General features: G+C 60.8%; 46 protein-coding genes (2 of these 46 only partly in view). 23 read left to right on the top strand and 23 right to left on the bottom strand.

The annotated features are described in order from the left end of the window. The 4 genes in view from iolD to iolE are tightly spaced (at most 59 nt apart) and all read left to right on the top strand, a layout consistent with a single transcriptional unit that may run on beyond the window. Window positions 1–1,161: the 3' portion of a 3D-(3,5/4)-trihydroxycyclohexane-1,2-dione acylhydrolase (decyclizing) gene (gene iolD, locus BVU99_RS05180; protein WP_099817018.1), read on the top strand. It extends 780 nt beyond the left edge of the window; only the last 1,161 of its 1,941 coding nucleotides appear in the window; its start codon lies beyond the left edge, outside the window; it ends in the stop codon at window positions 1,159–1,161. A 41-nt stretch (window positions 1,162–1,202) separates the two neighbouring features. Continuing rightward, entirely contained in the window at window positions 1,203–2,225 is a 1,023-nt protein-coding gene (locus BVU99_RS05175) for a Gfo/Idh/MocA family oxidoreductase (RefSeq protein ID WP_025304575.1), read from the top strand. 31 nt (window positions 2,226–2,256) lie between these two features. Next, window positions 2,257–3,141: a sugar phosphate isomerase/epimerase gene (locus BVU99_RS05170; protein WP_049205585.1), complete on the top strand. Its 885-nt coding sequence runs from the start codon at window positions 2,257–2,259 to the stop codon at window positions 3,139–3,141. A 59-nt stretch (window positions 3,142–3,200) separates the two neighbouring features. Then, on the top strand, window positions 3,201–4,097 hold the full coding sequence (gene iolE, locus BVU99_RS05165) for a myo-inosose-2 dehydratase (protein WP_099817017.1): 897 nt from the start codon (window positions 3,201–3,203) through the stop codon (window positions 4,095–4,097). Window positions 4,098–4,158: 61 nt separating this feature from the next. On the opposite strand, the gene BVU99_RS05160 is transcribed toward iolE, so the two are convergent. Next, a complete protein-coding gene (locus BVU99_RS05160; protein WP_099817016.1) occupies window positions 4,159–5,340 on the bottom strand; it encodes a P1 family peptidase in 1,182 nt (393 codons plus the stop codon). After that, complete coding sequence (locus BVU99_RS05155; protein ID WP_025304571.1) at window positions 5,333–5,848, bottom strand: GNAT family N-acetyltransferase; 516 nt, start codon at window positions 5,846–5,848, stop codon at window positions 5,333–5,335. Before BVU99_RS05155 ends, BVU99_RS05160 begins: the two co-directional genes overlap by 8 nt. 389 nt (window positions 5,849–6,237) lie before the next feature. On the opposite strand from BVU99_RS05155, the gene BVU99_RS05150 reads away from it, so the two are divergent. From BVU99_RS05150 to gntK, 4 genes are all read left to right on the top strand, one after another. Beyond that, window positions 6,238–6,933 (top strand): pirin family protein, encoded by a 696-nt coding sequence (locus BVU99_RS05150; RefSeq protein ID WP_004930835.1) that lies wholly within the window; start codon window positions 6,238–6,240, stop codon window positions 6,931–6,933. Between the two features lie 294 nt (window positions 6,934–7,227). Then, window positions 7,228–8,223 (top strand): gluconate operon transcriptional repressor GntR, encoded by a 996-nt coding sequence (gntR, locus tag BVU99_RS05145; RefSeq protein ID WP_025304569.1) that lies wholly within the window; start codon window positions 7,228–7,230, stop codon window positions 8,221–8,223. Between the two features lie 340 nt (window positions 8,224–8,563). Then, window positions 8,564–9,880 carry a gluconate transporter gene (gene gntT, locus BVU99_RS05140; protein WP_016930400.1) on the top strand — a complete coding sequence of 439 codons (1,317 nt, stop codon included), beginning with the start codon at window positions 8,564–8,566 and terminating at the stop codon, window positions 9,878–9,880. Window positions 9,881–9,981: 101 nt separating this feature from the next. After that, entirely contained in the window at window positions 9,982–10,509 is a 528-nt protein-coding gene (gene gntK / locus BVU99_RS05135) for a gluconokinase (protein WP_016930399.1), read from the top strand. A 30-nt stretch (window positions 10,510–10,539) separates the two neighbouring features. Here the strand turns inward: gntK and BVU99_RS05130 are convergent, their stop codons facing one another. Beyond that, window positions 10,540–11,133, bottom strand: coding sequence for a YhgN family NAAT transporter (locus BVU99_RS05130; RefSeq protein ID WP_004930825.1), 594 nt, complete (start codon window positions 11,131–11,133; stop codon window positions 10,540–10,542). A gap of 319 nt (window positions 11,134–11,452) precedes the next feature. Here BVU99_RS05130 and asd point away from each other — a divergent pair, with 319 nt between their 5' ends. The 6 genes from asd (at window position 11,453) to glgP (ending at window position 22,613) form a co-directional block, all read left to right on the top strand. Next, entirely contained in the window at window positions 11,453–12,556 is a 1,104-nt protein-coding gene (asd, locus tag BVU99_RS05125) for an aspartate-semialdehyde dehydrogenase (RefSeq protein WP_016930397.1), read from the top strand. 443 nt (window positions 12,557–12,999) lie between these two features. Beyond that, the gene (gene glgB, locus BVU99_RS05120; RefSeq protein ID WP_089196337.1) at window positions 13,000–15,186 is read left to right on the top strand and encodes a 1,4-alpha-glucan branching enzyme; all 2,187 of its coding nucleotides are present in this window, start codon (window positions 13,000–13,002) and stop codon (window positions 15,184–15,186) included. Further along, window positions 15,183–17,165: a glycogen debranching protein GlgX gene (gene glgX / locus BVU99_RS05115; RefSeq protein WP_043138967.1), complete on the top strand. Its 1,983-nt coding sequence runs from the start codon at window positions 15,183–15,185 to the stop codon at window positions 17,163–17,165. The genes glgB and glgX overlap by 4 nt, the downstream gene beginning before the upstream one ends. 15 nt (window positions 17,166–17,180) lie before the next feature. Beyond that, window positions 17,181–18,458 carry a glucose-1-phosphate adenylyltransferase gene (gene glgC, locus BVU99_RS05110; RefSeq protein WP_025304566.1) on the top strand — a complete coding sequence of 426 codons (1,278 nt, stop codon included), beginning with the start codon at window positions 17,181–17,183 and terminating at the stop codon, window positions 18,456–18,458. A 135-nt stretch (window positions 18,459–18,593) separates the two neighbouring features. Next, window positions 18,594–20,024 (top strand): glycogen synthase GlgA, encoded by a 1,431-nt coding sequence (gene glgA, locus BVU99_RS05105; RefSeq protein ID WP_099817015.1) that lies wholly within the window; start codon window positions 18,594–18,596, stop codon window positions 20,022–20,024. A gap of 141 nt (window positions 20,025–20,165) precedes the next feature. After that, window positions 20,166–22,613 carry a glycogen phosphorylase gene (gene glgP / locus BVU99_RS05100; RefSeq protein ID WP_025304564.1) on the top strand — a complete coding sequence of 816 codons (2,448 nt, stop codon included), beginning with the start codon at window positions 20,166–20,168 and terminating at the stop codon, window positions 22,611–22,613. Between the two features lie 59 nt (window positions 22,614–22,672). On the opposite strand, the gene glpD is transcribed toward glgP, so the two are convergent. The 5 genes from glpD to malT all read right to left on the bottom strand — a co-directional run bounded on the left by glpD (window position 22,673) and on the right by malT (window position 29,368). Continuing rightward, window positions 22,673–24,181, bottom strand: a complete 1,509-nt coding sequence (gene glpD, locus BVU99_RS05095) for a glycerol-3-phosphate dehydrogenase (RefSeq protein ID WP_043138961.1) — start codon at window positions 24,179–24,181, stop codon at window positions 22,673–22,675. Between the two features lie 246 nt (window positions 24,182–24,427). Beyond that, on the bottom strand, window positions 24,428–25,186 hold the full coding sequence (locus tag BVU99_RS05090) for a DeoR/GlpR family transcriptional regulator (protein WP_004930797.1): 759 nt from the start codon (window positions 25,184–25,186) through the stop codon (window positions 24,428–24,430). A 50-nt stretch (window positions 25,187–25,236) separates the two neighbouring features. Next, window positions 25,237–26,073, bottom strand: coding sequence for a rhomboid family intramembrane serine protease GlpG (gene glpG / locus BVU99_RS05085; protein ID WP_043138958.1), 837 nt, complete (start codon window positions 26,071–26,073; stop codon window positions 25,237–25,239). A gap of 171 nt (window positions 26,074–26,244) precedes the next feature. Next, entirely contained in the window at window positions 26,245–26,571 is a 327-nt protein-coding gene (gene glpE, locus BVU99_RS05080; protein ID WP_004930790.1) for a thiosulfate sulfurtransferase GlpE, read from the bottom strand. A gap of 82 nt (window positions 26,572–26,653) precedes the next feature. Beyond that, window positions 26,654–29,368: an HTH-type transcriptional regulator MalT gene (gene malT, locus BVU99_RS05075; RefSeq protein WP_099817014.1), complete on the bottom strand. Its 2,715-nt coding sequence runs from the start codon at window positions 29,366–29,368 to the stop codon at window positions 26,654–26,656. Window positions 29,369–29,828: 460 nt separating this feature from the next. On the opposite strand from malT, the gene malP reads away from it, so the two are divergent. Then, window positions 29,829–32,234 (top strand): maltodextrin phosphorylase, encoded by a 2,406-nt coding sequence (malP, locus tag BVU99_RS05070; RefSeq protein ID WP_099817013.1) that lies wholly within the window; start codon window positions 29,829–29,831, stop codon window positions 32,232–32,234. Window positions 32,235–32,243: 9 nt separating this feature from the next. Continuing rightward, on the top strand, window positions 32,244–34,334 hold the full coding sequence (gene malQ, locus BVU99_RS05065; RefSeq protein ID WP_099817012.1) for a 4-alpha-glucanotransferase: 2,091 nt from the start codon (window positions 32,244–32,246) through the stop codon (window positions 34,332–34,334). Between the two features lie 184 nt (window positions 34,335–34,518). On the opposite strand, the gene nfuA is transcribed toward malQ, so the two are convergent. Further along, the gene (gene nfuA / locus BVU99_RS05060) at window positions 34,519–35,094 is read right to left on the bottom strand and encodes a Fe-S biogenesis protein NfuA (RefSeq protein ID WP_025304558.1); all 576 of its coding nucleotides are present in this window, start codon (window positions 35,092–35,094) and stop codon (window positions 34,519–34,521) included. 58 nt (window positions 35,095–35,152) lie between these two features. Next, the gene (gene gntX, locus BVU99_RS05055) at window positions 35,153–35,836 is read right to left on the bottom strand and encodes a DNA utilization protein GntX (RefSeq protein WP_099817011.1); all 684 of its coding nucleotides are present in this window, start codon (window positions 35,834–35,836) and stop codon (window positions 35,153–35,155) included. Between the two features lie 40 nt (window positions 35,837–35,876). On the opposite strand from gntX, the gene bioH reads away from it, so the two are divergent. Both bioH and BVU99_RS05045 read left to right on the top strand, forming a co-directional pair. Continuing rightward, window positions 35,877–36,647, top strand: coding sequence for a pimeloyl-ACP methyl ester esterase BioH (gene bioH / locus BVU99_RS05050; protein ID WP_099817010.1), 771 nt, complete (start codon window positions 35,877–35,879; stop codon window positions 36,645–36,647). Window positions 36,648–36,917: 270 nt separating this feature from the next. Next, complete coding sequence (locus BVU99_RS05045; protein WP_004930765.1) at window positions 36,918–37,202, top strand: YdgH/BhsA/McbA-like domain containing protein; 285 nt, start codon at window positions 36,918–36,920, stop codon at window positions 37,200–37,202. 41 nt (window positions 37,203–37,243) lie between these two features. On the opposite strand, the gene BVU99_RS05040 is transcribed toward BVU99_RS05045, so the two are convergent. From BVU99_RS05040 to greB, 5 genes are all read right to left on the bottom strand, one after another. Next, window positions 37,244–37,483, bottom strand: a complete 240-nt coding sequence (locus tag BVU99_RS05040; protein WP_033639206.1) for a FeoC-like transcriptional regulator — start codon at window positions 37,481–37,483, stop codon at window positions 37,244–37,246. Then, entirely contained in the window at window positions 37,483–39,798 is a 2,316-nt protein-coding gene (gene feoB / locus BVU99_RS05035) for a Fe(2+) transporter permease subunit FeoB (protein ID WP_099817009.1), read from the bottom strand. Before feoB ends, BVU99_RS05040 begins: the two co-directional genes overlap by 1 nt. A gap of 62 nt (window positions 39,799–39,860) precedes the next feature. Next, complete coding sequence (gene feoA / locus BVU99_RS05030) at window positions 39,861–40,085, bottom strand: ferrous iron transporter A (RefSeq protein ID WP_043139125.1); 225 nt, start codon at window positions 40,083–40,085, stop codon at window positions 39,861–39,863. Window positions 40,086–40,691: 606 nt separating this feature from the next. Then, window positions 40,692–43,025 carry a Tex family protein gene (locus BVU99_RS05025; RefSeq protein WP_099817008.1) on the bottom strand — a complete coding sequence of 778 codons (2,334 nt, stop codon included), beginning with the start codon at window positions 43,023–43,025 and terminating at the stop codon, window positions 40,692–40,694. 157 nt (window positions 43,026–43,182) lie between these two features. Then, entirely contained in the window at window positions 43,183–43,656 is a 474-nt protein-coding gene (gene greB, locus BVU99_RS05020) for a transcription elongation factor GreB (RefSeq protein ID WP_025304551.1), read from the bottom strand. Window positions 43,657–43,885: 229 nt separating this feature from the next. Here greB and cbpA point away from each other — a divergent pair, with 229 nt between their 5' ends. The 4 genes from cbpA to envZ all read left to right on the top strand — a co-directional run bounded on the left by cbpA (window position 43,886) and on the right by envZ (window position 47,503). Continuing rightward, window positions 43,886–44,848, top strand: coding sequence for a curved DNA-binding protein (gene cbpA, locus BVU99_RS05015; RefSeq protein WP_099817007.1), 963 nt, complete (start codon window positions 43,886–43,888; stop codon window positions 44,846–44,848). A gap of 5 nt (window positions 44,849–44,853) precedes the next feature. After that, window positions 44,854–45,159, top strand: a complete 306-nt coding sequence (locus tag BVU99_RS05010) for a chaperone modulator CbpM (protein WP_004930739.1) — start codon at window positions 44,854–44,856, stop codon at window positions 45,157–45,159. Between the two features lie 257 nt (window positions 45,160–45,416). Further along, window positions 45,417–46,136: a two-component system response regulator OmpR gene (ompR, locus tag BVU99_RS05005; protein WP_004709363.1), complete on the top strand. Its 720-nt coding sequence runs from the start codon at window positions 45,417–45,419 to the stop codon at window positions 46,134–46,136. Further along, a complete protein-coding gene (envZ, locus tag BVU99_RS05000; protein ID WP_015379311.1) occupies window positions 46,133–47,503 on the top strand; it encodes a two-component system sensor histidine kinase EnvZ in 1,371 nt (456 codons plus the stop codon). The genes ompR and envZ overlap by 4 nt, the downstream gene beginning before the upstream one ends. A 32-nt stretch (window positions 47,504–47,535) precedes the next feature. Here envZ and BVU99_RS04995 read toward each other — a convergent pair whose 3' ends face one another. The 7 genes from BVU99_RS04995 to BVU99_RS04965 form a co-directional block, all read right to left on the bottom strand. Then, window positions 47,536–48,015 (bottom strand): type II toxin-antitoxin system VapC family toxin, encoded by a 480-nt coding sequence (locus tag BVU99_RS04995; RefSeq protein WP_016930378.1) that lies wholly within the window; start codon window positions 48,013–48,015, stop codon window positions 47,536–47,538. After that, a complete protein-coding gene (locus BVU99_RS04990; RefSeq protein ID WP_004930730.1) occupies window positions 48,012–48,275 on the bottom strand; it encodes a plasmid stability protein in 264 nt (87 codons plus the stop codon). The genes BVU99_RS04995 and BVU99_RS04990 overlap by 4 nt, the downstream gene beginning before the upstream one ends. Window positions 48,276–48,401: 126 nt before the next feature. Beyond that, complete coding sequence (gene pckA, locus BVU99_RS04985) at window positions 48,402–50,021, bottom strand: phosphoenolpyruvate carboxykinase (ATP) (RefSeq protein WP_043138920.1); 1,620 nt, start codon at window positions 50,019–50,021, stop codon at window positions 48,402–48,404. 194 nt (window positions 50,022–50,215) lie between these two features. Further along, window positions 50,216–51,094 (bottom strand): Hsp33 family molecular chaperone HslO, encoded by an 879-nt coding sequence (gene hslO / locus BVU99_RS04980; RefSeq protein ID WP_025304548.1) that lies wholly within the window; start codon window positions 51,092–51,094, stop codon window positions 50,216–50,218. A gap of 25 nt (window positions 51,095–51,119) precedes the next feature. Continuing rightward, the gene (gene hslR / locus BVU99_RS04975; protein WP_025304547.1) at window positions 51,120–51,527 is read right to left on the bottom strand and encodes a ribosome-associated heat shock protein Hsp15; all 408 of its coding nucleotides are present in this window, start codon (window positions 51,525–51,527) and stop codon (window positions 51,120–51,122) included. After that, window positions 51,524–52,204: a GMP/IMP nucleotidase gene (yrfG, locus tag BVU99_RS04970; RefSeq protein WP_025304546.1), complete on the bottom strand. Its 681-nt coding sequence runs from the start codon at window positions 52,202–52,204 to the stop codon at window positions 51,524–51,526. The genes hslR and yrfG overlap by 4 nt, the downstream gene beginning before the upstream one ends. Window positions 52,205–52,303: 99 nt before the next feature. Then, the gene (locus BVU99_RS04965) at window positions 52,304–54,439 is read right to left on the bottom strand and encodes an intracellular growth attenuator family protein (RefSeq protein WP_099817006.1); all 2,136 of its coding nucleotides are present in this window, start codon (window positions 54,437–54,439) and stop codon (window positions 52,304–52,306) included. A 445-nt stretch (window positions 54,440–54,884) separates the two neighbouring features. On the opposite strand from BVU99_RS04965, the gene nudE reads away from it, so the two are divergent. Further along, a complete protein-coding gene (gene nudE / locus BVU99_RS04960; protein WP_015379304.1) occupies window positions 54,885–55,439 on the top strand; it encodes an ADP compounds hydrolase NudE in 555 nt (184 codons plus the stop codon). A gap of 51 nt (window positions 55,440–55,490) precedes the next feature. On the opposite strand, the gene mrcA is transcribed toward nudE, so the two are convergent. Continuing rightward, window positions 55,491–57,671: the 3' portion of a peptidoglycan glycosyltransferase/peptidoglycan DD-transpeptidase MrcA gene (gene mrcA, locus BVU99_RS04955; protein WP_049294950.1), read on the bottom strand. Its footprint extends 378 nt past the window's final position; only the last 2,181 of its 2,559 coding nucleotides appear in the window; the start codon falls outside the window, past its right edge; it ends in the stop codon at window positions 55,491–55,493.

Genomic DNA, 57,671 nt, shown 5'->3' with positions numbered 1-57,671 from the left:
GCCGAGACCCAGGCCGGCAAAGGCGCGGTGCCGAGTGACCATGAATTCAACCTTGGCGGCATCGGCGAAACCGGCTGCCTGGCGGCCAACACGCTGGCCCGCCAGGCCGATCTGGTGATTGGCGTCGGCACCCGTTACACCGATTTCACCACCTCGTCCAAATGGCTGTTTCAACACCCGGACGTCAGCTTCCTCAATATCAACGTCAGCGCCTTCGACGCCGGCAAGCTCGACGGCGTGCAGGTGCTGGCGGACGCCCGCGAGGCCCTGAGCGAACTGGGCGCGCTGCTGACGCAAACCGAGTACCGCGCCGGCTGGGGCGACGCCATCGCCGCGGCGCGCGCTGCCCAGCGTGAAGAGACCGAGCGGGTTTACGCGGTGGAATACAGCGGCGCAGGCTTTGTGCCGGAGATCGACGATCACCTCGATCGCGAGCGGGTGTTCGCCGAATTTATCGCTCAGACCGACTCGGCGATGACGCAAAGCCGGGTGCTGGGGGTGCTGAACCGTGAGCTGCCGCCGGACAGCGTGATTGTGGCCGCCGCCGGCAGCCTGCCGGGCGATCTGCAGCGGGTGTGGCACAACCGCGGCGAGCACGGTTATCACGTGGAATACGGCTACTCCTGCATGGGGTACGAGGTGAACGCCGCATTGGGGGTCAAGCTGGCCGAGCCGCAGCGTGAGGTGTACGCGATGGTGGGCGATGGCGCCTTCATGATGCTGCATTCCGAACTGGTCACCTCGATTCAGGAAGGTTGCAAGATCAACGTGGTGCTGTTCGACAACATGACCAACGGCTGCATCAACAACCTGCAGATGGAACACGGCATGGACAGCTATACCACCGAATTCCGCTTCCGCAATCCAGAGGGCGGCAAGCTCGACGGCAAACTGGTGCCGGTCGATTTCGCCATGCTGGCGGCGGCTTACGGCTGTAAAACCTATCGCGTCACCACCGAGCAGCAGCTGCTCGATGCGCTGGCCGACGCCCGCAGGCAGACCGTGTCCACGCTGCTGGACATCAAGGTGCTGCCGAAGACCATGGTGCACAAGTATCTCAGCTGGTGGCGCGTGGGCGGCGCTCAGGTGGCCGACAGCGAGAAAATCGTCGCAGTGGCGCGCAAGCTGCAGGAAAACATCGATAAGGCGCGCGATTACTGATTCGTTTTCGAACACAACACACTTTCCAGAGGGTAGCGAAAATGACATTGAACATTGGGGTTATCGGCACCGGCGCCATCGGCCGCGATCATATCCGTCGCTGCAGCAAAGTTTTGCAGGGCGCCCGCGTCGTGGCGGTGAACGACATCAATCGCGACAACGCCGCCAAGGTGGTGAGCGATCTGCAGCTGGATGCGCGGGTGTATGACAACGGCCACGATCTTATCAAGGCCGCCGACGTGCAGGCGGTGCTGGTCACCTCCTGGGGGCCAAGCCACGAAGAATTCGTGCTTGCGGCCATCGCCGCCGGCAAACCGGTGTTCTGCGAGAAGCCGCTGGCGGTGACCGCGCAGGGCTGCAAGAACATCGTCGATGCCGAAGCGAAGCACGGCAAGCGGCTGGTGCAGGTCGGCTTTATGCGCCCCTATGACCAGGGCTATCGCGCGCTGAAACAGGTGCTGACCAGCGGCCAGATCGGCGAACCGCTGATGTTGCACTGCGCGCACCGCAACCCGACGGTCGGCGAGGCCTACACCACCGATATGGCGATCACCGATACCTTGATCCACGAAATCGACGTGCTGCGCTGGCTGCTCGACGACGACTATGTGTCGGTGCAGGTGGTGTTCCCACGCAAGAGCCCGAAGGCGTTCCCGCATCTGAAAGATCCGCAGATTGTGTTGTTCGAAACCGCCAAAGGCACGCGCATCGACGTCGAAATTTTCGTCAACTGCCAGTACGGCTACGACATTCAGTGTGAAGTGGTGGGGGAAACCGGCATTGCCAAACTGCCGGAGCCGTCCTCGGTGCAGATGCGCAGCGGCGCCCGCCTGTCGACCGAAATCCTGACCGACTGGAAAGATCGCTTTATCGACGCCTATGACGTCGAGCTGCAGGGGTTCATCAACGACGTGGCCGCGGGCCAGCTGACCGGGCCTTCCGCCTGGGACGGCTACGCCGCCGCCGTGACCGCCGACGCCTGTGTGGCGGCCCAGCTCAGCGGTGAGATCGTACCGGTGACCCTGCCGGCGCGCCCGGCGTTTTACAACAAGCCATCGGCTTGAACCCCGTACCCATGATTGCAGAGGAGTGACCATGAAGATCGCTTTTGATGTCGACGTTATCCGGGATTTGGGCGTGACCAAAATGGTTCAGCAGGTGGCGGACTGGGGCTATAAATACATCGAGCAGTCGCCGCACCCGCAGATCAACCCGTTTTACAAGCATCCGAAGGCCAGCCGCGAAATCATGGCGGAGTATAAAAACGCCCTGAAAGCGACCGGCGTGGAGATCTCCTCATTTATCGTGGTGTATCGCTGGTCCGGGCCGGGCGAAGATCGCCGCCAGGCGGCGGTCAAAAACTGGCGACGGATGATCGAGATCGCAGTAGAAATGGGCGTGCAGGTGATCAACACCGAACTGGCCGGCAACCCCAACGAGCCGGAGATCTGCGAGGAGCTGTGGTATCGCTCGATGGAGGAGCTGCTGCCGATCATCGAGCGTGAAGGTATCCGTATGGAGATCCAGTCGCACCCGTGGGACTTCTGCGAGCTGAGTAACGAAACCGCCGATCTGGTGAAATCGCTGCGCAGCGACCACGTCAAATACCTCTACAGCGTGCCGCACACCTTCTACTACGACAAGGGGCAGGGCGATGTGGCCGGCATGTTGCAGTACGCCGGGGACGATCTTTCCCACGTGCTGATTGCCGACACCATGAATCACACCAAGCATTGCCGTTATATCGTCAATCCGCCGGGCGTTGACGCCGCGGTGCATCAGCACGTCGGCATCGGCGAAGGTGAGGTGAATTTCGACGCCCTGTTCCAGACGCTGCGCGACATGGAATTTGCCAACCGCAGCTTCAAGGCCGGCGGCGAATCGATCATCTGCACCTCGCTGTTCGGCTATCCGGAAAAGATGCCGAGCCAGGCGGTGGCGACCAGAGAGCGCATCGAAAGAGAGCTGTTGGGCAAATAATCTTATTTGGCTCGCCGGCGTCATTTGCACCGGCGGCCCTCCAAGGACCGAGGCAGACCATGAATAAAGACAACGTGAAATTGGCCATCGCGCCAATCGGCTGGACCAACGACGACATGCCCGATCTGGGCAAGGAAAACACCTTCCAGCAGTGCGTCAGCGAAATGGCGCTGGCCGGTTTCACCGGCAGCGAAGTGGGCAGCAAATACCCGCGCGATCCGGCGGTGCTGAAACCGATGCTGGATATTCGCGGCATTCAGATCTGCAACGCCTGGATCAGCACCTTTTTCGCCGACGGCCAAAAAGACAAAACCATCGATGAATTTATCAACCACATGAATTTCCTGCATGCCATGGGCGCCAGGGTGATTGGCTGCTCCGAGCAGAGCAAGAGCATTCAGGGCACCACCAAAGGCGTGTTCGAAGAGAAGCCGTATTTCAGCGATGAAGAGTGGCAGCGCGTGGCCGACGGTTACAACGAGCTGGCGAAGATCGCCGCCGGCAAAGGCATGCAGGTGTGTCTGCACCACCACATGGGTACCGGCATTCAGACTACCGCCGAAATCGATCGCTACATGAGCATGGTCAACGACGACGTTTACCTGTTGTTCGATACCGGGCACGCCTACTATTCGGAAGGCAGCCAGCAGGCGATGATGGCGATCCTGGAGAAGTATCTGCCGCGCATCAACCACGTCCATCTGAAGGACGTGCGCGATGAGGTGGTGGCGGAAGTGAAGGCCAACAAGCTGAGCTTCCTCGATGGCGTGAAGAAGGGCACCTTCACCGTGCCGGGTGATGGCGTGATCGACTTCAGGCCGGTGTTCAAGCTGCTGGACGAGCGCGGTTACAAGGGATGGATGGTGGTGGAGGCCGAGCAGGATCCGGCGCTGGCCAACCCGTTCGAGTATGCGGTGAAAGCGCGCCGCTATATTCGGGAAACCGCCGGTATTTAAGCGGTAAGGGTGAATAAAGATCGAGGGGCGCTGTTAGCGCCCCTTTTTTGATGGCGGCGCGTTAGCCGCCGAGCGTTTGCCAGGTTGCGACCTGGCTGCCTGGCCATGGTGTAGCGGCATGCACGCCACGGGCGATCGCCCGAGCGAGGGTATCCGCCGCCAGCGCGCCGATTTGCAGCACCGCCAGTTCGCGGCTGCCCTGTACCTCGCGCTGCCCGGTGGACAGGGCGAACACCACGTCGCCGTCAAACGGGCTGTGCAGCGGGCGAATAGCGCGCGCCATACCGTCTTGCGCCATGATGGCCACCCGTTTCAACTCCACTCGCGTCAGCGCCAGGTCGGTGGCGATGCAGGCCAGGGTGGTGTTCTTTCTGCCGCCCTGCGGCTCTTGCACCATCCCGTCTTCACCCTGCGCATGCAGTTGCGCCAGCGCCGCCGCGCCGCCGTTGCCAAATTCACCGTTAATTTCATAAGGCGTCGCCCAGAAGGCGCGGGTGCCGGGTGCGACCACCGCACCCAAACTGTTGACCGCCACCAGCGCGCCGACGGTAGCGCCGTTGGTGGTCACGATCGACGCCGAACCGAGGCCGCCTTTCAGCTTGCCCATGCCGGTCATGGCGCCGTAGCCGGCCCCGACGGTGCCCAGCGGAAAGTCCAGGCCGGCCTTGCCGACCGCCTCGATGCCCAACTGGCGATACGGCGGCGTGAGCTGCCAGTTTTTGTCGCCGCCGTTGGCCAGATCGTACAGGCAGGCGGTGGGCACGATAGGGGAGACCGGCACGCCGGGTGCTGGGCGCAGCGCGTAGCCTTTACCCTGTTGCCCCAGCCAGGCTGCGACGCCATCCGCCGCCGCCAGACCGTAAACCGAACCGCCGCTGAACGTCAGCGCATCGATGGTCTGTACCAAATTGTCCTCACCGAGCGCGTCGGTTTCCCGGGTGGCGGGGCCGCCGCCGCGCACGTCCACGGCGGCAATCGCCGGGCTGTCCGGCAGGATCACCGTCGCGCCGGTGCGCACCCGGCTGTCCTGAGCCACGCCGACCTTCAGGCCGGGCACATCGGTAATCAGGTTGCGGGAGCCTGGGCGCCCGGCGGCGGAAGTTGGCATAGCGGCACCTAATGGGGTGAGAGGAGAGAATATGCCGACGGCGGCGGTCAGGCCGGCCAGCGCGTGTAAAAAGGTTCGGCGGTTGATATGCAGGGGCCGGCACAGCGGCCCCTGCGGGTGGGGAATATTACGCATCGCCGTGCGGCTGCCCGGAACGCAAACGCGCCATATGGTAGGCGTCGACCAGCACGCCATCGCGCATGGCATAGCCGCGGCTGGTGCCCTCTATCTCGAAGCCGAACTTGCGGTATAGCGCGATGGCGGCCGGGTTGTCGGTGAACACCGTCAGTTCGATGCGCTCGATGGCGGCCCAGTTGTCGCACAGGTCGATCATCGCCTGCATCAGGCGGCTGCCGACGCCTTTGCCGTGGTAGCGCGGATCGACGCCGATGCCGAAGGTGGCGACGTGGCGGCGGCGAACGCGCTGATTCAGCATCACAACCAACTGGCCGGCAAGCTGCCCGTCGATGATGGCCGCCAGGTTATGCGTGCCCGGTTCGGGATTGGCGAGTCGCTTCTGCCAGGACTCGACGGACGGTAGCGGGAGCTGCAGCGTATCGCGGTAGACGGGCGTCTGCGAATAAAGATGATGCAGGGCTTGCGCATCCGTTGTTTCCACGTGGCGTATCACGATCTCGCTCATGTCGCTGCTCCTTTTGCTTACCGGTTGAATAACCTCTGAATTTATCCGTTTACTGCCTTGAGTCAATATTATTTCAACGGGTCAAAAAAAACGCTTTACAGGTGCGAATGATAATGATTATTATTGCGATGCGTTCCGGGGAGGGCATCAACCCTTGATACTCTCGCTGCGAAGGCACGACATTGCTCACATTGCTTCCAGTGTTTACTTAGCCAGCTCGGGTGCTGGCTTTTTTTTTGCCCTTTTTCAGCCGTTTCCGCCTTCAACAAATCCGCTGCCCATCCGCTGTTTCATTCCATCGAAATTTTTGAACAGAGGCATGAGTTTTTTACGCTTTCTTATTCTGCTGGCAGGACTAGACTGTAAAAAAACATTGAGGAGAGTTGAATATGATTTATGTACGTAAAGCGGAAGACCGCGGCCACGCCAATCATGGCTGGCTGGATAGCTGGCACACCTTCTCATTTGCCGATTACTACGATCCGAACTTTATGGGATTCTCGGCGCTGCGGGTGATCAACGAAGATGTGATCGATGCAGGGCAGGGTTTCGGTACTCACCCGCATAAAGACATGGAAATCCTGACCTACGTGCTGAGCGGCACGGTGGAACATCAGGACAGCATGGGCAACAAGGAGCAGATCCAGGCCGGTGAATTCCAGATCATGAGTGCGGGCACCGGGGTGCGTCATTCTGAGTACAACGCCAATCAGGATCGTCCATTGCACCTGTACCAGATTTGGATCATCCCGGATCAGGTCGGGCTTGAGCCACGCTACGAGCAGCGCATGTTCGACGCGCCGCAGGGCCGTCAGCTGGTGCTGTCGCCGGATGCGCGTGACGGCTCGCTGAAGGTGTTCCAGGATATGACGCTGTCGCGTTGGGCGCTGAATAAAGGCGAGCAGGGGGAATGCCCGATCGCCGCCGGCCGTCGCGTTTGGATCCAGGTGGTGCGTGGCAAGGTCTCGGTCAACGGCCAGACCGCCGGCATCAGCGACGCGTTCGCGGTGTGGGATGAATCGGCGCTGACGATCCAGGCCGACGAAGAGAGCGAAATCCTGCTGTTCGATCTGCCGCCGGTGTGATTAAGCGGTAAATATCAAGGGCTCACGGTGTGAGCCCTTGAGGTGAGTGACTCGCCTGCCGACGTTGCCTGACTTAACGCCGGCAAAACATATAAAAACAAGGAAAATCAATTTATTGATTTTCGGCTGATCGTCACAAAGGGGGAGAAACCACGCTTTTTCCCCCTTTGTCTGCGTATGAAGGGCTCACGATGTGAGCCCTTTTTGCGTTGGCCGCCGCATAACCGACAATATCGGCCCGCCGTTTTTTTTGCTAAAATGACTGCCCATTCACGGTTAGTCAGTTCATTGATAATGAAGAAAAAACGGCCGGTACTCCAGGATGTGGCGGACAAGGTGGGCGTGACCAAGATGACGGTGAGCCGTTATCTGCGCAATCCCGACCAGGTTTCCGTCGCCCTGCAGCAAAAAATCGCCGTCGCGCTGGATGAGCTGGGCTACATCCCCAACCGCGCGCCGGACATCCTCTCCAACGCCACCAGCCGGGCGATTGGCGTGCTGTTGCCGTCGTTGACCAACCAGGTGTTCGCCGAAGTGCTGCGCGGCATCGAAAGCGTGACCGACGCGCACAACTACCAGACCATGCTGGCGCACTATGGCTACCTGCCGGAGCGTGAAGAAGAACGTCTGACCTCGCTGCTGTCTTACAATATCGACGGCCTGATCCTGTCTGAGCGCCATCACACGCCGCGCACCCTGAAAATGATCGAGGTGGCGGGCATTCCGGTGGTGGAGCTGATGGACTGCGTCTCGCCGTGTATCGATCTGGCGGTGGGCTTCAACAACTTCGAGGCGGCGCGCCAGATGACCCAGCAGATCATCGCGCACGGCCACCGTCACGTGGTCTATTTCGGCGCCCGTCAGGATGAACGTACCATCATCAAGCAGCAGGGGTATGAGCAGGCGATGCGTGAATCCGGCCTGGAGCCGTACAGCATCATGACCGCGCGATCTTCCTCCTATTCCGCCGGCGGTGAACTGCTGCGCGTGGCGCAGCGCGACTATCCGCAGATCGACAGTATCTTCTGCACCAACGATGACCTGGCGATCGGCGCGGCCTTCGAGTGCCAGCGGCAGGGGCTGTCGATCCCGCAGGACATGGCGATCGCCGGCTTCCACGGCCATGACATCGGCCAGGTGATGGTGCCGAAGCTGGCCAGCGTGCTGACGCCGCGTGAACGCATGGGGCAGATCGGCGCCGAGCGCTTGCTGGCCCGGCTGCGCGGTGAAACGGTGTGCCCACGCATGGTGGACGTCGGTTTCACCGTGATCCCCGGTGGCAGTATCTGAGCCATTTTAACGTTCTGTTTTAACACCCTTTCTTTTTGCAGCGCGCTCTGAGGCGCGCTGGTTATCCCGCCTGTAAGCCCGCCGCTCGTTGCCGACATAAGTTTGATCTCTGTCCCAGAACGCGAATTTTAGCCGCTTACCCGGTTCCGGCGCTTATGTTGTTACCGGTATCATGATACCGGTAACAACGAGTGTGCGGTCATCTTGCTGCAAGACTGAACCTCTGACTCAACAACACCTACAGCTCTTCTTAAACACCGGGAAAGAGCCTAAAAATAAAACAACCGCACGCTTTACGCCTATCGTAAAGAGAGTCGCGATAAAAGGTTGGAGAAAAACTATGCCATTAGTGATTGTTGCAGGCGGCGTAGCGCTGCTGCTGCTGCTGATGATCCGCTTCAAGCTGAACGGCTTTATCTCTCTGGTTCTGGTTGCCCTGGCGGTCGGGATTGCACAGGGTATGCCGGTCGATAAGGTCATCGGCTCCATCAAGGCCGGCGTGGGCGGTACGCTGGGCAGCCTGGCGCTGATCATGGGCTTCGGCGCCATGCTCGGCAAGCTGCTGGCGGACTGCGGCGGCGCACAGCGCATCGCCACCACGCTGATCGACAAGTTCGGCAGAAAACACATTCAATGGGCGGTGGTGCTGACCGGCTTCACCGTCGGCTTCGCGCTGTTCTACGAAGTGGGCTTCGTGCTGTTGCTGCCGCTGGTGTTCACCATCGCCGCCTCCGCACGCATTCCGCTGCTGTACGTCGGCGTGCCGATGGCCGCCGCGCTGTCGGTGACTCACGGCTTCCTGCCACCGCATCCAGGCCCGACCGCCATCGCCACCATCTTCCATGCTGACATGGGTAAAACCCTGTTGTACGGCACGCTGCTGGCGATCCCGACGGTGATCCTGGCCGGCCCGGTCTATGCCCGCTTCCTGAAAGGCATCGACAAGCCGGTGCCGGAAGGCCTGTACAACCCGAAAACCTTTACCGACGCGGAGATGCCGAGCTTTGGCGTCAGCGTTGCCACGTCGCTGGTGCCGGTGATCCTGATGGCGCTGCGCGCGGTGGCTGAAATGGTGCTGCCGAAGGGCCACAGCCTGCTGCGCTTCGCCGAGTTCTTCGGCGACCCGGTGATGGCGACCCTGATCGCCGTGCTGATCGCCATCTTCACCTTCGGCCTGAACCGTGGCCGCACCATGGATGAAGTGATGGGCACCATCACCGACTCGATTAAAATCATCGCGATGATGCTGTTGATCATCGGCGGTGGCGGCGCCTTTAAACAGGTGCTGGTGGACAGCGGCGTCGAGCAGTACATCGCCGGCCTGATGGAAGGCAGCAACGTTTCGCCGATTCTGATGGCCTGGTCAATCGCCGCCGCGCTGCGTCTGGCGCTGGGTTCCGCCACCGTGGCGGCAATCACCGCCGGCGGCATCGTCGCGCCGCTGATCGCCACCACCGGCGTCAGCCCTGAGCTGATGGTGATTGCGGTCGGCTCCGGCAGCGTCATCTTCTCGCACGTCAACGATCCGGGATTCTGGCTGTTCAAGGAGTATTTCAACCTGAGCATCATGGAAACCATCAAATCCTGGTCGGTGCTGGAAACCATCATCTCGGTGTGCGGCCTGGTGGGCTGTCTGCTGCTGGCGACGGTCGTATAATCTTTATCCGGCGCCCTGCGGGGCGTCGGCGTTCCAGAGTATCTTTATCAGTTGGGACGCATTTGGCGCGCTCGCGCCAGTTCCCATAGGGGCATGACACAATGAGCAATCCGCAGAATCACGTATTTATCCTGATGGGCGTATCCGGCAGCGGCAAATCCGCCGTAGCCAGCACTGTCGCCCACGAGGCCGAGGCCGCCATGCTGGACGGCGATTATCTGCATCCGCGCGCCAACATCAACAAAATGGCTGCCGGGCACGCGCTGGACGACAACGATCGCGCCCCGTGGCTGGCGGCCTTGAACGACGCCATCTTCGCCATGCAACGCACCAATCCCGTGTCGCTGCTGGTCTGCTCTGCGTTGAAAAAAAGCTATCGTGACCGCCTGCGCGAAGGGAATAGCAACCTGCATTTCCTCTACCTGAAAGGCGACAAGGCGGTGATCGAGGAGCGCCTGAAGCAGCGCAAAGGTCACTTCTTCAAACCGCAGATGCTGGTTTCGCAGTTCGCCACGTTGGAAGAGCCGGGCGAGCAGGAGCCGGATGTGCAAGCGATTGACATCAACCAGCCGCTGGACGGCGTGGTCGCCGATACGCTCGCCTATATTCGCCGCGTTACCGCCCGCTGAGCGCGGGCCGTTGTCGGCGCTGCCAGGCGCCTACAGCTTCATGTAAGCCCGCACGCCGTCCAGGAACATCTGGGTCGACAGCATCACCAGAATCAGCCCCATCAACCTCTCCAGCGCGCTGACGCCTTTGCTGCCCAGCAGGCGCAGGAACAGGTTCGACATCAGCAAAATGGCCGCAGAGAGACCCCAGGCGATCAACAGCGCTGCCACCAGATGGGGCAGCTGATGCGGATACTGGTGCGACAGCAGCATCAGCGCCGCCAGAATCGATGGCCCGGCCACCAGCGGGATCGCCAGCGGCACCAGGAACGGCTCCTCGCCGGCGGACAGCCCGGAGCTGTTCCCCTCCTGCGTGGGGAAAATCATCTTGATGGCGATCAGAAACAGGATGATGCCGCCGGAAATGGAGACGGTTTCGGTACGCAGGTTGAGGAACGCCAGAATTTTCTCGCCGGCGAACAGGAAGATCAGCATCAGCAGCAGGGCGATCAGCAGTTCGCGGATCAGCACCACCCGGCGGCGGCGCGGTTCCAGGTGCTTGAGCACCGACATGAAAATCGGCAGGTTGCCCAGCGGATCCATAATTAAAAACAGCAATACCGTAGCGGAAATCATCTCTGTCATGGTGACCTCGTGATCGGGAAAACGCCTCGGCCTTTTCGGCCGCGTCCTTGCCTATACCCTATGGATTTCAAATTGCAGCTAGGCGCCCAGCGATCGCATCCCCAGGAGCTTACTCAAGTAAGTGACTGGGGATGCGATCGTGCAGGTAACAACGCTGCAGTTTGAAAGACGACGGGTATATAAGAAGGATTGCTGAGAAATCCTCAGCCATCGAATAAATTCACTTTGCGCCCGCGCCGACATTTTGTAAGGTGAGGAGATATTGCACACAACTCGTTATCACCTACATAAGCCCTTATCCGGGCGGGATACAGATATTATGAAAAACGTTGGTTTCATCGGTTGGCGCGGAATGGTCGGCTCGGTTCTCATGCAACGCATGACGGAAGAGCGCGATTTCGACGCCATTCGCCCGGTCTTTTTCTCCACCTCGCAGCACGGTTCTGCCGCGCCGGCCTTCGGCGGCCAGCAAGGCACGCTGCAGGATGCGTATGACATCGACGCACTGAGCGCGCTCGATATCATTATTACCTGTCAGGGCGGCGATTATACCAACGAAGTCTATCCTAAGCTGCGCGCCAGCGGTTGGCAGGGTTACTGGATCGACGCGGCCTCGTCGCTGCGCATGCAGGACGACGCCATTATCATCCTGGATCCGGTCAACCACGCGGTGATCCAGCAGGGCCTGGACAAAGGCATCAAAACCTTCGTCGGCGGCAACTGCACCGTCAGCCTGATGCTGATGTCCCTCGGCGGCCTGTTCGCTAACGATCTGGTGGAGTGGGCGTCGGTCGCCACCTACCAGGCGGCCTCCGGCGGCGGCGCGCGCCACATGCGCGAACTGTTGACCCAAATGGGTATGCTGCACGCCGACGTGGCGAAAGAGCTACAGGACCCGGCTTCCGCCATTCTGGATATCGAGCGCAAGGTGACCGAAGCCACCCGCAGCGGCAAACTGCCGACCGATAACTTCGGCGTGCCGCTGGCCGGCAGCCTGATCCCATGGATCGACAAGCAGCTCGACAACGGCCAGAGCCGCGAAGAGTGGAAAGGCCAGGCGGAAACCAACAAGATTCTGAACACCGGCAGCGTGATCCCGGTCGATGGCCTGTGCGTGCGCGTGGGCGCGCTGCGCTGCCACAGCCAGGCGTTCACCCTGAAGCTGAAAAAAGACGTGTCGCTGCCGGAAATCGAGCAGATGCTGGCGACGCACAACGACTGGGTGCGCGTGATCCCGAACGACCGCGAGCTGACCATGCGCGAACTGACGCCGGCGGCGGTGACCGGCACGCTGAATACGCCGGTCGGCCGTCTGCGCAAGCTGAACATGGGGCCAGAGTACCTGTCGGCGTTCACCGTGGGCGACCAGCTGCTGTGGGGCGCGGCCGAGCCGCTGCGCCGCATGCTGCGCATCCTGTTGTAAACCCGCACTTCCTGGGGGCTGGCTGATTTCAGCCCCCTAAAGCCTTATTTTCCGCCTTTTTGTTCGCCGCGCACCGCGTCGGACAACGTCACCGCAAGCTTCGTTTCACTGGGCTCCACCCCGCATATCGCCTCGTCGGCCGCCGCATTCAGACGCCGCCGGGCTGGCAGTTTTCTTAATGAAGAATTTTCCTGAGCAATGCTGAGCAGTTTTTAACAGACATTGGCTATGCTTAACGCATGGGTGAACACTTTTTCACCATGACTGAAATATTTCAAAAAATAAGCATAAAGAGCGAAATTCAGGTCGGCAGAGTAAAGATTGGTCAATAACCGACCGCAATCACGCTTTAGAGTCCGAATGCATTGCATGATGACCAAAACGGCCAAGGAATAACCAACAAGCCGTGCTTAGATCATGCTGTTAATCTAAGGAAGAAGACTATGCCTGTACTTCCCGATCGTGACGTGATTGATCAGATCATCTCCGGCCATTACGCCGACCCTTTTGCTCTGCTTGGCATGCATGTGACCGATAACGGTCTGCAGGTGCGCGCGCTGCTGCCGGACGCCGGCGCAGTCTGGCTGGTAGAACAGCAAACCGGCCGGCGGCTGGTGCAGCTGAACTGCGACGATCCGCGCGGTTTCTTCAGCGCCGTGGTGCCGCGGCGAAAAAATCCTTTCCGCTATCAGCTGCAGGTCAGCTGGCGCGATCACCAACAGACTGTCGACGATCCCTACCGGTTTGGCCCGCTGCTGCAGGATATCGACAGTTGGCTATTGGCCGAGGGCACGCATTTGCGTCCCTATGAACGGCTGGGCGCCCACCTCGTTACGCTGGATGGCATCGACGGCGTCAGTTTTGCGGTCTGGGCGCCCAACGCCCAGCGCGTCTCGGTGGTGGGGGAGTTCAACTTCTGGGACGGCCGCCGCCATCCGATGCGTCTGCGGCGTGAGAACGGCATTTGGGAGCTGTTCCTGCCCGGCGTGCGGGCCGGCCAGCTGTACAAATATGAAATCGTCGATTGCTACGGCAATACCCAGCTGAAAGCCGATCCTTACGCCTTTGAGGCGCAGATGCGCCCGGATACCGCCTCGCTGGTGGCGCCGCTGCCGGAGGGGGTGCCGTCGACGCCGGCGCGCCGCCGCGCCAACGATTTTGACCAGCCGATCGCCATCTACGAGGTGCATCTTGGCTCATGGCGCCGCCACACCGATAATCACTTCTGGCTTAGCTATGGCGAGCTGGCGGTGCAGCTTATCGACTATGTGAAGGACATGGGGTTCACCCATATCGAGCTGTTGCCGATCAACGAGCACCCGTTCGACGGCAGCTGGGGCTATCAGCCGCTGGGGCTGTATGCGCCGACCCGTCGCTTCGGCACGCCGGCCGATTTCAGGGCGTTCGTGGCGGCGGCGCATGAGGCGGGCATCAACGTGATCCTTGACTGGGTGCCGGGGCACTTCCCGAGCGACGCCTACGGCCTGGCGAATTTCGATGGCACTGCGCTGTACGAATACGCCGATCCGCGCGAGGGCTACCACCAGGACTGGAATACGTTGATCTACAACTACGGCCGTCACGAGGTGCGCAACTACCTGGCGGGCAACGCGCTGTATTGGCTGGAGCGTTTCGGTATCGATGCGCTGCGAGTCGATGCGGTGGCGTCGATGATTTATCGCGACTACAGCCGCGCCGACGGCGAGTGGGTGCCGAATTACTACGGTGGCAACGAGAACCTGGAGGCCATCGCCTTCCTGCGTTATACCAACCAAACTATTGGCCAGGCGCAGCCGGGCGCGGTGACGCTGGCGGAGGAGTCCACCGACTATCCCGGCGTCACTCTGCCGCCGGACGCCAACGGCCTGGGGTTCCACTACAAATGGAACCTCGGCTGGATGCACGACACGCTCAATTACATGAAGTGCGATCCGGTGCACCGCAAATATCACCACAACCAGATGACCTTCGGCATGCTGTATGCCTATACCGAGAACTTCGTGTTACCTATCTCGCACGATGAAGTGGTGCACGGCAAAAAATCGGTCCTCGACCGCATGCCGGGCGACGCCTGGCAAAAGTTCGCCAACCTGCGCGCCTATTACGGGTTTATGTGGGCGCATCCGGGCAAAAAGCTGCTGTTTATGGGCTGCGAATTCGCGCAGGGGCGCGAGTGGAATTTCGATACCAGCCTCGACTGGCATTTATTGGAGGGGTTGGATAATTGGCATAACGGCGTGCAGCGGCTGGTGCGCGATCTGAACCACTGCTATCGGCAGCAGGCGCCGCTGTACGAGCGCGACTACCGGCCGGACGGCTTCGAGTGGCTGGTGGTCGACGATCACGATAACTCGGTGTTCGCCTTCGCGCGCTACGATTCGCAGGGCAATGAGCTGATCGCCATCAGCAACTTTACCCCGGTGCCGCGCTACCGCTACCGCATCGGCCTCTCGCGCGCCGGTGACTACCGCGAGATCCTCAATACCGATTCGCACCACTATCACGGCAGCAACGCCGGCAATCAGGGGCGGGTCTCTTCCGAAGCGGTCGGCAGCCACGGCCGCGACTTCTCCATCTGCGTAACGCTGCCGCCGCTGGCGACCATTTATCTGCTGCGGGAGGCGCCATGACGGAGCTGACGGCCGGCCTCGCCGCGCCGCTGGGCGCGCATTACGACGGCGAAGGCATCAACTTTACCCTGTACTCGGCGCACGCCGAGCGGGTGGAGCTGTGCCTGTTCGACGGCCAGCAGCGCGAAGTACGCCTGCCGCTGCCGGCGCGCAGCGGCGATATCTGGCATGGCTATTTGCCGGGCGGCAGGCCGGGGCAACGTTACGGTTACCGGGTCTATGGCCCGTTTGATCCGACGAACGGACAGCGTTTCAACCCCAACAAACTGGCGCTCGATCCGGCCGCGCGCGCGGTGGAAGGGCCGGTGGGGGACCACCCGCACCTGCACGGCGGTTACGAGCAGCCGGACCCGCACGACAGCGCAGAGCTAATGCCGAAATGTGTGGTGGTGGACGAACGGTATGACTGGCAGGACGATCGCCCGCCTGCCACGCCCTGGGGCCAGACGGTGATTTATGAAGCGCACGTGCGCGGCCTGACGCTGCTGCACCCGAAGATCCCGCCGGCGCTGCGCGGCAGCTTCGCCGCATTGGGGCACCCGGCGATGGTCGCCCACTTCAAACGCCTCGGCATCACCGCGCTGGAACTGCTGCCGGTGCAGCAACATACCTCCGAACCGCGCCTGCAGCGGTTGGGGCTGATCAACTATTGGGGCTATAACGTGCTGGCGCCCTATGCGCCGGACAACCGCTACGCCAGCCTGAGCACCGAGGGCACGCCGCTGAATGAATTTCGCGATGCGGTCAAGGCGCTGCACCAAGCCGGCATCGAGGTGATCCTCGACGTGGTGTTTAACCACAGCGCCGAGCTGGACAGGGACGGACCGATGCTGTCGCTGAGCGGCATCGATAACCTGAGCTACTACTGGCTGACGCCCGAAGGGGACTATGTCAACGACACCGGCTGCGGCAACACGCTGCGGTTGGATCAGCCGCAAGGCGTGGCCTGGGTGATGGATTGCCTGCGTTTTTGGGTACGGGAGTGCCACGTCGACGGCTTCCGTTTCGATCTGGGCAGCGTGCTCGGCCGCACGCCGGAGTTCGATCGCGATGCCCCGCTGTTCCAGGCGATGCTGGCGGACGATGTGCTGTCGCGCTGCAAGCTCATCGCTGAACCCTGGGACGTTGGCCCCGGCGGCTATCAGGTGGGGGCGTTTCCCGGCCGCTTCGCCGAATGGAACGACCATTACCGCGATGACATGCGCCGTTTCTGGCTACAGAGCGGCGTGTCGCTCGGCCAGTTCGCCCGGCGTTTTGCCGCTTCCAGCGATCTGTATAACCAGCGCGGGCGAGCGCCTTACGCCACCGTCAATATGCTGACCGCCCATGATGGTTTTACCCTGCAAGACGTGGTCAGCTTCAATGAGAAACACAATCAGCCCAACGGCGAGGGCAACCGCGACGGCAGCGATCGCAATTTCAGCAACAACCACGGCGTCGAAGGCCTGGTGGCCGACGACGCCATTGTACAACGCCGCAGGGCCAGCCAGCGGGCGATGCTCGCTACGCTGTTGCTGTCCCAGGGAACGCCGATGCTGCTGGCCGGCGATGAACAGGGACACAGCCAGCAGGGGAACAACAATGCCTATTGTCAGGACAACGCCACCACCTGGCTCGATTGGGCCACGGCGGACGATGCGCTAACCGATTACGTCGCGGCGCTGATCGCGCTGCGCCGCCAGATCCCCGCGCTGCAGCAGGACCGCTGGTGGCAGCAGGATGACGGCAGCGTGCAGTGGCTGAACGCGCAAGGGCAGGCGCTCGACGCGCAGCAGTGGGAGCAGGGCGAGCCGCTCATGCAGATCCTGCTGTCGCAGCGCTGGCTGCTGCTGATCAACGCCACGCCGCAAACGACGGAGATGAGGTTGCCGGAAGGCGATTGGCAGGTTGTCGCCCCGTTCACTCAGGAAGACTCACGGGCGGTATTGCCCGCCTGGCACCAGGCCGCGCGCTCGCTTTGCGTACTGGTACGGAAATAATAAAAGGAGTCCGCTATGGTTAGGTTTGAAAATAAAGACCCCCTGATGTTGGCGCGCCAGTTGCCGATTAAATCCGTAGCGCTGATCCTGGCCGGCGGCCGCGGTTCACGTCTGAAAGATTTGACCTCCACCCGCGCCAAGCCCGCCGTCCACTTTGGCGGCAAATTCCGCATCATCGACTTCGCCTTGTCGAACTGCCTGAACTCCGGCATCCGCCGCATCGGCGTGATCACCCAATACCAGTCGCACACGCTGGTGCAGCACATTCAGCGCGGCTGGTCATTCCTCAACGAGGAGATGAATGAGTTCGTCGATCTGCTGCCGGCCCAGCAGCGCCTCAGCACCGAGCATTGGTACAAGGGCACCGCAGACGCGGTGTACCAGAACCTGGATATCATCCGCCGCTACGAGGCCGAATACGTGGTGATCCTGGCGGGCGATCACATCTACAAGATGGATTATTCGCGCATGCTGATCGACCACGTCGAGAAGGGCGCTCAGTGCACTGTGGCTTGCCTGCCGGTGCCGCGCAGCGAGGCCGGTGAATTCGGCGTGATGAAGGTGGATGAAAGCGATCGCATCATCGAGTTTCTGGAAAAACCCACCGATCCGCCGGCGATGCCGGGCAACCCGGATATGTCGCTGGCCAGCATGGGCATCTATATTTTTAATGCCGCCTACCTGTTCCAGCTATTGGAGGAGGATATGTCGACCCCCGGCTCCAGCCACGACTTCGGCAAGGATCTGATCCCGAAAATCACCGCGCAGCAGGCGGCGTGGGCACATCCGTTTACCTTATCCTGCGTGACGTCCAACCCCGACTTGCCGCCGTACTGGCGCGACGTGGGCACGCTGGACGCCTACTGGCGCGCCAATCTCGATCTGGCGTCGGTGACGCCGGAGCTGGACATGTACGACCGCGCCTGGCCGATCCGCACCCACATGGAACCGCTGCCGCCGGCCAAGTTTGTGCAGGATCGCTCCGGTAGCCATGGCATGACCATGAATTCGCTGGTGTCCGGCGGTTGCATCGTGTCCGGGTCGGTGGTGGTGCATTCGGTGCTGTTCCCGCGCGTGCGAGTGAACTCGTTTTGCACCATCGACTCTACCGTATTGTTGCCGGACGTGAACGTCGGCCGTTCCTGCCGCCTGCGGCGCTGCATCATCGACCGCGCCTGCCACATTCCGGAGGGCATGGTGATCGGGGAAAACGCCGATGAGGACAGCAAGCGTTTTTATCGCTCGGAAGGCGGCATCGTGCTGGTGACGCGCGAAATGTTGTCAAAATTGTGAGTTAACGTGGGCGGCAGAACGATAGCCTGCCGCCCGATGAACGGTTCGATGGCTTGCGCAACGCGGCACACATAACAGCGGCAAGCCTGCTTTATTTCTTATCCAGAGGCCTTCGGCCGACTTTCAGGAGTGATAATGCAGGTCTTACACGTATGTTCTGAAATGTTCCCCCTGCTGAAAACGGGCGGACTCGCAGACGTGGTTGGCGCACTGCCGGCGGCGCAAATCGCCGAAGGCGCCGATGTTCGGGTGCTATTGCCCGCTTTCCCTGACGTACGCAACGGCATTCCGGACACCGTGCTGGTGGCGGAAATCGATTCGTTCGCCGGCCGGGTGGGCCTGCGTTACGGCACCTATCATGGCGTGGGCATTTACCTGATCGATGCGCCCTGGCTGTATGACCGGCCGGGCAGCCCGTACCACGATCAGTCCATGTACGCCTACCCCGACAACCACCGGCGCTTTGCGCTGCTGGGCTGGATGGCCTGCGAGCTGGCCAAGGGGCTGGATCGCTACTGGCGCCCGCAGCTGGTGCACGCCCACGACTGGCACGCCGGTCTCAGCTGCGCCTATCTGGCCGCCAACGGCCACCCGGCGCGTTCGGTGTTCACGGTGCACAACCTGGCCTACCAGGGGCTGTTCTCCGCCCATCACGTGACCGAGCTGTGGCTGCCGGCGTCGTTTTACAGCGTCTATGGCCTGGAGTTCTACGGCCAGATGTCGTTCCTCAAGGCCGGGTTGTTTTATGCCGACCACGTGACCGCCGTCAGCCCGACCTATGCGCGCGAGATCACCCGGCCGGAGTTCGGCTACGGCATGGAGGGGCTGCTGCAGGAGCGGCAGCGGCAGGGCAGGCTGAGCGGCATCCTCAACGGCGTGGACGACAAGATTTGGGATCCGACCCACGACCCGCGGCTGAGCGCCCGCTATGACGCCGACGATCTGAAAAGCAAGGTCAAAAACAAGCTGCATCTGCAAAAGGCCATGGGGCTGAAGGTGGACGAATCGCTGCCGGTGTTCGCGGTGGTGAGCCGATTGACCAGCCAGAAAGGCCTCGATCTGGTGCTGCAGGCGTTGCCCGAATTGCTGGCGCAGGGCGGGCAGTTGGCGCTGCTGGGCGCCGGCGACGCGGTGCTGCAGCAGGCGTTTCTGGCCGCCGCCGCCGACTACCCTGAGCAGGTCGGCGTGCAGATCGGTTATCACGAATCCTTCTCCCACCGCATCATCGGCGGCGCCGACGTCATTCTGGTGCCGAGCCGCTTCGAGCCCTGCGGCCTGACGCAGCTCTACGGCCTGAAATACGGCACGCTGCCGCTGGTGCGCCGTACCGGCGGGCTGGCGGACACGGTGGTGGACTGCGCCCTAGAGAACCTGGCCGACGGCACCGCCAGCGGATTTGTGTTCGACGATTGCGACGCCGTTGCGCTGGGCAACGCCATCCGCCGCGCCATGGTGCTGTGGAGCCGGCCGAAACACTGGCGCCACGTTCAGCGTCACGCCATGAGCGTGGACTTCGGCTGGCCGGTGGCGGCGAAAGAGTATTTATCGCTTTATCAACGCTTGTAGCCCGCGTTTCGCGTCTCGGGTTGACGCACGGCGGGCAGCCGTAAGGGTAGATTGTCGGGGCGCGGCGTACCGCGTCCATGTTCAGCGGAGCCCGCTATTCCGCGGCGAATGGCGGGGCTCCCTACAAGGGATTAAAAAGCCATGACTTCACCGTTTAGTTACACCTCACCTACGGTCAGTGTGGAAGCGCTGAAACACTCCATCGCCTATAAGCTGATGTTTATCGTCGGCAAGGATCCGGCTATCGCCAACCGGCACGATTGGCTGAACGCCGTGCTGTTCGCGGTGCGCGATCGCATGGTGGAGCGCTGGCTGCGTTCCAACCGCGCCCAGCTGTCTCAAGACGTGCGGCAGGTGTATTACCTGTCGATGGAGTTCCTGATCGGCCGCACCCTGTCTAACGCGCTGCTGTCGATGGGCATCTATCAGGATATCGACAATGCGCTGAATGAGATGGGGCTGAACCTGGCGGAGCTGCTGGAGGAAGAGAACGACCCCGGGCTCGGTAACGGCGGTCTGGGCCGGCTGGCGGCCTGCTTCCTCGACTCGCTGGCCACGCTGGCGCTGCCGGGGCGCGGCTATGGCATTCGCTATGAATACGGCATGTTCAAGCAGAACATCGTCAACGGCCAACAGATGGAATCGCCGGACTACTGGCTGGAGTACGGCAATCCGTGGGAGTTTCCGCGCCATAACACCCGCTACAAGGTGCGCTTCGGCGGCCGCGTGCAGCAGGAGGGCGCCAAGGCGCGTTGGCTGGAGACCGAAGAAGTCGTGGCCATTGCCTACGATCAGGTGATCCCCGGTTTTGACACTGACGCCACCAACACGCTGCGGTTATGGGGCGCGCAGGCCAGTAACGAGATCAACCTCGGCAAGTTCAACCAGGGCGATTACTTCGCGGCGGTGGAAGATAAAAACCATTCGGAGAACGTGTCGCGCGTGCTGTATCCGGACGATTCGACCTCCTCCGGGCGCGAACTGCGGCTGCGGCAGGAGTATTTCCTGGTGTCGGCCACGGTACAGGATATCCTCAATCGCCATTGGCTGATGCACAAAACCTTCGACAACCTGGCGGACAAAATCGCCATTCACCTCAACGACACCCACCCGGTATTGTCGATTCCCGAGCTGATGCACCGGCTGATCGACGAGCACAAATTCAAGTGGCTCGACGCCTGGGAAGTGGTGGAGCAGGTGTTCTCTTACACCAACCACACGCTGATGAGCGAGGCGCTGGAAACCTGGCCGCTGGACATGATAGGCCGCATCTTGCCGCGCCACCTGCAGCTGATTTTCGAAATCAACGATCACTTCCTCAAGATGGTGCAGGAAGTGGCGCCGGGCGACAACGATCTGCTGGCGCGGGTCTCGATCATCGACGAAACCAACGGCCGCCGGGTGCGCATGGCGTGGCTGGCGGTGGTGGCCAGCCACAAGGTCAACGGCGTTTCCGCTCTGCATTCTGAACTGATGGTGCAGTCGTTGTTCGCCGACTTCGCCCGGCTGTTCCCGACTCGTTTCTGCAACAAAACCAACGGGGTAACGCCGCGTCGTTGGCTGGCGCTGGCCAACCCGCCGTTGGCGGCGGTGCTGGACGACTGCATCGGCCAAACCTGGCGCACCGATCTCAGCCAGCTGAGCGAGATCCAGGCCAATATCGACTACCCGAGCTTCCTGCAGGCGGTACAGCGCGCCAAGCGGCAGAACAAGGAGCGGCTGGCGCTGTATATCGCCAAAACGCTCAACGTGGTGGTCAACCCGGATGCGTTGTTCGACGTGCAGATCAAGCGCATCCACGAGTACAAACGGCAGCTGCTCAACGTGCTGCATGTCATCACGCTGTATAACCGTTTGCTGGACGATCCGGAGATCGAGCGCGTGCCGCGGGTGGTGATCTTCGCCGGCAAGGCGGCCTCGGCCTACTATGCCGCCAAGCAGATCATCCGCTTGATCAACGACGTGGCCAAAGTGATCAACAACGATCCGCGCGTGCATACCCAGTTGAAGGTGGTGTTCATTCCGAACTACGGTGTCAGCCTGGCGCAGATCATCATCCCGGCGGCGGATCTGTCCGAACAGATCTCGCTGGCGGGCACCGAGGCCTCGGGCACCAGCAATATGAAGTTCGCGCTGAACGGCGCGCTGACCATCGGCACGCTGGACGGCGCCAACGTCGAGATGCGCGAGCATGTGGGGGAGGAGAATATCTTTATCTTCGGCAATACCGCCGAGCAGGTCGAGGAGCTGCGCCGCAACGGTTACAACCCGCGCCAGTACTATGAGCAAGACCCGGAGCTGCATCAGGCGCTGACGCAGATCGCTACCGGCGTGTTCAGCCCGGAAGAGCCGAAACGCTATGGCAATCTGTTCGACTCGCTGGTCAACCTCGGCGACCACTATCAGCTGTTGGCGGATTACCGCAGCTATGTGGACACGCAGGACAAGGTGGACGAGGTCTATCTCAATCAGGACGAATGGACGCGGCGCGCGGTGCTGAACATCGCCAACATGGGCTACTTCTCCTCCGATCGCACCATTCAGGAATACGCGGACGAAATCTGGCACATTCAGCCGGTGAAGCTGTAAAGCGGGACAGGAAAAAAGCAAAGGGCCGGATAACCGGCCCTTTTTCGTTACGCTGCGGCTCAGGAAGCCAGAGACAGCGCTTTCGTTTTCGCGTGTTCTGCCAGCCAGGCTTTCACTCGCGCCTGCTGCGCCTCGTCCAGCCACATACCCAGCTTGGTACGGCGCCAGATGGCGTCGGCCAGTTCTACGACCCACTCTTTCTCGGTCAGGTAGCGCAGCTCGGCTTCATACAGACCGTGGCCGAAATCTTCGCCCAGATCGGCGAGGCCGTTGGCGCCGGCCAGGATCAGCTCGCTCTGGCTGCCGTAGGTGCGGGCATAGCGGCGCGCGAGAGCTTCCGGCAACCAGCCGTGCGCACGGCGCAGTTTGGCCGCGTAGCCGTCGCGGTCGCCGTCGATGTCACCGCCCGGCAGCGTGGCGTTTTTGGTCCACGCCGGGCCGCAGCCTGGGTAGTAGTGGGCCAGTTTTTCCATCGCATGCTCGGCCAGCTTGCGGTAGGTGGTCAGCTTGCCGCCGAAGACCGACAGCAGCGGCGCTTTGCCCTGCTCATCGTGCACGTCCAGCGTGTAATCGCGGGTGATCGCCTGCGGTGAATCGGACTCGTCGTCGCACAGCGGACGCACGCCGGAGTAAGTCCAGACGATGTCGTCGCGGCCCAGCTGCTTCTTGAAGTGATCGTTGTACACTTTCAGCAGATAAGCGATTTCGTTCTCGTCGATCTTCACGTCCTTCGGATCGCCTTTGTACTCCACGTCGGTGGTGCCGATGATGGAGAACTCGTCATTCCACGGGATCACGAACACGATGCGGTGGTCTTCGTTCTGCAGAATGTAAGACTGCGGCTGATCGTGCACGCGCGGCACCACGATGTGGCTGCCTTTGATCAGACGGATGCCGTAAGGTGATTTCAGCTTCAGGCCGTCGTCGAAGAAGTTTTTCACCCACGGGCCGGTGGCGTTCACCAGGCCTTTGGCGCGCCAGGTGAAGGTTTTGCCGCTGTCGATATCGACCGCTTCCACCATCCACAGGCCGTTTTCACGCCATGCGCGGGTCACTTTGGTGCGGGTGCGCACTTCGCCGCCGCGTTTTTCCACTTCCTGCGCGTTCAGCACCACCAGGCGAGCATCGTCAACCCAGCAGTCGGAATATTCGAAACCGCGCTTCAGTTCAGGCTTCAGCACCGACTCTGGTCCAAAGCGCAACCCCTTGCTGCCCGGCAGGCTGGTGCGTTTGCCCAAGTGATCGTACAGGAACAGGCCGATACGGATCATCCAGGCCGGACGCAGGTGCGGCTGGTGCGGCAGGCGGAAACGCATCGGGAACGCGATGTGCGGTGCCAGCTTCAGCAGCACTTCACGCTCGGCCAGCGCTTCGCTCACCAGACGGAATTCGTAGTGTTCCAGGTAGCGCAGGCCACCGTGGATCAGTTTGGAACTGGCGGAAGACGTAGCACAGGCCAAGTCTTGCGCTTCCAGTAGCAGTACCGACAGCCCGCGCCCGGCAGCATCCGCCGCGATGCCGGCACCGTTGATGCCGCCACCGATAACGATCAAGTCTTTGGTTTCCACGTCATCTTCCTCCAGATGTTCGAAATAGCTCTTTCATGTTCGTTTTCGCTCATGATTGTAATCAAAAACCAACAAGCAAGCCAAGACTTAACCAAACAAAAACATTTAGGCGTGATAGAGGTAACAGTTTGGTGATGATAGTCACATAAATGATGTGGATATGGCGCGAGCGCGCAAACGGCTGTCGATGAAGAGGGCGGGGAGTAGGAAACGGGGCGGCGGCGCGCCCCGCAGGTTAACAGCGGATCAGCACAGCTCCAGTTGCACGTCGTACTGCTCGATGATTTTCATCACGCTCGGCGGCGGCAGCTGGTCGGTAAACAGGTAGTCGATCAGGTTCATGTTGCCCAGGTTGACCATGGCGTTGCGGCCGAATTTAGAGTGGTCGGTGACCAGCATCACGCAGCGGGAATTTTCGATAATCGCGCGTTTGGTGCGCACTTCGTGATAGTCGAATTCGAGCAGCGAGCCGTCCATATCGATGCCGCTGATGCCGAGAATGCCGTAATCGAGGCGGAATTGAGAGATAAAGTCCAGGGTGGCTTCGCCCATGATGCCGCCGTCACGGGTGCGCACTTCGCCGCCGGCCAGGATCAGGCGGAAGTCTTCCTTGGCGGTCAGCAGGGTGGCGACGTTGAGGTTGTTGGTGACCACGCGCAGGTTCTTGTGGTTCATCAGCGCATGGGCCACCGCTTCCGGCGTGGTGCCGATATCGATGAACAGCGTGGCGCCGTCCGGGATCTGGCTGGCGACGCGCTGCGCGATGCGGGCTTTCTCTTCCGACCACATCACCTTGCGATCGTTATAGGCAGCGTTGACCGAGCTGGAAGGCAGCGCCGCGCCGCCGTGGTGACGCTGGATCTTGTTCTGGTCGGCCAGGTCATTCAAATCGCGGCGAATCGTTTGCGGGCTGACGTCAAAATGTTCCACCAGCTCTTCCGTGCTGACGTAACCCTGCAGGCGCACCAGCTCGATAATTGCGTCATGACGCTGTGTTTGCTTCACGATAATCCCCTAAAACGCCCGCCATGCCCGCTGGGCACAGCTCCCGGCTGTTATTGTTCGTTGTGTGCGCGATGACGCGTATCCCAAAATGCCATCAATAACCCTAACACTAAACCGGCTACGTGTGCCGCGTTGGCGATCGACATTCCTAAAATATCGAAATATCCGGCCACCAGCCACAGCACCGAGAACACCATCAGGCCGCGCGGCAGCATCAGGCCGCGCTCCGGCGCCCGTTCCCCCGTCAGCCACACATAGCCCATCAGCGCATAGACCACGCCGGAAAGTCCGCCGAACAACGCGCCGCTGAACAGCGATTGCGCCCAGCCGCTGAAGAAGGCCGACACCACCGCCAGCACGAACAGCTTGCCGGCGCCGAGGCGTTTTTCCATCTGGCCGCCGAGATACCACCACCACATCAGGTTAAACAGGATATGCAGCAGGGAGAAGTGCAGGAACGCATGGCTGACCCAGCGCCACAGCTGCGTGTATTGGCTGCTGTCTTGCGGCCAGGAGAGCCAGTACATCACGGTATCGTCACCCAGCACCTGCATCAGGATGTAGACCGCGATGCACAGTACCATCACGCCGAGCGTCAGCGGCCCGGCCTTGCTGCGCAGGGTGTGCAGGTAGGATTCGCTCTGATAGTGCAGGCCGGCGTCGGTATGGCCGGTCTGCCAACTGGCGGCCTGATAACGGCGGTTGAGCGGATCGACCAGAAACTGCTGCAGCTCGTGTTGCACCTGCTCGAGGTGGCTGTCGTCGGCCAGCCAGATTTCCGCCGCCTCGCCGCTGTTGCGCAGCTCAAGCCGGATGCCCTGGGTCGCCATATAGTCGACAAAGGCCAGCGCCAAGCGCGGGTTGGATATGGCGATTACTCTAACCATTGCTCTTCCGTCGTAAGTGAATGATTTTGGCCGCGGCTTGCTCGCCGATGACCCTGACGGCCGATTATAACGTCGAAATCCTGAGCGCTGGCAAACGGATCTGCGAAAAACCCGCGAAAACGCGCATAAAATCGAAGGGAAAGCCCGCCGATGCGCAGCGGGCGGCGGGGATCAGGCAGAGGTTTCCACGTCTTGCGGGTACTGGCGGGCCCAGGCTTCGAAACCGCCGTCGATGCTGTAGACCGCGTCGAACCCCTGGTGCAGCAGGTATTGCGCCGCGCTGCGGCTGCTGTTGCCGTGGTAGCACATCACCATCACCGGCCGCTCGAAGTCGTTTTGCTGCATAAAGGCCGACAGGGTGGCGTTGGTGAGGTGAAAGGCGCCCGGCGTATGCCCGGCTTCAAAACTTTGCGGATCGCGGATGTCGACCAGGGCGGCGCTGCCCTCTTTCCAGCGGGTGTACGCCTGCTCAACGTTGATCGCTTCGAACTGTTCCATACTGCTGACTGCCTCGTTATTGGGGGACGCCGCTATTGTAACCAACTCGGCGGCGTTTAAGACCAGAGGGATATCAGGGTTTTTACGCGCCGTACCCCATCATCTTCAACAGCTGCTGCGCCTGCTGCACCGCCTCCTGGCGATGGGCCACGCCCAGTTTCTGATACAGGTTGCGGATGTGCGTCTTGATGGTGGTGGCCGCCACGTCCAGCTCGCCGGCGATCTGGTCGTTGCTGTAGCCGGAATAGATCAGCCCCAGCACCTGCCATTCACGCTGGGTGAGCGGGCTGGTGCGGATCAGCTCCGGCACCTGCGGGTGGGTCAGCAGCTTATCGACGAAGTTCTCGTCAAAATGCGCGAATTTGTGCCGATGGTGCTGGTTGATGTCGCGCAGGATGCGCTGGGCGCGATGCTGCTCCAGCTCCGGCAACGTGTTGAGCTGGATCAGCTGGCGCAGCTGCTGCGCCATCGCTTCGCCCTCGATGACGAAATGGCTGATAAAGCCGGTGCGGTTAGCCAGCGACAGCGCTTCGATCAGCGCCTGCTGCGCTTCACCCTTGCGCTCCTGCAGCCAGTAGAGCTGGTTGCTGAGCAGCAGGTTGCGGTTGAGATCGCTCACCAGCCGCAGGCGGCGGGCGTTCTCGTTCAGTTCATCCAGCACCACCCCGGCCTCTTCGTACTGGCCGAGCAGGATCTGCACCCGCGCGATGTTGCGCCATTGGCCCTGCGTGAAGTGGTTGTCCGCCATACCGGGTTTTTCGGTGTGGCGCAGCCACTGGGCGGCGGCGGCGGTGTCGCCGGTCATCTGCCAGTGGATCACCCGCGATTTGTCGGTGTTGGTCAGCCAGTCGCGATGATAATGAGCGCCGTGCAGCAGGGCTTCGCACCGCTGCAGATGGGTATTGGCGTTGTCCAGATCGCCGCGCGCCAGCGAGCATTTTGCTAACATGGCGATGCACTGCAGCTGCTGTTGCGGTTGGTAGTTCGCCAGAATTTTCAGCCCGGCGCGCGCCGCGTCTTCCGCTTCGTCCAGCCGTGACCACGACCACAGGATCTGCGCGCGAATGCGCAGCAGGAATTCGTGCATCGGCAGCTGTTCCAGGTGCTGTTCGCGGATCAGTTCGAAGGCCTTATCCTGGGTTTCGTAAGCGGCCTGCAGGTAGCCTTGGGCGATAAGAATTTCGCTCTGCTGCAGCAGCGCCCAGAGCGCGTAATGGTTGGCCTGATGACGACGCGCCATCTGTTCGGTTTGCTGCATCATCGGCAGCGCGCGCGCCAGCTCGCCCTTGCAGTGGTGCACTTCGCCGGTCACCGAGGTGGCGACGATGCGGCTGTAGTAGCTGGACAGCGGCAGGAATTTCAACGCTTCGGTCGCCAGCCGCTCGGCTTCTTCCGGTTTGCCGGCGTTGATCGCCACCTGGGCGCGCAGGGCGTCGAACTCGGCGTGCAGCGTTTGGTCTATCTCGATTTTCTGCTCGCGCATGGTGCGCTCGGCGCGCTCCAGCAGGGTATTGACCTCGCTGTAGCGGTGCTGGCTCTGCGCCAGCCAGGCCTGCAGCAGCGCCAGCTTGGGGTTTTGGATCAGGCGCTCATACGGCAGCGCGTTGAGGCACTCCTCCAGCAGGGCCAGTTCGCTGTGGTGGAACAGCGACCAGGCGTGTTGCAGCAGGATATCGCGCAGCATGCTGACGTCGCTGGCCGCCAACGCGTGGTGAATGGCCTCCGCCGGATACCCCAGCGCCAGCCAGCCCTCGGCGGCGGCGCGGTGCAACCCCGGCAGCTCCAGCGCCAGTTCCCACTGGCAACGCTGGCGCAGGAAAGAGGCGAACAGCGGGTGGAAGTTGAACCATTCGCCGGTGTCGTCCATGCGGTGGATAAACAGCCCCTGGCGCTCCAGCTCCTCCAGCCGCTGCTGGCCGTTGTCTTCGCCGGTCAGTCGCACGATCAGCGCATCGTTCATCGAACGCAGCACCGAACAGCGCAGAAGGAAAGCGCGCGCATCGGCATCGACGTGGTCCAGCACTTCGTCTACCAGGTAGTCGCACAGGTGACTGGCGTTCAGCCCCGCCAGGCGCTTGGCCGACAGCTGAGCCGACGAGGCGGACTGGCGGGCCGACAGCGCGATCAGCTGCAGCGCGGTGGCCCAGCCTTCGACTTCGTCGCACAGGCGGCTGCTGTCCTGCTGTTCCATCGGCGCCGCCAGGCGGCAGTCGAAGAACTGTTTGGCTTCCTGGTGGGTGAACGCCAGCTGCTGCGTGCCCATTTCCAGCAGCTGATCGCGCACCCGCAGGTTGGCGATGCCGAGCGGCGGCAGGGTGCGCGAGAGCAGGATCAGCGTCAGGTTTTCCGGCTGATGGCGCAGGAAGAAGCGCATGGCTTCGTGGATGGCGTCGTTGGTGATCAGGTGGTAGTCGTCGATCACCAGGTACAGCGGCTGGTGCCAGTCGGCCAGCTCGATAAACAGCTGGGCGAACAACGCCGACAGGCTGGCGTACTGGTGTTTCTGGCTCAGCACCTCGCTCTTGACGCAGCGGCCGCCGCTGGCCTGCTGCAGCGCGGCGATCAGGTAGCTGGCGAAGCGCTCCGGCTGGTTGTCGCTCTCATCCAGCGAATACCAGCCCAGATCGGCCTTGCCGGCCGCCCATTGGGCGATCAGCGTGGTTTTCCCGTATCCCGCCGGGCAATTGACCAGTGTCAGGCGATAGTTGCCCGCGCTGGCCAGTTTGGCCAGCAGGCGATCGCGGATCACGGTATTTTGCAGCCGTACCGGGCGGCTCAGTTTTGATGGGATCAGCATAGTATTCCAGGGTATAAATCGCGGTTCCCGCCGGGATTGGAGTGGCGCTAATTATTTTATGGTTCGTAATTAATAGCTCCCCCTAACTTCTGCCAACCCTAAACGTATTGCAACAAGCTTCCGCATCGGCTTGGAGTTAAGTTGCTATTGATCACACTTTTTTACGTTTGGCGCCGGCGCGCGGCGATGCGGTCGCGGATCGCATTTCCGGCCATGGACAAAACTTCAGCAGCGCGAATACTTGTGCTAACGTCATGGTTAACGTTCTCAGTGCTCGCCGCACGCGTTGGCGGGCTTTTTTGCATCGTTGCAAGGGAGTCAAACAGTGCCTGAGATCACAATTCCAGCTACGCCCCAATCCTCCTCCCCAGCTAATCCCCAGGCGGGATGATGCCGTCAGGCTTTCTCACCGGCACGATAGCGGCAATTTGACCCACTTACTGGATAGAGAGTTTTCCTTATGTCACAGCCTACGCTCAAGAAGGATGCTTTTCTGGCGGCGCTCGCCCGTCAGTGGCAACGGTTCGGCCTCAGTTCCGCACAGCAGATGACGCAACATCAATGGTGGGAAGCCGTCAGTGCGGCGCTGGCCGAGCAGCTGGCCGCACAGCCAGCGCCGCGCAAAAGCGCCAAATCTCTGCGCCACGTGAACTACATCTCGATGGAGTTTCTGATCGGCCGGCTGACGGCGAACAACCTGATCAACCTGGGCTGGTACGACACCGTCGAGCAGGCGCTGGCCGAGCAGAACGTCAAGCTGGCGGATTTGCTGGAGCAGGAAACCGATCCGGCGCTGGGCAACGGCGGGCTGGGGCGTCTGGCGGCCTGTTTCCTCGACTCGATGGCAACGGTGGAGCAACCGGCCACCGGCTATGGGCTGAATTACCAGTACGGGCTGTTCCGCCAGTCGTTCCGCGAAGGGCAACAGCAAGAGGCGCCGGATAACTGGCAACGCGAGAGCTATCCGTGGTTCCGCCACAACGCCGCGCTGGCGGTGGACGTGGGCATCGGCGGCAAGCTGGAAAAGCAGGCCGACGGCCGCGAACGGTGGCGCCCGGCCTTCACCCTGCGCGGCGAAGCCTGGGATCTGCCGGTGCTGGGGTATCGCAACGGCGTGGCGCAGCCGCTGCGCCTGTGGCAGGCGACCCATCAGCATCCGTTCAACCTGGGCGATTTCAACGACGGCAAATTCTTGCAGGCGGAGAAGCAGGGCGTAGAAGCCGACAAGCTGACCAAGGTGCTTTACCCGAACGACAACCATCAGGCCGGCAAGCGCCTGCGCCTGATGCAGCAGTATTTCCAGTGCGCCTGCTCGGTGGCGGACATTTTGCGCAAGCACCATCAGGCCGGCCGCAAGATTGAAGAGCTGCCGAAGTACGAAGTGATCCAGCTGAACGACACCCACCCGACCATCGCCATTCCGGAAATGCTGCGCATTCTGCTGGACGAGCACCAGCTGGAGTGGGAGGCGGCCTGGGCGATCACCAGCAACACTTTCGCTTATACCAACCACACCCTGATGCCGGAAGCGCTGGAGTGCTGGGATGAAAAACTGGTGCGCAGCCTGCTGCCGCGCCATTTCTCCATCATCAAACAGATCAACGCCAGGTTTAAAAAATTGGTGGATAAGCACTGGCCGGGCGACGAGGCGGTGTGGGCCAAACTGGCGGTGCACCATGACAAGCAGGTGCGCATGGCCAACCTGTGCGTGGTCAGTGGCTTTGCGGTCAATGGCGTGGCGCAGCTGCATTCGGATCTGGTGGTGAAAGATCTGTTCCCGGAATATCACCAGCTGTGGCCGAACAAATTCCATAACGTCACCAACGGCATCACGCCGCGCCGCTGGCTGAAACAGTGCAACCCGGCGCTGTCGGGCCTGATCGACGAGACGCTGAAGGTGGAGTGGGCGAGCGATCTCGACGCGCTGCGCGGGCTGGAAAAATTCGCCGACGACGCGGCGTTCCGCCAGCGTTATCAGCAGATCAAACGCGACAACAAGGTGGCGCTGGCCCATTACGTACACGGCGTAATGGGGCTGACACTTGACCCGGACGCGATCTTCGACGTGCAGATCAAGCGTCTGCACGAGTACAAACGCCAGCACCTGAACCTGCTGCACATCCTGTCGCTGTATCGTCAGCTGCGCGACAACCCCAACCTGGACATCGTGCCGCGCGTCTTCCTGTTCGGCGCCAAGGCGGCGCCGGGCTACTACCTGGCGAAGAACATCATCTACGCCATCAATCAGGCGGCCGAGAAGATCAATAACGATCCGTTGGTGAAAGATCGCCTGAAAGTGGCGTTCATCCCTGACTACCGCGTGTCGGTGGCCGAACTGATGATCCCGGCGGCGGATATCTCCGAACAGATCTCCACCGCCGGCAAAGAGGCCTCCGGCACCGGCAACATGAAGCTGGCGTTGAACGGCGCGCTGACGGTCGGCACGCTGGACGGCGCCAACGTCGAAATCGCCGAGCAGGTGGGCGAAGACAATATCTTTATCTTCGGCAATACCGTGGAGCAGGTGAAGGCGATAGTGGCGAAGGGTTACGATCCGCTCAGCTACCGCAAGAAAGACAAGCACCTGAAGGCGATTCTGGACGAGCTGGCGAGCGGCACCTTCAGCCACGGCGACAAGCACGCGTTCGACATGATGCTGCACAGCCTGCTGGAAGGCGGCGATCCCTACCTGGTGCTGGCGGACTTTGCCTCGTACTGCCAGGCGCAGCGCCGGGTCGACGAGCTGTATCGCGATCGGGACGAATGGACGCGGCGGACTATCCTTAACACCGCGCGCGTCGGCATGTTCAGCTCGGATCGCTCGATCCGCGATTACCAGCAGCGTATCTGGCAAGCCAAACGTTAAGGAGAGCGAATGGATCGCAAGCGTATCGATCAGGCGGCAGCGCAGGCGGGGATCGCCGCCGATTTCATCAATGCCCACGGCAAGCGGCAGGCGATTGAACCGCAGACCAAGCGCAAGCTGCTGGCGGCCATGAACCGAACCGATGTCGAGCAGGAAGGAGCGGCGCCGCCGTTACCGGCGGTCAAGGTGTTCTATCAGGGCGCGCCGCTGGCGCTGACCCCGGCGGGCGAAGGCGAGTACCTGTGGGCGCTGCAACGTGAAGACGGCGAATGCCTGCAGGGGCGCATCGGCGCGCGCAAGACCCTGACGCTGCCCGGCGATCTGCCGGTGGGTTACCACCAATTGACGCTGAGCCAGGGCGAGCAGCAGTGGCCATGCCGGCTGATCGTCGCGCCGAGACGCTGCTTCGAGCCGGACGCCTTGCTGACCGGTAAGAAGCTGTGGGGCGCTTGCGTTCAGCTGTATACGCTGCGCTCCGATCGCAACTGGGGCATCGGCGATTTCGGCGATCTGCGTCTGATGGTGGAGCAGGTGGGGGAGCGCGGCGGCGCCTTCGTTGGCCTCAACCCGATCCATGCGCTGTATCCGGCTAATCCGGAGAGCGCCAGCCCTTACAGTCCCTCGTCGCGCCGCTGGCTGAATCTGGCGTATATCGACGTCAACGCGGTGGAGGATTTCCAGCGCAGCGATGCGGCGCAGCGCTGGTGGCAGAAGCCGGCGACGCAGAAGCAGCTGGCCAAGGCGCGCGCCGCGGAGTGGGTGGATTACACCGCCGTGATGCAGCTGAAGCTGGCGGCGCTGAAGCTGGCGTTTCCGCTGTTTCAGGCGCGCAAGCCAAACGACGGGCAGCGTCAGGCGTTCGAACAGTTCGTCAGCGAGGGCGGCGACAGCCTGTATCAGCAGGCGGCGTTCGACGCGCTGCATGCCCATCTGGCGGCCAAAGATGCCCACCAGTGGGGCTGGCCGGCCTGGCCAGAGCGCTATCGGCAGGGGCAGAGCGAAGCTGTGCGGCTGTTCTGCACCGAACATCAGGACGCGGTCCGCTTTTACCTGTGGCTGCAGTGGCTGGCGGCCACGCAGTTCGCGCAGTGTTTTGACCAGAGCCGGCAGCAGCAGATGCCGATTGGCCTGTATCGCGATCTGGCGGTCGGGGTGGCGGAAGGCGGGGCGGAAACCTGGTGTGACCGCGAACTGTACTGCCTGAAAGCGTCGGTCGGGGCACCGCCGGATATTCTGGGGCCTCTGGGGCAAAACTGGGGCCTGCCGCCGATGGATCCGCACGTGATGGCGGCACGCGGGTACCAGCCGTTTATCGATCTTTTGCGCGCCAACATGACCAACTGCGGCGCGCTGCGCATCGATCACGTCATGGCGCTGCTGCGGCTGTGGTGGATCCCGTATGGCGAAACCGCCGATCGCGGCGCCTACGTCAAATACCCGGTGGACGATCTGCTGGCGGTGTTGGCGCTGGAAAGCCAGCGCCACCGTTGCATGGTGATCGGCGAGGATCTCGGCACGGTGCCGGTGGAAATCGTCGGCAAGCTGCGCGACAGCGGCGTCTATTCCTACAAAGTGCTCTATTTCGAAAGCGACGGTGAACACCATTTCCGCGCGCCGCAGGCCTATCCGGTGCAGGCGATGGCGACCATCACCACCCATGATCTGCCGACGCTGCGCGGCTACTGGCAAAGCGACGATCTAACGCTCGGCAACCGGCTGGGTCTTTACCCGGACGCGGAGATCCTGCGGGCGCTGTTCGCCGATCGGGAACGCGCCAAGCAGGGGCTGCTGGATGGATTGCATCGTTATGGCTGCGTGCCGCAGAAGGTGGGCAAGAAGGCAGCGCTGCTCGGCATGAGCCCGCTGCTCAACCGCGGCCTACAGCGCTATGTCGCCGACAGCGCCAGCGCCTTGCTCGGCCTGCAGCCGGAAGACTGGCTGGATATGGCCGATCCGGTCAATATTCCCGGTACCAGCGATCAGTACCCTAACTGGCGGCGCAAGCTGACCCAGACGCTGGAGGAGATGTTTGCCGACCCGCACATAAACCGCTTACTGAAGGATTTGGACAAGCGGCGCCGCAAGGTGTCGGTGGGGTGACGATGAGGTGTCGTTGTATTAGGTCAAAGGACGAGAACTTTAGTCCCATCCAAATGACGGATACCCGAATTAATTGGAGTTGCAGCTAGGCGGCAAGTGCGTAAATCCCCAGGAGCTTACTTAAGTAAGTGACTGGGGTGCGCGCATGCGGCCAACAACGCTGCAACTTCAAGTAAGAAGGGTATCAATAGTAGGAGTGCTCGCCGCGCTGGTGCTCGGTCAGGTCACGCACGCCTTTCAGCTCCGGGAATTTCTGCAGCAGCTCTTTCTCGATGCCTTCTTTCAGCGTGACGTCGACCATCGAACAACCGTTGCAACCGCCGCCGAACTGCAGGATTGCCATGTTGTCGTCGGTGATCTCCATCAGCGTTACGCGGCCGCCGTGGCCCGCCAGCTGTGGGTTGATCTGCGACTGCAGCACGTATTCCACGCGCTCCATCAGCGGCGCGTCGTCATCGACCTTGCGCATTTTGGCGTTTGGCGCTTTCAGCGTCAGCTGAGAACCCAGTTGGTCGGTCACGAAGTCGATTTCGGCGTCTTCCAGATACGGCGCGCTCAGCTCATCGACATAGGCGGACAGTTTGTCGAACTTCAGTTCGGTATCCGTCGCTTCTACCGCGTCCGGCGGGCAATAAGAGACACCGCATTCGGCCGTCGGCGTGCCCGGGTTGATCACGAATACGCGGATTTGGGTGCCTTCTTCTTGATTTGCCAGCAGTTTGGCAAAGTGTTCCTGTGCAGTATCTGTTATACGGATCATAGCATTAGCTCAATAGTTGACTTCTATAGTCGGTTATAATACGCCCATTGCCGTGGCACTACAACGTGCGGCAAATGCACCATATCTGCACCGAGGCGGCGCCTTGCCGCTGCAGCAGCGCCGCTATCTGCGCGACGGTGCTGCCGGTGGTCACCACGTCATCCACCAGGGCGATATGCCGGCCGGCGACCGATGCCACGCAAACGAACGCGCGTTGCAGATTGCGCCTGCGTACCCCGGCGCTCAGCCGCTGTTGCGGGGCGGTTTTGCGCACCCGGCGCAAGGCGGCGGGCTGATAGGTGCAGCCCAGCCAGCGCGCCAGCGGCCGGGCCAACAGATCGCTCTGGTTATAACCACGGTGCCAGCAGCGTGTTGCATACAAGGGTACCGCTAAAATCAGGTCGGGTCTGTTCAGATACTGCTCTCTGCGCGCCTGCTGCCACCGCAACAACATCAGGCGCGCTAGCGTCGGCGCCAGCTCGGGCGCGCGGTGGAACTTGAACCTTTTTACCAGTTGGCTGAGGGGCGCAACGTAGTCGCCGACGAACACCAGCCGTTGCCAGGGCGGTGGCCGTTGCAGGCAGCGGCCGCAGGGCGTTCGCGTCTTCCCGGCGGGCAATCCGCAGCACGGGCAACACGGCGGGTGGGCCGGCAGATGACGCAGGCAACAGCTGCAGATGCCATGACGGATCAGGCTCAACGGTTGTCGGCATAGCCAACAACGGCTGCGGATTGATAGCATAGCGTCTCCGTGACGGATAAGTATGAAAGGACAATAACCAATGACAGCGCTGTACTGGCAAACAATAGGCGAAGGCGAAAGCGATCTTGTGCTGCTGCACGGCTGGGGATTGAACGCCGAAGTGTGGAGTTGCATTCAGGCGCGACTGACGCCGCATTTTCGCCTGCACCTGGTCGATCTGCCGGGGTACGGCCGTAGCCAGGGGTTCGGTGCCCTGTCGCTGGAGCAGATGACGGAAATCGTGCTGGCGGCTACCCCGCCGCAGTCCTGGTGGCTTGGCTGGTCGCTCGGTGGGCTGGTGGCCAGCCAGGCGGCGCTGATGCAGCCCGAGCGAGTCAAGGGGCTTATCACCGTAGCCTCCTCGCCGTGCTTTGCCGCCCGCGATGAGTGGCCGGGGATCCGCCCGGACGTGCTGAGCGGTTTCCAGCATCAGCTGAGCCTGGATTTCCAGCGCACCGTCGAGCGTTTTCTGGCGCTGCAGACGCTGGGCACCGAGAGCGCGCGTCAGGATGCGCGCCAACTGAAAGCGGTGGTGCTCAACCAACCGACGCCGAGCGTCGAGGTGCTGAACGGTGGGCTGGAGATCTTGCGCACAGCCGATCTGCGTGCACCGCTGGCGGAGTTGACGCTGCCGCTGCTGCGGATCTACGGCTATCTGGACGGGCTGGTGCCGCGCAAGGTCGCCGAGCTGCTCGACGCCGACTGGCCGAACTCTACGTCGCAGATCGTGGCCAAAGCCGCCCATGCGCCATTTATCTCTCATCCCGATGAATTTGTGACGATGATCGAAGCGTTTATTGCAGCACATTGAATGCAGCGTGAAAACGCACGATAGAGCGCGAAAAAAAACGCCGCCGGGTGGATAAAAGACAAAGCTGTTCAATACTTAGTGAGTCAATGCGTTGGCTGCAAAATGAAAAGACCGCGTGCGGCGATTTTCATTTTGGCGTTTCGTCTCTGGGAAACAGGCCCCGTCAGGGAAAGCAACGAGGCCTGAGGATGTCGCGGCAGCCTGCGGTACTACGCATGGATCCTTGACGGCTTTCATAACAGATAAATTATCCATTGAGAGGTTAGTGTCATGAAATCATTGAAGATGATTATTGCAGCGGCAGTGCTGGGTTCGGTGTCTTTCGGCTCCATGGCGGCAACCCTGCTGACCAAGGAAGATCTGGATAAGAATCCGGGTAAATACGAGAAGATCGGCACCGTCACCACGACGGCGGAAACCACGTCACCGATGGATGCCAAGGAAGAGCTGTCCAAACTGGCAGACGAAAAGGGCGGTCAATACTACGTGATCCTGGCGGGCCGCGAACACGGTAAATTCAGCGCCATCGCCGAAGTTTACAAAGACAAGCAATAAGCCTTGAACGGCAAGGGGCGCCGCTGCGGCGCCCCTGATCGTCAGGCCTTCAGCCGGTAGAACACCGTGCTGCATCCCTGGCCCTGCGGGCAGCTTTTGCAACTGCCGCTCAGACAGGCGCCGCCATCCTGTTCGATACGTTCCACTTTCCCCATTGCCGTCAAACGATCCAGCATCGCCTGCACCAGCGGCAGCGGCGTCGCCAGCGATTGGCTGAGCTGCTGCGCCTGGGCGCTGCCGCGCAGCGCCAGCGCATCGCGCACCTGCAGCAGCCCGGCCATCAGTGACAGCTCCCTTTGGCGCTCTGGCAACAAGCCGCCGGCGTGGCGTTGCCCAGGCGCACCGTGACGCGGCTGCGCGCCCGGCGCAGGCCGAACAGCACCAGCAGGTTCACCAGCACCACCGCCAGGATCGCCGTCAGGCTGTACTGCGGGTGTTGGTTGAAGGTGGCCGCCTGATAGAACAGCGTCGCCAGCGAGTAGGCCACGTTCAGCCCCCACAGGATTGAGAAGGTCATCCAGCCGCGGCTTGATTCACGTGCGATGGCGCCCATCACCGAGACGCAAGGCACGTACAGCAACACGAAGATCAGGTAGCTGTAGGCGGAAATGCCGGAGCCGAATTTGCTGCTCATCACGCCCATCGAACCGACGCCCATCTCGCCGTCGCCCTTGCTGGCTTCGATCGGGTTGGAGAGCACGCTCAGGCTGAAGGTGTTTTTCAGGCCGTCCCAGGTTTCCTGCAGCGCGCCGCCCAGCTCATCGAGCAGGTTGAAGTTGGCGGCGTCGAATGCCTCTTTGTTGATGTGCTCGGCGGTATACAGCGTATTCAGCGTGCCGACCACCACTTCTTTCGCCATCGCGCCGGTCACCAGGCCGACGGTGGCCTGCCAGTTATCGCTGTGGACGCCCATCGGCTGCAGCAACGGCGTCAGCACCTTGGAGACCGAAGCCAGCGCGGAGTCGTTGATGTTGTCGACCGTTTTGCCGCTGAACGAGAAGCTGTTCAGGCCGCCGATGAATATGCTGGCCACCACGATCACCTTACCGGCGCGCAACACGAAGCCTTTCAACCGCTGCCAGGTTTGCAGCAGCAGGCTTTTCAGGTGCGGCACGTGGTAAACCGGCAGCTCCATGACGAACGGTGAGGCTTCGCCGCGCATGAGGGTATATTTGAGTACCAGGCCGGTCAGGATCGCCACCGCGATGCCGAGCATGTATAGCGAGAACACCACCCCAGCGCCGTCCTGGCCGAAGAAGGCGGCGGCGAACACCGCGAAGATCGCCAGACGGGCGCCGCACGACATGAACGGCGCCATCATGATGGTGATCAGGCGCTCGCGCTGGGCGTCCAGCGTACGGGCGCCCATGATGGACGGCACGTTGCAACCGAAGCCGACGATCAGCGGCACGAAGGATTTACCCGGCAGCCCGAGCGCCTGCATCAGGCGATCCATCACGAACGCCGCACGCGCCATGTAGCCGGAGTCTTCCAGGAACGACAGGAACAGGTACATCATGCCGATCTGCGGCACCAGCGGCAGCACGGTGTTGATGCCGCCGCCGACGCCCTGTGCCAGGAATACGGTCAGCCAGCCGGGGAAGTGCAGGGTGTAGCCGAGCCACTGAATGCCCTGAATGAAGATCGCCGCCGAGCCGATATCGAATATCGGCTGCAGCGCGCCGCCGATATTGATCGCCAGCAGGAACATCAGGTACATCACCAACAGGAAGATCGGCACGCCCAGCCAGCGGTTGAGGATCACTTTATCCAGCATATCGGTCAGGCGGTTGGGCATCGCCTGCTGCGAGTTGCTGACCGCGTCGCTCAGGGTGGCGATAGACTGGTAGCGCGCGTCGGCGATCACCAGCGCCGGGTCTTCTTGCTCCTGCTGTTGCAACGTCTGAATGGCCGCAGGCAGCAGCGCGACGGCGGGACCGGCCAGCCGGTGGCTGTAGATGTCGCCCTCCAGCATCTGCAATGCCAGCCAGCGGCGTTGCACTGCCGGCAGCGTTTGCGGCATGGCGTTGCTTAGCGTGGCGACCGCTTTCAGCAGCAACGGTGGGTAGTTCACCAGCGCCTGCTGTTCGTTGATGCGATGATTGTCGATCATCTGTTTCAGCACGCCGATGCCGTCGGCGCGGGTGGAGATCATCGGTACTACCGGGCAGCCGAGGTGCGCCGACAGCGCGGCGACGTCGATATCGATATGCTGGCTTTTGGCGATGTCGAGCATGTTCAGCGCCACGATGCAGGGGATGCCCAGCTCCAGCAGCTGCAGCGTCAGGTAGAGGTTGCGTTCCAGGTTGGAGGCGTCGACCACGTTGATCAGCAGATCGGCGTCGCCGCTCAAAATGTAATGGCAGGCGATCTGCTCATCGAGCGACGTTTGCTCTGAAATGGTGGTCAGGGAGTAGGTGCCGGGCAAATCGACCAGCCGCACGTCGGACTGCGGGGTGGTGAAATGGCCTTCTTTGCGTTCGACCGTCACGCCCGCCCAGTTGCCGACCCGTTGGCGTGCGCCCGTCAGCTGGTTGAACAGCGTGGTTTTGCCGGAGTTCGGGTTACCGATTAAGCCGATGGTGAGTTTTTTCATAGTTCAGCGTGTCGTCTTCAAGGAGAACAGCGCCGGCGCAAGGGCGCGTCGGCAAACGGAGGTCAGGGCTGGCCGTCGAGCTGCAGCAGCGCCAGATCCTTCTTGCGCAGCACCAGGCTGACGCGGCGAGTTTTAATTTCTATCGGATCGCCCAGTGGCGCGACGCGCACTACGTCGAATGAAGAGCCAGGCAGCATGCCGAGCGATAACAATTTCTGGCGGTAGGCCGGCGCAATTTCACCGGAAAAGCCGACGATCTTATACGTGCGTTTAGGTTGAAGCTGCATGTGATTAACCTTCCGGGTGCCGATGAACATCGGGCTGATGATAATTGGACGTTGCCGGCGAAAATGCCACGCCGTCGGCGGTATTCATCCATAAGGTCATGCAATAAAGTGAGCGCAAATAATAGTAATTATCATTATCGCGTTCAATACAAAAAGTAAGGGTATTGTAACCAATTATTATGGTGACGGCAGTTTTTAATGGCGTTGTCTTGATTAACGATGTTTTATCACTGCTTGCACTTGGGAACAAATGAGAATGGCGAGTTAAATCAGTTACGTATTTGTAGCCGAGTTTTCTCCTTTGCAAATATCGATGGCTTTTTCCCTTTATTTATTTCCGCTGAAAGGCAATTCGATAACATTATTCCACCGTAATGCGAGCGGTAACCATTTGTGTTTCTCTCACAATTCGCGAGATGAAAAATGCGTGTTAACGGAGTTGTTAATAAATGGCTGCAGAAGGCATTTTTGTTGCCTGAATAATGGGAGGGCGGTCACGCAGGAACGGGAAATAAAAAGATGATGGTTTATTGAGACGGGTCAAGAAATGCAGCAAGTTTTATTCATCAGAAAGGGCGGAGCAGGCTCCGCCCTATTGGCTCTGACTTAGCGTTTCTTGCCGAATGCCGCCGCCAGCGCGTCGCCCATGGCGCTGTTGCCGGCCGGCGCCGCATTGCGCGGTTTGGCCTTGTTGCCGCCTGCCGAACGGTTGGCGTTGTCGCGTGCCTGTGCCGGCGCGTTGCCGCCGCGGCGCGGTGAACCTTCGCCCGGTTGCTCATCCAGGCGCATGCTCAGCGCGATGCGTTTACGCTGCAGATCGACTTCCATCACCTTCACTTTGACGATGTCGCCGGCCTTCACCACGGTGTGCGGATCTTCGACGAACTTGTCCGCCAGCGAGGAGATGTGCACCAGGCCATCCTGATGCACGCCGATATCCACGAAGGCGCCGAAGTTGGTGACGTTAGTGACCGACCCTTCCAGGATCATCCCCGGCTGCAGATCGTTGAGGGTTTCCACGCCTTCGGCAAAGGTGGCGGTTTTGAACTCCGGACGCGGGTCGCGGCCCGGCTTCTCCAGCTCTTTCAGGATGTCGGTGACCGTCGGCACGCCGAACTTGTCGTCGGTGAAATCGACCGCTTTCAGGCTGCGCACCGCCGAGGCGTTGCCCATCAGGTCCTGCAGCGCCTGCTCGGTGGCGGCCAGGATGCGCTGCACCACCGGGTAGGCTTCCGGGTGAACGGTGGAGGCATCCAGCGGGTTGTCGCCGTGGTTGATGCGCAGGAAGCCGGCGCACTGTTCGAAGGCCTTCGGCCCCAGACGGCTGACTTTCAGCAGCTGTTCACGGTTGCTGAAGCGGCCGTTCTCGTCGCGCCAGTTGACGATGTTCTGCGCCATCATGCGTGTCAGGCCGGCCACGCGGGTCAGCAATGGTACCGATGCGGTGTTCAGATCGACGCCGACGGCGTTCACGCAGTCTTCCACCACCGAATCCAGCTTCTTCGCCAACTGGCTCTGGCTGACGTCGTGCTGATACTGGCCGACGCCGATGGATTTCGGGTCGATCTTCACCAGCTCTGCCAGCGGATCCTGCAGGCGACGAGCGATGGACACCGCGCCGCGCAGCGACACGTCGAGATCCGGGAATTCCAGCGCCGCCAGTTCGGACGCGGAATACACCGACGCGCCCGCTTCGCTGACGATCACTTTCTGCGCCCGGACCTCGCCGAACTGTTTTTGCAGGTCGAGATAGAAGCGCTCGGTCTCACGCGAAGCGGTGCCGTTGCCGATGGCCACCAGCTCCACGTTATGTTTGATGCACAGTGCCGCGACGATGGCGGCGGCTTTGGCCGCTTGCCCGGTGTGCGGGTAGACGGTGTCGGTGGCGACCAGCTTGCCGGTTGCGTCGACCACGGCGACTTTCACCCCGGTGCGCAGGCCCGGATCGAGGCCCATGGTGGCGCGCATGCCGGCCGGCGCGGCCATCAGCAGATCATGCATGTTGCGGGCGAACACGTTGATTGCTTCGTCTTCCGCGCGCTCGCGCACCGTGCCCATCAGCTCGGTTTCCAGGTGCAGCAGCACCTTGATGCGCCAGGTCCAGTTGACCACCGCCTTGCGCCAGGCGTCGGCCGGGGCGTTGTTCAGGCGCAGGTTGAGGTGATTGATGATGATCAGCTCCGCCTGGCTTTCGCGCGGCGCTTCCTCAAATTGCGGATCGGCGTTCAGCGCCAGCTGCAGCACGCCTTCGTTGCGGCCGCGGAACATCGCCAGCGCGCGGTGCGAAGGCACCTGAGAAATCGGTTCGTGGTGATCGAAGTAGTCGCGGAACTTGGCGCCTTCTTCTTCCTTGCCCTCGACCACCTTGGACACCAGATGGGCGTTTTTCCACAGGTAGTCGCGCACCTTGGCCAGCAGCGTGGCGTCTTCGGCGAAGCGCTCCATCAGGATATAGCGCGCGCCGTCGAGGGCGGCTTTCACGTCCGCCACGCCCTTGTCGGCGTCGACGTAGCGTTCAGCCAGCTGTTCCGGCTGCTGTTGCGGATCCTGCCACAGCGCGTCCGCCAGCGGTTCCAGACCGGCTTCGATGGCGATCTGGCCACGGGTGCGGCGCTTCGGTTTGTACGGCAGGTAGAGGTCTTCGAGTTCGGTCTTGCTCAGCGTGGCGTTGATCGCCCCCGCCAGCTGTTCGGTCAGTTTGCCCTGTTCATCGATCGACTTCAGGATGGTCTGACGACGATCTTCCAGTTCACGCAGATAACCCAGGCGGGTTTCCAGCTGGCGCAGTTGGGTGTCGTCCAGGCCCCCGGTGACTTCCTTACGATAGCGTGCAATAAAGGGCACGGTATTACCTTCATCCAGCAGACGGATGGCGGAGTCGACTTGCTCCGGCCGGGCCTGCAGTTCTGTTGCAATAATGCGGCTCAGTGGGTCATTCATAGGTCTGGTATCTGTATTGAGAACGGTGAATAAACAGGGGACAGTTATACGGATTGATCGCGGAAAATGCCAGTGGAGCGGGCCGCCGCCGCGCGGCCGCAACGTGGAGAACAGCTCAGGCGGCGGCGTTGGCGGCGGTTCGGAAAAAGCTGAAAGCTTACTTCGGGTAGTTTATCTCATTTACGTACCACTGTGCCTCGCCCAGCGGCGTATTGACGGTGGCGATGTCCCCGACCTCTTTTTTCAGCAGGGCGCGCGCCATCGGCGCATCGATGGAGATGTAATCCTTGCGGCCGAAAATCTCGTCGTAACCGACGATGCGAAAGCGTTTGGTCTCGCCGTCGTCATTCTCCACCTCCACCCAGGCACCGAAGAACACCTTGCCTTCCTGCTGCGGGGAGTAATCGACGATCTTCAACTGCTCCAGGCATTTGGTCAGATAGCGGACACGGCGGTCAATTTCGCGCAGCCGCTTCTTGTTGTACTGGTAGTCGGCGTTTTCGCTTCTGTCGCCCAGGCTGGCGGCCCAGGTCACTTTTTTGGTCACCTCGGGGCGTTCTTCACGCCAGAGGTAATCCAGCTCTTGTTTGAGCTTGTCATACCCTTCACGGGTTATCAGTTGAGTTCTCATCGTGATTTATCTTTATGGGGCCACCGCCACAGTGTACGTGAATGCGGGGGGCTTTAGAAATGGCGCGCGGGCCTGCGCCTTGTCGCACGGTTTTTATTCAGTTTGCGCAGCTTTTAACAATCGGGAGTATGCTTAGCGATAGCGGAAAAGGAATGTGACGAAGGAGGATATCTGGCGAGAGAGACAAGGAATTTTGGCGCACAACCCAACACATTGAAGGTATTACCGCATGGAATTTAAAGATTACTACGCCACGATGGGCGTTGAGCCCAACGCCGATCTGAAAACCATCAAAACGGCCTACCGCCGGCTGGCGCGTAAATATCACCCTGACGTGAGCACTGAAGACGACGCCGAGAGCAAGTTCAAGGAGCTGGCCGAAGCCTATGAGGTGCTGAAGGACGACGAGCGCCGCGCCGAGTACGATCAGATCCGGCTGCACCGCAACGATCCGAACTTTGGCCGCCAGGCGCGCGGCGATCACGGCGGCTATCAGCAGAGCGCTTCATGGCACGGCGGCGGCGCCGACGCGCAAGACTTCTCCGACTTCTTCGAGAGCATGTTCGGCGGGCGTGCGGCGGGCGGGCACCGTTCCGCTTCGCACTCGCACGGCGGGCATGGCTTCCGCGGCCAGGATCTGGAGATGGAGGTGCCGCTGTTCCTCGAGGAAACGCTGCATGGCCAAAGCCGCGAGATCTCCTATACGCTGCCGGTGTATGACGAGCTGGGGCGGCAGGTGAGCGAAGCCAACAAAACGTTGAACGTGAAAATCCCGGCCGGCGTGGGCGATGGCGAGCGCATTCGCCTCAAGGGGCAGGGCGTTGCCGGCGTGGGCGGCGGCCAAAACGGCGATCTGTATCTGGTCATCCGCCTCGCGCCGCACCCGCTGTTTGAGATAGATGGCCACAACCTGAGCATCGTGGCGCCGCTCGCTCCGTGGGAAGCGGCACTGGGTGCCAGCATCGAGGTGCCGACGCTGAGCGGAAAAATCGCGCTGACCGTGCCGGCCGGCAGCCAGAGCGGCAAACGGCTGAGGGTCAAAGGCAAAGGGCTGGCGGGCAAGAAAGAGCCCGGCGATCTGTATGTCATTCTCAAGGTGGTGATGCCGCCGAAGCCGAACGAGAAGGCCAGCGCCCTGTGGCGAGAGCTGGCTGAACAGGCGGCGTTCAACCCGCGCGCGGAATGGGAGTAAAGCACATGATGAAGAAAGAGATCACATTCACCGTGGTGGAGCTGTGTCAGCGAGTGGAGATTTCAGAGGATGAGCTGGTCGAGATCGTCGGCCTGGGCGTGATCGTGCCGTTGGAGCCGGCGCAGCCGCGCTGGGAGTTTGATTATCCGGCGCTGAGCCATCTGCAGCGCGCGCGCAGGCTGCGGGCCGAGCTGGATCTGGACTGGCCGGGGATCGCCATGGCGCTGACGCTGCTCGATCGGGTTGATGCGCTACAGCAAGAGAACCGGCAGCTGCGTAGGCAGCTGGCACGTTTCCTGCAGACCTCCTGACCCGACAGCTGAACGCCACCGGGCGCTTCCCCGGTGGCGAAATTGCACAAAATTGGGCCGTCGCCCCACATTGCGCCGATAAAGGGCGAAATTTTGACGAACCCCCGTCGACATTCACTGAAAATTGTTGATAAATGGGGAAAAGAATAAGCTTTGTAACAATTTCGTCTAGAATACATACCATTAAACGCTGTCTCAAATGGCAAGGTTTTCTAACAATATTCGAGTCAGGCAATAAAGCCTTTGGGAGTAATACCATGCAAGAGAATCATAAGATCCTGGTTGTCGATGATGACATGCGCCTGCGCGCGCTTTTAGAACGTTATTTAACCGAGCAGGGCTTCCAGGTTCGCAGCGTTGCCAACGCTGAGCAAATGGATCGCTTGCTGACCCGTGAATCCTTCCATTTGATGGTGCTCGATCTGATGTTGCCGGGCGAAGACGGCCTGTCCATCTGCCGCCGCCTGCGCAGCCAGAGCAACCCGATGCCGATCATTATGGTCACCGCGAAAGGCGAAGAGGTCGATCGCATCGTGGGCCTGGAAATCGGCGCCGACGACTACATTCCTAAACCGTTCAACCCGCGTGAGCTGTTGGCTCGTATCCGCGCGGTGCTGCGCCGCCAGGCGAACGAACTGCCGGGCGCGCCTTCGCAGGAAGAAGCGGTGATCGCTTTCGGCAAATTCAAACTGAACCTCGGCACCCGCGAGATGTTCCGCGAAGACGAGCCGATGCCGTTGACCAGCGGCGAGTTCGCGGTACTGAAGGCGCTGGTCAGCCACCCGCGTGAACCGCTGTCGCGCGATAAGCTGATGAACCTGGCGCGTGGCCGCGAATACAGCGCCATGGAACGCTCCATCGACGTGCAGATCTCTCGTCTGCGCCGTATGGTTGAAGAAGATCCGGCGCATCCGCGTTATATCCAGACCGTGTGGGGTCTCGGCTACGTCTTCGTCCCGGACGGCAGTAAGGCATGAGGCGATTGCGCTTTTCACCGCGTAGCTCGTTTGCCCGAACCCTGTTGTTGATCGTCACCTTGCTGTTCGTCAGCCTGGTGACGACCTATCTGGTGGTGCTGAACTTCGCCATCCTGCCCAGCCTGCAGCAGTTCAACAAGGTATTGGCCTACGAAGTGCGTATGCTGATGACCGATCGGCTGCAGCTGGAGGACGGCACGCTGCTGGAGGTACCGCCGGCGTTCCGTCGTGAGATCTACCGCGAGTTGGGCATTTCTCTCTACACCAACTCGGCGGCGGAGGAGAGCGGCCTGCGCTGGGCGCAGCACTACCAGTTCCTCAGCCAGCAGATGGCGCAGCAGCTCGGCGGGCCGACCGATGTGCGTGTGGAGGTGAACAAGAACTCCCCGGTGGTGTGGCTGAAAACCTGGCTGCAGCCCGATATCTGGGTGCGCGTACCGCTGACGGAAATCCATCAGGGCGACTTCTCTCCGCTGTTCCGCTATACGCTGGCGATCATGCTGCTCGCGATCGGCGGTGCCTGGCTGTTTATTCGTATTCAAAACCGCCCGCTGGTGGAGCTGGAACATGCGGCGCTGCAGGTGGGCAAAGGGATTATTCCGCCGCCGCTGCGCGAGTATGGGGCTTCCGAAGTGCGGTCGGTGACTCGCGCATTCAATCAGATGGCGTCGGGCGTCAAGCAGCTGGCGGACGATCGCACCTTGCTGATGGCCGGGGTCAGCCATGATCTGCGCACGCCGTTGACGCGTATCCGGCTGGCGACGGAGATGATGAGCGCCGAAGACGGCTATCTGGCCGAGTCGATCAATAAAGACATCGAAGAGTGCAACGCCATCATTGAGCAGTTCATCGATTATCTGCGCACCGGGCAGGAGATGCCGACCGAAAGCAGCGACCTGAACGCCATTTTGGGCGAGGTGGTTGCGGCGGAGAGCGGTTATGAGCGGGTGATTGAAACCGCGTTGTCACCGGGCGAACTGATGATGAACGTGCACCCACTGTCGATTAAGCGGGCGGCGGTGAACATGGTGGTGAACGCGGCGCGTTACGGCAACGGCTGGATCAAGGTCAGCAGCGGCCGCGAGCTGCAGCGCGGCTGGTTCCAGGTGGAAGATGACGGCCCGGGTATCAAGCCGGAAGAGTTGAAGCACCTGCTGCAGCCGTTCGTACGCGGTGACAGCGCGCGCAGCACCAGCGGCACCGGTCTGGGGCTGGCGATCGTGCAGCGTATTATCGACGCGCATGACGGCGAACTGGATATCGGCACCAGCGAGCGCGGCGGGCTGTTGATCCGCGCGTATATTCCGTTGCCGATGGAGAAAAAAGAGTCGACCAACGGTCATCAAACGGCCAGGGAAAACGCCTGACCTCTGATGTGGGCCGCGCCGCTGCGGCCCCGTCAGGACTTTCTGCTCATCACGTAGTATTCCGCCGCATCCTCATGCAACCGGCGGCCGGTCGGCGCCTGCCACGGATCGATTAATTCGATACCGCAGTGGAGGAAGTCTTTGGTATTGCGGGTGGCCAGGGCGGCACCGTAATGCAGGCAGGTGGCGGCGATTTGGGTATCCGGCACGCTCATCGCTTTACCCAGCAGCCGATTCCTTGCCGTCAATTCCGCGTATTGCATCGCGCACAGCCCATCAAACGGCAATATCTGCCCCTCGAACTTCAATTCAATGGCGTCCGCCAATTTCAGCTTGAGATCCCGCTGGCGCTTGCCGTCAGGCATGCAGGCGACGCCGCTGAACAGTTCGGCGAGGACAATGGCGCTGAGATAGAGCTCGTCATTGTCCTTTTCATTTAACCAGTTAATGACGTTGTAGTACGGGCTGGGACGCAGCGTTTCTGAAATGACGTTGGTGTCGATAATGATCATGCGTTGTCATCTTCATCATCAAAGGTGACGATGCGTGGCGGCACGGCGTCACGCGGTGGGATCTCCAGCTCAACGCCGCCGAATTCGGCGAAGTGCTGATGCATCCAGGTACCCAATCCATAGCGCGGCGGCTTTTTCACCAGCGCCTGTTTCAGGATCATGCGCGCTTCCTCTTCCATAGAATGGCCGTTTTTCGCCGCTGAGATACGCAGCAGCTCTTTGATTTCGTCGTCCAGATTTCTGACGGTGATAGTCGCCATTTAAACCTCCTTTGCTATCAATGATTGCATTGACTTATTTTCTCGCCTTGCTGGTTAAAAAGCAATCGATGAAAATAAAAAAAGGCGCGGGATCCGCGCCTTAGCTGAAGAGGTAACGCTACCGAATTACAGCTTCGGGCCGGCGCTAACCAGCGCGGCGCCCGCAGGCGTGTCGGTGTATTTGTCGAAGTTGGTGATGAAGCGCTCGGCCAGATCCTGCGCTTTTTCCTGCCACTGCTCGAGGCTGGCGTAGGTATTGCGCGGATCGAGGATCTCTGGGTTCACGCCCGGCAGCGCGGTCGGCATCGCCAGATCGAAGATTGGCAGGGTAACGGTTTCCGCCTTGTCGATTTCACCGCTCAGGATGGCGTCGATGATGCCGCGCGTATCTTTGATCGAGATGCGTTTGCCGGTGCCGTTCCAGCCGGTGTTGACCAGGTAAGCCTGGGCGCCGGCGGCCTGCATGCGTTTCACCAACACTTCGGCGTACTGCGTCGGGTGCAGTGACAGGAACGCAGCGCCGAAGCAGGCGGAGAAGGTTGGCGTTGGCTCGGTTACGCCGCGTTCGGTGCCGGCCAATTTGGCGGTGAAACCGGACAGGAAGTGATACTGAGTCTGGTTGGCGGTCAGACGCGATACCGGCGGCAACACGCCGAAGGCGTCGGCGGTCAGGAAGATCACTTTGGTGGCGTGACCCGCTTTGGACACCGGCTTGACGATGTTTTGGATATGGTAGATCGGGTAAGAAACGCGGGTGTTCTCGGTTTTCGAACCGTCGTTGAAGTCGATGCTGCCGTCGGCCAGCACGGTGACGTTTTCCAGCAGCGCGTCGCGTTTGATGGCGTGATAGATGTCCGGCTCGGCTTCTTCAGAGAGCTTGATGGTCTTGGCGTAGCAGCCGCCTTCGAAGTTAAACACGCCGTCATCGTCCCAGCCGTGCTCGTCATCGCCGATCAGCTGACGCTTAGGATCGGTGGAAAGGGTGGTCTTGCCGGTACCGGACAGGCCGAAGAACACCGCCACGTCGCCTTTCTCGCCCACGTTGGCCGAGCAGTGCATCGAAGCGATGCCTTTCAGCGGCAGCAGGTAGTTCATCATCGAGAACATGCCTTTCTTCATTTCGCCGCCGTACCAGGTGCCGCCGATCAACTGCATGCGCTCGGTCAGGTTGAAGGCGACGAAGTTCTCCGAGTTCAGGCCTTGTTGCTGCCAGTTCGGGTTGGTGCATTTGGCGCCGTTCATCACCACGAAGTCCGGCTCGAAGTCAGCCAGCTCGTCGTCGCTCGGGCGGATGAACATGTTTTTCACGAAGTGCGCCTGCCAGGCCACCTCGGTGATGAAACGCACTTTCAGGCGCGAGTCAGCGTTGGCGCCGCAGAAGGTATCCACCACGAACAGACGTTTGCCGGAAAGCTGCTCGGTGACCAGGTGTTTCAGATCGGCCCACACTTCCGGGCTGAGAGGTTTGTTGTCGTTTTTGCCTTTGCCCTGATCGGCCCACCACACGGTATCGCGGGTGATGTCGTCGCGGACGATGTATTTGTCTTTCGGCGAACGGCCGGTGAAGATGCCGGTATCGACGGAGACGGCACCCAGCTTGGTGACTACCCCACGCTCAAAACCTTCCAGAGATGGGTCTGTTTCTTCCTTAAACAGCAGTTCATAGCTCGGGTTGTGAACGATTTCGCTAACGTCGTGAATGCCGTAAGCGGCCAGATCCTGAGGGGTTATACCTTTAACGCGCATGTTACTACTCCTTGGTCACAGAATTTCTGGCGGCAATTGTAGGGATCTAACGGTGAGTAACCGCGATGGGTATCAAATATTTAACGTTTTAGGCGGTATTTCGTTACGATCTGAGAGATAGCACACGGAAAAAAGCAAACGTGCAAACGGCGGGCGTTGGCAGGCGCCGGGGGCGCCCGCCGAAAAGGTGTTACTTAGTGCAACTGGTCGCTTTCGCCGGTGTTACCCGCATACAACGCGGCAACATCAACCGGGTCAAAGACATAGTGGCTGCCACAGTAGTCGCAGTGCATGTCGATATTACCGTCCTGCTCCAGCATGTCCGCCACTTCATCGGTCGGCAGGGTCATTAGCGCGTCGGCGCAACGCTGGCGCGAACAGGTGCAACGGAACTGCACGTCCTGCGGTTCGTACAAGGTGACCTCTTCCTGATGGTACAGGCGGTACAACACTTCGTTGGCCGGCAGGCCGAACAGCTCTTCGCTTTTGACCGTGTTGGTCAGTTGCACCAGATGATCGAAATCATCGAGGTTGCCGTCCTGCGCCGGCAGCACCTGCAGCAGCATACCGGCTGCTGCGGCATTGCCTTCCACTTCGCCGGTGCGGATGAACAGGCGGGTTGGCAGCTGCTCGGACTGGCGGAAGTAGGCTTCCAGGCATTCTGCCAGGGTTTCACCTTCCAGGCCGACCACGCCCTGATAGCGCTCGCCTTCCGTCGGGGAAATGGTGATGACCATGACGCCGTTGCCGATCATCTGATGCAGGGTGCTGTCGTCGGCGATAGGCGCCTGGGTGCGCGCAACGCCACGCATCTCCTGGCGGTTGTTGCCGTTGATCACCGCCAGCTTCAGCGGGCCGTCGCCCTGCAGCTGCACGGTGATGTCGCCGTCGAACTTCAGGGTTGCGGTCAACAGACTGGTGGCGACCAGCAGCTCGCCCAGCAGTTTTTGCACCGGTGCCGGGTAATCGTGGTTGTTCAGGATCTGCTGATAGGTTTCGCTGACGGTAACCAGCTCGCCGCGCACCGCGTAGTTTTCAAACAGGTAACGGTGCAATTGGTCATGGTTGGACATAATCTTCTCTCATTACGGTGAGGGGTTATTCCGGCTCACCAAATTTAAATTTCATCAGGTCGCGCCGCTCCTTTTTGTCCGGACGACGGTCCGGATGCGGCATGGTCAACGCGTTCATCTTGCGCGCCAGCGCCATTTTTTCGCGGTTGGCGATGCTGGCTTCGGTTTCCTGATACATTTGCTGCGCCTCGTTGGCACCGCGGCGTTGGCTGGTCAGCGCCAGCACGATCACCGTACGCTCTTCGTTGCCCTGCCGCAGCTTAAGCTCGGCATTGAGTTCGACAATCTTGCTCGGTTTGCCGCGCTGGCCGTTGTAATGCACCTTGCCGCCGTCGATCATTTCGCGCGCCAGCGCGCGAGTCTTATAGAAGCGTGCGGCCCACAGCCACTTATCCAGCCGGACCGCGTCGTCGCGCGTCGCTTTTTCCTTCATGCTTCCCCCTTGGCCAGCGCCGGTATCAGCAGACGGTAGTCGCGCATCGACGGATGGCGCTGGAAGCTTTTTTCCGCCGTGCTGGAGTCCGGGTTTTGCACGCCCAGGCAGTAACGAATGCCGAAAGTGCGCGCCGCGTCGAGGATCGGCTCGCCGTCATCGACAAACAGCGTGCGCTGTGGGTTGAACCCGGTGTGCTGTTGCACCGCCTGCCACAGACGCTGATCTTCTTTCGGATAACCAAATGTGTGGGTGGAAAACAATAAATCAAGGTGCCGATCGAGGCCGGTATGCTCGATTTTCACCGCCAGGCTGTGAGGATGGGCGTTGGTCAGCAAAATGGTTTGCAGACCGGCGTCGCGCAGCGCCCGTAAAAACGGCTCGGTGTCTTCGCGCAGCCGCGCGCGGCTACCGACTTCGCTGGTCATGCGGTAGATGTCCAGATCCAACCGCTCGCTCCAGTAATCGAAGCAATACCAGTTCATGGTGTGCTGCACCGCCTGATATTCCCGTTCAATGATATGACGGGCTTCGTCGAACGGAATGGCGCGCCTTTCGCTCAGCGCTTGCGGCACCAGGCTGAGCCAGAAGTGGCTGTCGAACTCCAGATCCAGCAAGGTGCCGTCCATATCCAGCAGCACGGTATCGATCTGCGGCCAATCAAACTCGGGAACCATAAAAACTCCATGGGCGGACCGACGGGCGGTCCGCAGATGAGAATAATAGCGTTAGCGTAGCATAAGCAGATGACAGGGCGGAGACCCCCGGCGTCAGGTTCAGGCCATCGGCCGCATTGACATCGGATTGAGCTGCGGATTGAAGCAGCTGTCGTAGTAACGCTGGATATCGGCGACGCGGTGCTGATTGATGCGCCGACGCTGTACCAGCCGCCAGGCGTTATAGCCCAGGCTGACGACCACCGCCAGCAACAGCAGGCTGGTACCGAGGTAGCGCCACAGGGTGATCATGTCCGGTTCGCTGTGCAACGCCACGTGGCGGGTGCCGTTGGCATCGACGCTGAGGCTGGTGATCACCCCCTGCGCCTGGAATGGGGTATGCAGCAGCAGAGTGGAAAGGCGCTGCAACTCATTCCACTGGTCAAGAGCGTTGTATTCGCTCTGCGGCGCTGAGGATTGCGGATGGCTGACCAACTGTCGACCTTCATCGCTGCGGATCAGGAAACCGCCCGGCGGCGGGCTGTTGAGCGCCGCGGCGGCCAGACGCGTTTCATTGAAGATGAACGACGACGTGGCCACTTTGGTCAGGCTTTCCAGCGACTCGGCGCTTACCGGGCGCAGCAGGACGTTGACGCCTTGCAGCGCGCCTGATCTGGCGCGTTTCACCAGGCCGCTCCAGTTTTTGGCGTTGCCCAGGTTGACCAGCGCGTTTTTCAGCCGCACACAGTCGTTTTCTGCCTGGCATAAATCCTGTGTTTTCAAAACGATATCAGAAAAGTCATCCAACAGGATCATGCCGGATTTCTCGATGGCGCTGGCCAGCTGCGGGTTGATCTTCTGATCGGTGCCGCTCGGATGCAGCTGGCTGTTGACCGTGGCCAGCAGGGCCGTCGCTTTGTCTATGACTTCTGATTCCGGCTGCGGCAGCGGGGCGGCGTTGTTCCAGTAAATGCCGGAGCAATCGAACGGCGCAAAATTGACGGCGCCGCCACCGTTGGCCGGCGGCGGCACATAGCACATGCCGCTGCCGCGCACCTTTAGGGTGTCGCCGATGCGCAGCGGCGTAGCTTCCAGCGCCTGTACGCTGGTCACTTCCACTTTTTGCGCGCCTTGCAGCCAGGCCATGCTGAGGGTCAGCGGCAGATTGAGCGGGATATAGATCAGCAACAACAGCAGTACCAGTGCCGAACTGGCGACCAGCACCGCGTTGCGGCCCCACTGCTGCAGCGGAAAATTCTTCACTTCGTCATGCAGCGAGAGGAAACGGCCCTGGCGCACCACCTGCCGATTGAGGTAGACGTCCACATCGGTGGTCTTGCCCAAGTCTTGCGTCAGGTACGGCTGCCAGTGCGGCGGGTAGATAAGATCGATGATGCCGAGTGAAATGTTGCTGATCTGTCCCTGGCCGGATTCGCCGAACAGGCCCCAGCGCTTCGGCGTGCCGCGCAGGCAGTGGATCTCTTTCAGCTCGCGTGACGCCGGACGGCGGAACAGGTTCCAGCATCCCCAGGCGATCATCAGCACCGCCACGAAAATCATCCACGGGATCACCAGCACCGGGCTGATCAGGCTGAAGAACAGCAGCAGCAGCGCGGCGGAGATGATGACGGCTTCACGGATGCCGTTCGGCCGGTTCAGCGCATGCTCTTCCGGCGTTTCCTTACGAATGTTCACCAGCTCGACATGTTCGCTCTCTTCCTTGCGGATGGAAGCGTTTTTGGTCGGCGCGGCGGTCACCACCGGCGGCTGCGGCTGGTCGTGAATATGATCTTTCAGCGAGTGCCCGTTGAGCGAAATCACCAGCGGCAGCGTCTGGGTTCGGATCACTTCCACATGGTTGTCGGCGGTGATGTAGGGTTCCCAAAACGGCGGCAGATGTACCTCTTCGGCATCGAGGTAATAGCGCCATTTATTGGGATCGTCGCTGGCCAGACCGTAGCGGGTGATGGCGTGCGTGACGGGATAAACGTTATCGCTTTGCGGGGTGAGCGCCAGTTTGGCTGCGGGCAGCGTAGCGCCGCCGCCGGGCAACAGTTTGTTGCTCAGCTTGTTTTGCTGATTGAGGTAGAACTCGACCGCGGCGCGCTCTTCATCGGTCAGCTTGCGGTGGGCAGGCTTGATAAACGGCAACGCGTGCGCCAGCGCCGACGGGTTGCGGGCCTTGAACCACAGGTACAGGCCGGCGGCAATCAGGCAGACAAGCACTAAGGCCAATATCAACACTATTGTGCTCATGCAATCCCCATCTCACACCCGTGAATTTCGCCAACCTGATGAAAAGCTGAATATTATACGGAGTAAACCGCCAGGAGGCACCCAGAACTAATGAGGGAACAAACAGATTCTCGCTCTGGATCTCATTCCTTCATGACGCAAGGCCATTTTATCACTGATTCTTGCCTGCGTGATACTAGCAACCGGCCTCTGCCGTCGATATCGGCATTATCCTATTTTCATGCGTGCTGTTTGCTGAATCAGTACGGAAAATCGCCCGCCGCTGGCTACGCTTGTTAAAAGAAAGTAAATTACTGTTCATGCTCGTTGCGGCGGAGCTTGCCCTTAACGCACAATGTGATCAGGATCGAATTTGGTCAGCATTTGAGCGCCAACGAGCCGTGCGTTACGCCAATCATTATTTCGGTTGCCCCGTCCACGCCTGGGTAACCTCTTTGAGGCAATCATGGATAAACACCTGCAAAAACCTAAAATTCTGAAAGTGGAAACGGTCGCGCGTTCGCGTTTGTTCAACGTCGAGTCGGTCGATTTGGAATTCAGCAACGGGGTTCGGCGGGTGTATGAGCGCATGCGGCCTTCGGATCGCGAAGCGGTGATGATCGTGCCGGTGATTGGCGATGACCTGCTGCTGATCCGCGAATATGCGGTGGGCACTGAATCCTATGAGCTGGGTTTCCCTAAAGGGTTGATCGATCCCGGAGAGGGCGTGCTGGAAGCGGCCAACCGCGAGCTGATGGAAGAGGTGGGATACGGCGCGAAGCGCTTTGATTTTCTCAGTAAGCTGACGATGGCGCCATCCTACTTTTCCAGCAAAATGAATATCGTGCTGGCCCACGATCTCTACCCGCAGAGCCTGGAAGGGGATGAACCGGAGCCCTTGCCGCAGGTGCGCTGGCCGATCGCCAACATGATGGCGTTGCTGGCGGAACCGGATTTCCGTGAGGCGCGCAACGTCAGCGCGCTGTTTCTCTCCGAGGCGTTTTTGCGCGCGTCGCGCTGATACGCTTCGCGCCGAATAAAAAAAGGGCCAGATTTCTCTGGCCCTTTTCGATCAGAACAGCTCGTGGCTTTCACCGCCCGGATCGGTCAATGTGGTGCCGGTATCGCGCGATGGGTAGTCCGTCGGCTGCGTCCCTTCGATAAAGTACTCGGAACGGCTGCCACCGCCACCGCCGGAGAGCTTGCCGCTGCTTTTGTCGATGGTGACGCTGATGATGCCTGGCGGCGGCGTGACTTTCTGCTCCGGAATGCCTTCCAGCGCGGTCTTCATGAAGTCGTCCCACGCCGGCTGGGCGCTCTTGGCTCCGCCTTCACCGCCGGAAATCTGATCCGGGATAGCGCCGGATACCGTCGAACGGCCCAGATCGCGGCGGTGATCGTCGAAACCGATCCACACCGACGTCACGGTATCCGGGCCATAGCCGGAGAACCAGGCGTCTTTGGAACTGTTGGTGGTACCGGTTTTGCCGCCGATATCATGACGTTTCAGATCGCGCCCGGCACGCCAGGCAGTGCCCATCCAACCCGGTTCGCCGAAGATGTTGCTGTTCAGCGCGTCGTGGATCAGGAAGGCCAGCGGCGTGCTGATCACGTGCGGCGCATACTGTTGGTCACCGTCCTGCTGCACCTGAGCCGGGGTAACCTGCTCCAGCTGCGGCATCGGCACCGTGCTGTTGCTGCCTTCCTGCGAGGTGGCGACGTTTTCGATGTTGTCGTCGGACAGCACCGCCGAACGGTGGGTGTCGCCGTAGATCACCGGCAGGTTGCAGCTGCTGCACACCACTTTCGGTTTAGCTTCGAACACCGTATTGCCGTTGTCGTCTTCAATCTTGGTGATGAAGTACGGGTCAACCAGGTAACCGCCGTTCGCCAGCACCGCGTAGCCGCGTACCAGCTGCATCGGGGTGAAGGAGGCGGAACCTAGCGCCAGCGATTCGGTATGCACGATGTTCTGTGCCGGGAAGCCGAAGCGCTGCAGATATTCCGCCGCGTAGTCGACGCCCATCGCACGCATTGCGCGCACCATCACCACGTTCTTCGATTGCCCCAGCCCCTGCCGCAGGCGAATCGGGCCGTCGTAGGTCGGCGGTGAGTTCTTCGGCCGCCAGTCGGTGCCGGCGCCGGCATCCCAGCGGGTGATCGGCAAATCGTTCAGGATGGTGGCCAGCGTCAGGCCTTTATCCATCGCGGCGGTGTACAGGAACGGTTTGATGTTTGACCCCACCTGACGCAGGGCCTGCGTCACGCGGTTGAACTTGCTCTGGTTGAAGTCGAAGCCGCCGACCAGCGCTTTCACCGCGCCGTCGTTCGGGTTGATCGAGACCAGCGCCGAGTTGACGTCCGGCACCTGCGACAGCCACCAGGCGTCGTTCACTTTACGCACCCATACCTGCTGACCTGTCTGCACCACGTCAGTGACGCGTTTCGGCGTTGGGCCTTGCTGAGTGTCTGAACGGTACGGCCGCGCCCAGCGCATGGTGGCCATCGGCAGGGCAATGCTGCTGCCATCGGCCAGCATCGCCGTCGCTTCCTGCGGGTTAGCAGCGGTGATGACCGCCGGCGCCAGTGGGCCGTAGCTCGGCAAGTTTTTCAGCGAGTCGACAATCTGTTTGCGATCCCAGGCCGCTTCGCCGACTTTCCACAACACGTTGGATGGGCCGCGGTAGCCGTGGCGCATGTCATAGGCCAGCACGTTGTTGCGTACCGACTCCTGCGCCGCCAGCTGCAGCCGTTTGGTGACGGTGGTGTAAACCTTGTAACCGTCGGTATAGGCGTTTTCACCGTAGCGCTTGATCATCTCCTGACGCACCATCTCGGAGAGATACGGCGCGGAGAAGCTGATTTCCGGCGCATGGTAGTTGGCGACCAGATCTTCGGCGCGCGCCTGATCGTACTGCGCCTGCGTGATGTAATGCTCGTCCAGCATGCGCGACAGCACCACGTTGCGGCGGGCAACGGCGCGATCGTGCGAATAGAGCGGGTTGAAGGTAGACGGGGCTTTCGGCAGGCCGGCGATGGTCGCCATCTCGCTCAGGGTGAGCTGGCTGACGTCTTTGCCGAAATAGACCTGTGCGGCGGCGCCCACGCCGTAGGCGCGGTAACCCAGATAGATCTTGTTCAGATACAGCTCAAGGATTTCATCCTTGGTGAGCATCTGCTCGATGCGTACCGCCAGGAAAGCTTCCTTGATTTTACGCATCAGGGTGCGTTCCGGGCTTAAGAAGAAGTTACG

It is taken from the genome of Serratia sp. OLAL2, from assembly GCF_002752475.1.
Lineage (GTDB): Bacteria > Pseudomonadota > Gammaproteobacteria > Enterobacterales > Enterobacteriaceae > Serratia > Serratia bockelmannii.
Note: the sequence above shows the minus strand (reverse complement) of the source record. Positions and strands in the feature narration are given on the sequence as shown.

What these genes read in the sequence shown, in the direction of transcription:
- BVU99_RS05175 (WP_025304575.1), top strand. Translation starts at nt 1,203, where the DNA reads ATGACATTGAACATTGGGGTTATCGGCACCGGCGCCATCGGCCGCGAT.
- BVU99_RS05170 (WP_049205585.1), top strand. Translation starts at nt 2,257, where the DNA reads ATGAAGATCGCTTTTGATGTCGACGTTATCCGGGATTTGGGCGTGACC.
- iolE (WP_099817017.1), top strand. Translation starts at nt 3,201, where the DNA reads ATGAATAAAGACAACGTGAAATTGGCCATCGCGCCAATCGGCTGGACC.
- BVU99_RS05160 (WP_099817016.1), bottom strand. Translation starts at nt 5,340, where the DNA reads ATGCGTAATATTCCCCACCCGCAGGGGCCGCTGTGCCGGCCCCTGCAT.
- BVU99_RS05155 (WP_025304571.1), bottom strand. Translation starts at nt 5,848, where the DNA reads ATGAGCGAGATCGTGATACGCCACGTGGAAACAACGGATGCGCAAGCC.
- BVU99_RS05150 (WP_004930835.1), top strand. Translation starts at nt 6,238, where the DNA reads ATGATTTATGTACGTAAAGCGGAAGACCGCGGCCACGCCAATCATGGC.
- gntR (WP_025304569.1), top strand. Translation starts at nt 7,228, where the DNA reads ATGAAGAAAAAACGGCCGGTACTCCAGGATGTGGCGGACAAGGTGGGC.
- gntT (WP_016930400.1), top strand. Translation starts at nt 8,564, where the DNA reads ATGCCATTAGTGATTGTTGCAGGCGGCGTAGCGCTGCTGCTGCTGCTG.
- gntK (WP_016930399.1), top strand. Translation starts at nt 9,982, where the DNA reads ATGAGCAATCCGCAGAATCACGTATTTATCCTGATGGGCGTATCCGGC.
- BVU99_RS05130 (WP_004930825.1), bottom strand. Translation starts at nt 11,133, where the DNA reads ATGACAGAGATGATTTCCGCTACGGTATTGCTGTTTTTAATTATGGAT.
- asd (WP_016930397.1), top strand. Translation starts at nt 11,453, where the DNA reads ATGAAAAACGTTGGTTTCATCGGTTGGCGCGGAATGGTCGGCTCGGTT.
- glgB (WP_089196337.1), top strand. Translation starts at nt 13,000, where the DNA reads ATGCCTGTACTTCCCGATCGTGACGTGATTGATCAGATCATCTCCGGC.
- glgX (WP_043138967.1), top strand. Translation starts at nt 15,183, where the DNA reads ATGACGGAGCTGACGGCCGGCCTCGCCGCGCCGCTGGGCGCGCATTAC.
- glgC (WP_025304566.1), top strand. Translation starts at nt 17,181, where the DNA reads ATGGTTAGGTTTGAAAATAAAGACCCCCTGATGTTGGCGCGCCAGTTG.
- glgA (WP_099817015.1), top strand. Translation starts at nt 18,594, where the DNA reads ATGCAGGTCTTACACGTATGTTCTGAAATGTTCCCCCTGCTGAAAACG.
- glgP (WP_025304564.1), top strand. Translation starts at nt 20,166, where the DNA reads ATGACTTCACCGTTTAGTTACACCTCACCTACGGTCAGTGTGGAAGCG.
- glpG (WP_043138958.1), bottom strand. Translation starts at nt 26,073, where the DNA reads ATGGTTAGAGTAATCGCCATATCCAACCCGCGCTTGGCGCTGGCCTTT.
- glpE (WP_004930790.1), bottom strand. Translation starts at nt 26,571, where the DNA reads ATGGAACAGTTCGAAGCGATCAACGTTGAGCAGGCGTACACCCGCTGG.
- malT (WP_099817014.1), bottom strand. Translation starts at nt 29,368, where the DNA reads ATGCTGATCCCATCAAAACTGAGCCGCCCGGTACGGCTGCAAAATACC.
- malP (WP_099817013.1), top strand. Translation starts at nt 29,829, where the DNA reads ATGTCACAGCCTACGCTCAAGAAGGATGCTTTTCTGGCGGCGCTCGCC.
- malQ (WP_099817012.1), top strand. Translation starts at nt 32,244, where the DNA reads ATGGATCGCAAGCGTATCGATCAGGCGGCAGCGCAGGCGGGGATCGCC.
- nfuA (WP_025304558.1), bottom strand. Translation starts at nt 35,094, where the DNA reads ATGATCCGTATAACAGATACTGCACAGGAACACTTTGCCAAACTGCTG.
- gntX (WP_099817011.1), bottom strand. Translation starts at nt 35,836, where the DNA reads ATGCTATCAATCCGCAGCCGTTGTTGGCTATGCCGACAACCGTTGAGC.
- bioH (WP_099817010.1), top strand. Translation starts at nt 35,877, where the DNA reads ATGACAGCGCTGTACTGGCAAACAATAGGCGAAGGCGAAAGCGATCTT.
- BVU99_RS05045 (WP_004930765.1), top strand. Translation starts at nt 36,918, where the DNA reads ATGAAATCATTGAAGATGATTATTGCAGCGGCAGTGCTGGGTTCGGTG.
- BVU99_RS05040 (WP_033639206.1), bottom strand. Translation starts at nt 37,483, where the DNA reads ATGGCCGGGCTGCTGCAGGTGCGCGATGCGCTGGCGCTGCGCGGCAGC.
- feoB (WP_099817009.1), bottom strand. Translation starts at nt 39,798, where the DNA reads ATGAAAAAACTCACCATCGGCTTAATCGGTAACCCGAACTCCGGCAAA.
- feoA (WP_043139125.1), bottom strand. Translation starts at nt 40,085, where the DNA reads ATGCAGCTTCAACCTAAACGCACGTATAAGATCGTCGGCTTTTCCGGT.
- BVU99_RS05025 (WP_099817008.1), bottom strand. Translation starts at nt 43,025, where the DNA reads ATGAATGACCCACTGAGCCGCATTATTGCAACAGAACTGCAGGCCCGG.
- greB (WP_025304551.1), bottom strand. Translation starts at nt 43,656, where the DNA reads ATGAGAACTCAACTGATAACCCGTGAAGGGTATGACAAGCTCAAACAA.
- cbpA (WP_099817007.1), top strand. Translation starts at nt 43,886, where the DNA reads ATGGAATTTAAAGATTACTACGCCACGATGGGCGTTGAGCCCAACGCC.
- BVU99_RS05010 (WP_004930739.1), top strand. Translation starts at nt 44,854, where the DNA reads ATGATGAAGAAAGAGATCACATTCACCGTGGTGGAGCTGTGTCAGCGA.
- ompR (WP_004709363.1), top strand. Translation starts at nt 45,417, where the DNA reads ATGCAAGAGAATCATAAGATCCTGGTTGTCGATGATGACATGCGCCTG.
- envZ (WP_015379311.1), top strand. Translation starts at nt 46,133, where the DNA reads ATGAGGCGATTGCGCTTTTCACCGCGTAGCTCGTTTGCCCGAACCCTG.
- BVU99_RS04995 (WP_016930378.1), bottom strand. Translation starts at nt 48,015, where the DNA reads ATGATCATTATCGACACCAACGTCATTTCAGAAACGCTGCGTCCCAGC.
- BVU99_RS04990 (WP_004930730.1), bottom strand. Translation starts at nt 48,275, where the DNA reads ATGGCGACTATCACCGTCAGAAATCTGGACGACGAAATCAAAGAGCTG.
- pckA (WP_043138920.1), bottom strand. Translation starts at nt 50,021, where the DNA reads ATGCGCGTTAAAGGTATAACCCCTCAGGATCTGGCCGCTTACGGCATT.
- hslO (WP_025304548.1), bottom strand. Translation starts at nt 51,094, where the DNA reads ATGTCCAACCATGACCAATTGCACCGTTACCTGTTTGAAAACTACGCG.
- hslR (WP_025304547.1), bottom strand. Translation starts at nt 51,527, where the DNA reads ATGAAGGAAAAAGCGACGCGCGACGACGCGGTCCGGCTGGATAAGTGG.
- yrfG (WP_025304546.1), bottom strand. Translation starts at nt 52,204, where the DNA reads ATGGTTCCCGAGTTTGATTGGCCGCAGATCGATACCGTGCTGCTGGAT.
- BVU99_RS04965 (WP_099817006.1), bottom strand. Translation starts at nt 54,439, where the DNA reads ATGAGCACAATAGTGTTGATATTGGCCTTAGTGCTTGTCTGCCTGATT.
- nudE (WP_015379304.1), top strand. Translation starts at nt 54,885, where the DNA reads ATGGATAAACACCTGCAAAAACCTAAAATTCTGAAAGTGGAAACGGTC.